This window comes from Pseudomonas putida (assembly GCF_001976065.1).
Classification (GTDB): Bacteria; Pseudomonadota; Gammaproteobacteria; order Pseudomonadales; family Pseudomonadaceae; genus Aquipseudomonas; species Aquipseudomonas serbica.
This window is the reverse complement of the sequence record NZ_MNAH01000004.1, coordinates 2501-59032: the sequence shown is the minus strand read 5'-3', so window position 1 is coordinate 59032 and position 56532 is coordinate 2501. Positions and strand designations below refer to the sequence as shown.

At 59.8% G+C, this 56532-nt stretch carries 51 protein-coding genes (1 of these 51 running past the window's edge); 24 read left to right on the top strand and 27 right to left on the bottom strand.

The genetic code is table 11. The features are described from left to right. From BKX96_RS15485 to rpsU, 4 genes are all read right to left on the bottom strand, one after another. A protein-coding gene (locus BKX96_RS15485) for a bifunctional diguanylate cyclase/phosphodiesterase (protein WP_046818198.1) crosses the window boundary here: on the bottom strand, nucleotides 1-1140 show its start. Its footprint begins 2607 nt before the window's first position; 1140 of the gene's 3747 nt are visible here — the first part of the coding sequence; it begins with the start codon at nucleotides 1138-1140; the stop codon falls past the left edge of the window. A 123-nt stretch (nucleotides 1141-1263) separates the two neighbouring features. Then, a complete protein-coding gene (gene rpoD / locus BKX96_RS15480) occupies nucleotides 1264-3111 on the bottom strand; it encodes an RNA polymerase sigma factor RpoD (protein ID WP_046818197.1) in 1848 nt (615 codons plus the stop codon). Nucleotides 3112-3178: 67 nt separating this feature from the next. Continuing rightward, the gene (dnaG, locus tag BKX96_RS15475; protein WP_046818196.1) at nucleotides 3179-5158 is read right to left on the bottom strand and encodes a DNA primase; all 1980 of its coding nucleotides are present in this window, start codon (nucleotides 5156-5158) and stop codon (nucleotides 3179-3181) included. Nucleotides 5159-5639: 481 nt separating this feature from the next. Beyond that, the gene (gene rpsU, locus BKX96_RS15470) at nucleotides 5640-5855 is read right to left on the bottom strand and encodes a 30S ribosomal protein S21 (protein WP_002551877.1); all 216 of its coding nucleotides are present in this window, start codon (nucleotides 5853-5855) and stop codon (nucleotides 5640-5642) included. Nucleotides 5856-6054: 199 nt separating this feature from the next. Between rpsU and tsaD the strand changes: the two genes are divergently transcribed. Then, entirely contained in the window at nucleotides 6055-7080 is a 1026-nt protein-coding gene (gene tsaD / locus BKX96_RS15465; protein ID WP_046818194.1) for a tRNA (adenosine(37)-N6)-threonylcarbamoyltransferase complex transferase subunit TsaD, read from the top strand. Nucleotides 7081-7103: 23 nt separating this feature from the next. Here tsaD and plsY read toward each other — a convergent pair whose 3' ends face one another. After that, nucleotides 7104-7673, bottom strand: coding sequence for a glycerol-3-phosphate 1-O-acyltransferase PlsY (plsY, locus tag BKX96_RS15460; protein ID WP_046818193.1), 570 nt, complete (start codon nucleotides 7671-7673; stop codon nucleotides 7104-7106). A gap of 74 nt (nucleotides 7674-7747) precedes the next feature. Between plsY and folB the strand changes: the two genes are divergently transcribed. Continuing rightward, a complete protein-coding gene (folB, locus tag BKX96_RS15455; protein ID WP_008051601.1) occupies nucleotides 7748-8104 on the top strand; it encodes a dihydroneopterin aldolase in 357 nt (118 codons plus the stop codon). Then, nucleotides 8095-8613, top strand: a complete 519-nt coding sequence (folK, locus tag BKX96_RS15450; protein WP_077184569.1) for a 2-amino-4-hydroxy-6-hydroxymethyldihydropteridine diphosphokinase — start codon at nucleotides 8095-8097, stop codon at nucleotides 8611-8613. The genes folB and folK overlap by 10 nt, the downstream gene beginning before the upstream one ends. A 90-nt stretch (nucleotides 8614-8703) precedes the next feature. Here the strand turns inward: folK and BKX96_RS15445 are convergent, their stop codons facing one another. The 11 genes from BKX96_RS15445 to BKX96_RS15395 all read right to left on the bottom strand — a co-directional run bounded on the left by BKX96_RS15445 (nucleotide 8704) and on the right by BKX96_RS15395 (nucleotide 22827). Further along, on the bottom strand, nucleotides 8704-9927 hold the full coding sequence (locus BKX96_RS15445; protein ID WP_077184566.1) for a multifunctional CCA addition/repair protein: 1224 nt from the start codon (nucleotides 9925-9927) through the stop codon (nucleotides 8704-8706). A gap of 63 nt (nucleotides 9928-9990) precedes the next feature. Further along, nucleotides 9991-11553, bottom strand: a complete 1563-nt coding sequence (locus BKX96_RS15440; RefSeq protein WP_046818190.1) for a SpoVR family protein — start codon at nucleotides 11551-11553, stop codon at nucleotides 9991-9993. Continuing rightward, a complete protein-coding gene (locus BKX96_RS15435; protein WP_008061553.1) occupies nucleotides 11550-12821 on the bottom strand; it encodes a YeaH/YhbH family protein in 1272 nt (423 codons plus the stop codon). The genes BKX96_RS15440 and BKX96_RS15435 overlap by 4 nt, the downstream gene beginning before the upstream one ends. Nucleotides 12822-12962: 141 nt before the next feature. After that, nucleotides 12963-14885: a PrkA family serine protein kinase gene (locus BKX96_RS15430; RefSeq protein ID WP_008061555.1), complete on the bottom strand. Its 1923-nt coding sequence runs from the start codon at nucleotides 14883-14885 to the stop codon at nucleotides 12963-12965. Between the two features lie 296 nt (nucleotides 14886-15181). Further along, nucleotides 15182-15511, bottom strand: coding sequence for a thiosulfate sulfurtransferase GlpE (glpE, locus tag BKX96_RS15425; protein ID WP_046818189.1), 330 nt, complete (start codon nucleotides 15509-15511; stop codon nucleotides 15182-15184). A gap of 33 nt (nucleotides 15512-15544) precedes the next feature. Beyond that, nucleotides 15545-16429 (bottom strand): symmetrical bis(5'-nucleosyl)-tetraphosphatase, encoded by an 885-nt coding sequence (locus tag BKX96_RS15420; RefSeq protein WP_046818188.1) that lies wholly within the window; start codon nucleotides 16427-16429, stop codon nucleotides 15545-15547. Beyond that, complete coding sequence (gene apaG, locus BKX96_RS15415; protein ID WP_046818187.1) at nucleotides 16429-16809, bottom strand: Co2+/Mg2+ efflux facilitator ApaG/CorD; 381 nt, start codon at nucleotides 16807-16809, stop codon at nucleotides 16429-16431. The genes BKX96_RS15420 and apaG overlap by 1 nt, the downstream gene beginning before the upstream one ends. 121 nt (nucleotides 16810-16930) lie before the next feature. Continuing rightward, complete coding sequence (gene rsmA / locus BKX96_RS15410; RefSeq protein ID WP_046818186.1) at nucleotides 16931-17749, bottom strand: 16S rRNA (adenine(1518)-N(6)/adenine(1519)-N(6))-dimethyltransferase RsmA; 819 nt, start codon at nucleotides 17747-17749, stop codon at nucleotides 16931-16933. Further along, nucleotides 17746-18735: a 4-hydroxythreonine-4-phosphate dehydrogenase PdxA gene (gene pdxA / locus BKX96_RS15405; RefSeq protein ID WP_077184564.1), complete on the bottom strand. Its 990-nt coding sequence runs from the start codon at nucleotides 18733-18735 to the stop codon at nucleotides 17746-17748. Before pdxA ends, rsmA begins: the two co-directional genes overlap by 4 nt. Then, on the bottom strand, nucleotides 18732-20054 hold the full coding sequence (surA, locus tag BKX96_RS15400; protein ID WP_179092154.1) for a peptidylprolyl isomerase SurA: 1323 nt from the start codon (nucleotides 20052-20054) through the stop codon (nucleotides 18732-18734). The genes pdxA and surA overlap by 4 nt, the downstream gene beginning before the upstream one ends. After that, on the bottom strand, nucleotides 20029-22827 hold the full coding sequence (locus BKX96_RS15395) for an LPS-assembly protein LptD (protein WP_077184560.1): 2799 nt from the start codon (nucleotides 22825-22827) through the stop codon (nucleotides 20029-20031). Before BKX96_RS15395 ends, surA begins: the two co-directional genes overlap by 26 nt. A gap of 130 nt (nucleotides 22828-22957) precedes the next feature. Here BKX96_RS15395 and BKX96_RS15390 point away from each other — a divergent pair, with 130 nt between their 5' ends. Genes BKX96_RS15390 through BKX96_RS15380 form a run of 3 tightly spaced genes read left to right on the top strand, consistent with a single transcriptional unit; the run spans nucleotide 22958 to nucleotide 25414 of the window. Continuing rightward, a complete protein-coding gene (locus BKX96_RS15390) occupies nucleotides 22958-23977 on the top strand; it encodes an aminoglycoside phosphotransferase family protein (RefSeq protein ID WP_077184558.1) in 1020 nt (339 codons plus the stop codon). Further along, nucleotides 23974-24645, top strand: coding sequence for an N-acetylmuramate alpha-1-phosphate uridylyltransferase MurU (murU, locus tag BKX96_RS15385; RefSeq protein WP_046818181.1), 672 nt, complete (start codon nucleotides 23974-23976; stop codon nucleotides 24643-24645). Before BKX96_RS15390 ends, murU begins: the two co-directional genes overlap by 4 nt. Nucleotide 24646: 1 nt before the next feature. Further along, the gene (locus BKX96_RS15380) at nucleotides 24647-25414 is read left to right on the top strand and encodes a DnaJ domain-containing protein (protein WP_077184556.1); all 768 of its coding nucleotides are present in this window, start codon (nucleotides 24647-24649) and stop codon (nucleotides 25412-25414) included. Nucleotides 25415-25444: 30 nt separating this feature from the next. Here the strand turns inward: BKX96_RS15380 and BKX96_RS15375 are convergent, their stop codons facing one another. Continuing rightward, nucleotides 25445-26440: an alpha/beta hydrolase family protein gene (locus tag BKX96_RS15375; RefSeq protein WP_077184554.1), complete on the bottom strand. Its 996-nt coding sequence runs from the start codon at nucleotides 26438-26440 to the stop codon at nucleotides 25445-25447. A gap of 73 nt (nucleotides 26441-26513) precedes the next feature. Here BKX96_RS15375 and BKX96_RS15370 point away from each other — a divergent pair, with 73 nt between their 5' ends. The 10 genes from BKX96_RS15370 (at nucleotide 26514) to trpE (ending at nucleotide 38847) form a co-directional block, all read left to right on the top strand. Continuing rightward, entirely contained in the window at nucleotides 26514-28913 is a 2400-nt protein-coding gene (locus tag BKX96_RS15370; protein WP_046818178.1) for a PAS domain-containing sensor histidine kinase, read from the top strand. After that, nucleotides 28914-29543 carry a response regulator gene (locus BKX96_RS15365; protein WP_020798801.1) on the top strand — a complete coding sequence of 210 codons (630 nt, stop codon included), beginning with the start codon at nucleotides 28914-28916 and terminating at the stop codon, nucleotides 29541-29543. It begins immediately after the preceding gene. 331 nt (nucleotides 29544-29874) lie between these two features. Then, nucleotides 29875-30999 carry an ABC transporter ATP-binding protein gene (locus BKX96_RS15360; RefSeq protein ID WP_046818177.1) on the top strand — a complete coding sequence of 375 codons (1125 nt, stop codon included), beginning with the start codon at nucleotides 29875-29877 and terminating at the stop codon, nucleotides 30997-30999. A 48-nt stretch (nucleotides 31000-31047) separates the two neighbouring features. After that, complete coding sequence (locus BKX96_RS15355) at nucleotides 31048-32091, top strand: polyamine ABC transporter substrate-binding protein (protein ID WP_077184552.1); 1044 nt, start codon at nucleotides 31048-31050, stop codon at nucleotides 32089-32091. Between the two features lie 187 nt (nucleotides 32092-32278). After that, nucleotides 32279-33526, top strand: coding sequence for an ABC transporter permease (locus BKX96_RS15350; RefSeq protein ID WP_046818175.1), 1248 nt, complete (start codon nucleotides 32279-32281; stop codon nucleotides 33524-33526). Nucleotides 33527-33538: 12 nt separating this feature from the next. Next, nucleotides 33539-34363, top strand: coding sequence for an ABC transporter permease (locus BKX96_RS15345; RefSeq protein ID WP_008061581.1), 825 nt, complete (start codon nucleotides 33539-33541; stop codon nucleotides 34361-34363). A gap of 213 nt (nucleotides 34364-34576) precedes the next feature. Beyond that, nucleotides 34577-35725 carry an iron-containing alcohol dehydrogenase gene (locus tag BKX96_RS15340; protein ID WP_077184550.1) on the top strand — a complete coding sequence of 383 codons (1149 nt, stop codon included), beginning with the start codon at nucleotides 34577-34579 and terminating at the stop codon, nucleotides 35723-35725. 80 nt (nucleotides 35726-35805) lie between these two features. Further along, nucleotides 35806-36480 (top strand): ribulose-phosphate 3-epimerase, encoded by a 675-nt coding sequence (rpe, locus tag BKX96_RS15335; RefSeq protein ID WP_046818173.1) that lies wholly within the window; start codon nucleotides 35806-35808, stop codon nucleotides 36478-36480. Then, nucleotides 36477-37295 (top strand): phosphoglycolate phosphatase, encoded by an 819-nt coding sequence (locus BKX96_RS15330; protein ID WP_046818172.1) that lies wholly within the window; start codon nucleotides 36477-36479, stop codon nucleotides 37293-37295. The genes rpe and BKX96_RS15330 overlap by 4 nt, the downstream gene beginning before the upstream one ends. Before the next feature lie 70 nt (nucleotides 37296-37365). Continuing rightward, nucleotides 37366-38847, top strand: a complete 1482-nt coding sequence (gene trpE / locus BKX96_RS15325) for an anthranilate synthase component I (protein ID WP_046818171.1) — start codon at nucleotides 37366-37368, stop codon at nucleotides 38845-38847. Between the two features lie 178 nt (nucleotides 38848-39025). Here the strand turns inward: trpE and estP are convergent, their stop codons facing one another. After that, on the bottom strand, nucleotides 39026-40933 hold the full coding sequence (estP, locus tag BKX96_RS15320; RefSeq protein WP_046818170.1) for an esterase EstP: 1908 nt from the start codon (nucleotides 40931-40933) through the stop codon (nucleotides 39026-39028). A 404-nt stretch (nucleotides 40934-41337) separates the two neighbouring features. Between estP and BKX96_RS15315 the strand changes: the two genes are divergently transcribed. The 4 genes from BKX96_RS15315 to BKX96_RS15300 all read left to right on the top strand — a co-directional run bounded on the left by BKX96_RS15315 (nucleotide 41338) and on the right by BKX96_RS15300 (nucleotide 44649). Continuing rightward, nucleotides 41338-41931: an aminodeoxychorismate/anthranilate synthase component II gene (locus BKX96_RS15315; protein ID WP_046818169.1), complete on the top strand. Its 594-nt coding sequence runs from the start codon at nucleotides 41338-41340 to the stop codon at nucleotides 41929-41931. A 9-nt stretch (nucleotides 41932-41940) separates the two neighbouring features. Further along, a complete protein-coding gene (gene trpD, locus BKX96_RS15310; protein ID WP_046818168.1) occupies nucleotides 41941-42990 on the top strand; it encodes an anthranilate phosphoribosyltransferase in 1050 nt (349 codons plus the stop codon). Then, the gene (gene trpC, locus BKX96_RS15305) at nucleotides 42987-43823 is read left to right on the top strand and encodes an indole-3-glycerol phosphate synthase TrpC (RefSeq protein WP_046818167.1); all 837 of its coding nucleotides are present in this window, start codon (nucleotides 42987-42989) and stop codon (nucleotides 43821-43823) included. The genes trpD and trpC overlap by 4 nt, the downstream gene beginning before the upstream one ends. A gap of 124 nt (nucleotides 43824-43947) precedes the next feature. Next, the gene (locus tag BKX96_RS15300; protein ID WP_077184549.1) at nucleotides 43948-44649 is read left to right on the top strand and encodes a lipoate--protein ligase family protein; all 702 of its coding nucleotides are present in this window, start codon (nucleotides 43948-43950) and stop codon (nucleotides 44647-44649) included. Between the two features lie 10 nt (nucleotides 44650-44659). Here the strand turns inward: BKX96_RS15300 and crp are convergent, their stop codons facing one another. Then, nucleotides 44660-45304, bottom strand: a complete 645-nt coding sequence (gene crp, locus BKX96_RS15295; protein WP_046818165.1) for a cAMP-activated global transcriptional regulator CRP — start codon at nucleotides 45302-45304, stop codon at nucleotides 44660-44662. A 231-nt stretch (nucleotides 45305-45535) separates the two neighbouring features. Here crp and BKX96_RS15290 point away from each other — a divergent pair, with 231 nt between their 5' ends. Next, nucleotides 45536-45958, top strand: a complete 423-nt coding sequence (locus BKX96_RS15290; RefSeq protein ID WP_008061600.1) for an OsmC family protein — start codon at nucleotides 45536-45538, stop codon at nucleotides 45956-45958. 63 nt (nucleotides 45959-46021) lie between these two features. On the opposite strand, the gene coq7 is transcribed toward BKX96_RS15290, so the two are convergent. The 6 genes from coq7 to hemJ form a co-directional block, all read right to left on the bottom strand. Further along, the gene (gene coq7 / locus BKX96_RS15285; RefSeq protein WP_046818716.1) at nucleotides 46022-46669 is read right to left on the bottom strand and encodes a 2-polyprenyl-3-methyl-6-methoxy-1,4-benzoquinone monooxygenase; all 648 of its coding nucleotides are present in this window, start codon (nucleotides 46667-46669) and stop codon (nucleotides 46022-46024) included. A 167-nt stretch (nucleotides 46670-46836) separates the two neighbouring features. Then, entirely contained in the window at nucleotides 46837-47175 is a 339-nt protein-coding gene (locus tag BKX96_RS15280) for a histidine triad nucleotide-binding protein (RefSeq protein ID WP_017341091.1), read from the bottom strand. 79 nt (nucleotides 47176-47254) lie between these two features. Next, the gene (locus tag BKX96_RS15275; protein WP_077184547.1) at nucleotides 47255-48043 is read right to left on the bottom strand and encodes an SDR family NAD(P)-dependent oxidoreductase; all 789 of its coding nucleotides are present in this window, start codon (nucleotides 48041-48043) and stop codon (nucleotides 47255-47257) included. Between the two features lie 61 nt (nucleotides 48044-48104). Further along, nucleotides 48105-49052 carry a DUF805 domain-containing protein gene (locus tag BKX96_RS15270; RefSeq protein ID WP_077184545.1) on the bottom strand — a complete coding sequence of 316 codons (948 nt, stop codon included), beginning with the start codon at nucleotides 49050-49052 and terminating at the stop codon, nucleotides 48105-48107. Between the two features lie 62 nt (nucleotides 49053-49114). Next, nucleotides 49115-50083 carry an NAD(P)H-dependent flavin oxidoreductase gene (locus tag BKX96_RS15265; protein ID WP_077184543.1) on the bottom strand — a complete coding sequence of 323 codons (969 nt, stop codon included), beginning with the start codon at nucleotides 50081-50083 and terminating at the stop codon, nucleotides 49115-49117. Nucleotides 50084-50114: 31 nt separating this feature from the next. Then, nucleotides 50115-50543, bottom strand: a complete 429-nt coding sequence (gene hemJ / locus BKX96_RS15260) for a protoporphyrinogen oxidase HemJ (protein WP_033038776.1) — start codon at nucleotides 50541-50543, stop codon at nucleotides 50115-50117. A gap of 135 nt (nucleotides 50544-50678) precedes the next feature. On the opposite strand from hemJ, the gene argC reads away from it, so the two are divergent. Together argC and erpA are read left to right on the top strand one after the other, a co-directional pair. Next, nucleotides 50679-51713, top strand: coding sequence for an N-acetyl-gamma-glutamyl-phosphate reductase (gene argC, locus BKX96_RS15255; protein ID WP_020798783.1), 1035 nt, complete (start codon nucleotides 50679-50681; stop codon nucleotides 51711-51713). 166 nt (nucleotides 51714-51879) lie between these two features. Beyond that, nucleotides 51880-52230 (top strand): iron-sulfur cluster insertion protein ErpA, encoded by a 351-nt coding sequence (gene erpA, locus BKX96_RS15250; protein ID WP_007906865.1) that lies wholly within the window; start codon nucleotides 51880-51882, stop codon nucleotides 52228-52230. Nucleotides 52231-52297: 67 nt separating this feature from the next. Here the strand turns inward: erpA and BKX96_RS15245 are convergent, their stop codons facing one another. Together BKX96_RS15245 and BKX96_RS15240 are read right to left on the bottom strand one after the other, a co-directional pair. Next, nucleotides 52298-53389 (bottom strand): anhydro-N-acetylmuramic acid kinase, encoded by a 1092-nt coding sequence (locus BKX96_RS15245; protein WP_077184541.1) that lies wholly within the window; start codon nucleotides 53387-53389, stop codon nucleotides 52298-52300. A gap of 3 nt (nucleotides 53390-53392) precedes the next feature. After that, complete coding sequence (locus tag BKX96_RS15240; RefSeq protein WP_046818160.1) at nucleotides 53393-54835, bottom strand: peptidoglycan DD-metalloendopeptidase family protein; 1443 nt, start codon at nucleotides 54833-54835, stop codon at nucleotides 53393-53395. A gap of 213 nt (nucleotides 54836-55048) precedes the next feature. Here BKX96_RS15240 and tyrS point away from each other — a divergent pair, with 213 nt between their 5' ends. Then, nucleotides 55049-56248, top strand: coding sequence for a tyrosine--tRNA ligase (gene tyrS, locus BKX96_RS15235; RefSeq protein WP_077184539.1), 1200 nt, complete (start codon nucleotides 55049-55051; stop codon nucleotides 56246-56248). The last annotated feature ends 284 nt before the right edge of the window (nucleotides 56249-56532 follow it).

Sequence of the window (56532 nt, the reverse complement as noted above, 5' to 3'; positions counted from 1 at the left end):
CAGCACCTCGTGATCGCAGAAGCTCTGCGCGCGGGTGAGGTCGGCGGGGTGGATGATGTTGCGCCAGAAGCCCGGAATCAACCAGTGGGACAGGGGGTAGCCGAGCAGGTCTTCGGCGTGGGGCGACACATAGCTGTAGGTGAAGTCGCTCATCCGCGCTTCCCAGGCGATGGCCGACAGGCTCTCCACCAGCCCGCGATAATGGTATTCGCTGCTGCGCAGTTCCTGCTCCAGATCGACCCTGCGGGCGATTTCCGAACTCAAGCGGCGGTTGACCCGGATCACGGCGGCCAGCACGAGAATCAGCAGCAATAGCCCAGGCAGGCCGTAGACCAGCAGATCGGACCAGAACGTTCGATGATCGAGGACGTTGCCAACCCAATGCTCCTGGATCGAACTGATTTCAGCCGGTGACATGTCGGCCAGGACTTTATCCAGGATGCCGACCAGCATCTTGTTATCCCGTGGTACCCCCATGGCCAACTGATAGCGGTAAGGGGTTTCGCCGCTGACATACAGCCCGTCGAGCTTGAGCTGACGCAAACTCCAGACGCTGGAGGCGAGATCGCTTACCACGGCGTCCACTTCATCGGTGGCCAGTGCCTGCAAGGCAGAGCTGACGTTGGGCATCGCCACCAGATTCAGATCGGGATTGTGGGTACGCAACAGTTCGTGGGGCGCGTAGTTTTCCACCACGGCGATCTTCAGCCCGTACAGGTCTTTGAGTTTGCGCGGTTGGGCGCCCCCGACATGCGCCAGGATAACGATCGGGAAATCCAGGTAGGGGCGGGTGAATGACAGGTAGGCCTGGCGTTCCGGGGTCGACATGATGCCCGGCAAAAGGTCCAGCTTGCCTTGTTTGGCCTGGTCCAGCACGACCGTCCAGCTCACGGGTTCGATGGGTGTGAGCTTGATGGCCAGTCGCTGGCGAATCAGGTCGATATAGTCTGCCGCAAGGCCCTGGTAGCGCCCCTTGTCGTCGCGAAACTCAAAGGGGGGCCAGGACGCATCGACACCCAGGCGCAGGTCCGGGTGGGCCGCAAGCCAGCTACGTTCTTCGTCGGTTAGAGTCAGCGCGCCAGCCGTTGCGGTCCAGGTAATCAGCGACAGCAAAAACAACACGGTCGGCAGTCTGGGCATAACGGTCTCGTTATGGCTCGGGGAATGTTTCGAGTGTAGACGGGCAAATCGGCGGGTGGGGGTGGAGCGGGGGATTTAATCTGCACAAAACAAAACCCCCGGCCTGGGCCGGGGGTTCTGGTGTCACTCGTCGAGGAAGGAGCGCAGGTGCTCGCTTCTCGTCGGGTGGCGCAGCTTGCGCAACGCCTTGGCTTCGATTTGACGAATCCGTTCACGGGTCACGTCGAACTGCTTACCAACCTCCTCGAGGGTGTGGTCGGTATTCATGTCGATACCGAAGCGCATGCGCAGTACCTTGGCTTCACGGGCAGTGAGGCCGGACAGCACTTCGCGAGTCGCTTCCTTGAGGCTCTCAACGGTGGCGACATCGATTGGCGACTGCATGGTCGAGTCTTCGATGAAGTCGCCCAGATGGGAGTCTTCGTCATCACCGATCGGGGTTTCCATGGAGATCGGCTCTTTAGCGATCTTCAATACCTTGCGGATCTTGTCCTCAGGCATTTCCATGCGTTCGCCCAGCTCTTCCGGGGTCGGTTCGCGACCCATTTCCTGCAGCATCTGGCGGGAAATACGGTTGAGCTTGTTGATCGTCTCGATCATGTGCACCGGAATACGGATGGTGCGGGCCTGGTCGGCGATCGAGCGAGTGATCGCCTGACGGATCCACCAGGTGGCATAAGTCGAGAATTTGTAGCCGCGACGGTATTCGAACTTGTCTACCGCTTTCATCAAGCCGATGTTGCCTTCCTGGATCAGGTCGAGGAATTGCAAGCCACGGTTGGTGTACTTCTTGGCGATGGAGATCACCAGACGCAAGTTCGCTTCGACCATCTCTTTCTTCGCGCGGCGGGCCTTGGCCTCACCGATCGACATGCGACGGTTGATGTCCTTGATCTCGGCGATCGTCAAACCGGTTTCGGTTTCCAGCGCGGTCAGCTTCTGCTGGCAACGAATGATGTCCGGCTGCAGGCGACCAATGGCTTCAGCGTATTTGCTTTTGCCTTTGGCCAGTGCATCACTCCAGCTTTCGTCTACTTCGTTGCCCGGGAACTGGCGCAGGAAGTCAGCACGCGGCATGCGTGCATCACGAACGCAGAGCTGCATGATTGCACGCTCTTGCTGACGCAGACGATCCAGGGCGCTGCGCACACGCTCGACCAGGCCTTCGAATTGCTTCGGAACCAGTTTGATCGGCATGAACAGGTCGGCCAGGGCCAACAGCTCGGCAATTGCCAGCTTGTTGTGGCGACCGTGCTTTTTCAGCGCCTTGCGGGTGATTTCCATCTGATCGGCGACAGCGCCAAAACGCTGGGCGGCGATGATCGGATCCGGACCGCTTTCGGCTTCTTCTTCGTCATCGGAAGCTTCGGCGTCATCGTCGTCGGAATCGTCATCCGCTTTCGCGGCCTTGGCGTCGATCGGCGGCGGCACTTCCGCTGCAGGCGGCGCAATGCCGTCGTCCGGGTCGATATAACCGCTCAGGACGTCGGACAGGCGGCCACCTTCGGTGGTGACGCGAGTGTATTCGGAGAGAATATGATCAACCGTGCCAGGGAAGTGCGCGATTGCGCTCATCACTTCACGGATGCCCTCTTCAATACGTTTGGCGATTTCGATTTCGCCTTCACGCGTGAGGAGCTCGACCGTACCCATTTCGCGCATGTACATGCGCACCGGGTCGGTTGTGCGACCAATGTCGGTCTCGACCGCTGCCAACGCAGCAGCTGCCTCTTCGGCCGCGGCTTCGTCGGTATCGGCGTCGGCCAGCATAAGGGAATCCTTATCTGGCGCAACCTCGAATACGTTGATCCCCATGTCGTTAATCATGCGGATGATGTCTTCCACCTGTTCCGGATCTGAAATATCCTCCGGCAGGTGGTCGTTGACCTCCGCGTAAGTCAGGTAGCCCTGCTCACGACCAAGGGTGATCAACTCTTTGATACGAGACTGCTGTTGCGCTTTTCCGGACATAACACCCTATCCACTGAAGGTCTTGGCGGGCAAAAAACAAGCCGAGGATTATACCTGAGCTATGACCTCACGCGCCAGTTGAGGTCGGGTTTGATGCGGAAACATTGCCTTTAAATAGGTCGCGCATCTGATTTGCTATCTGCATTTTCTGTTCCGCGGTCAGTCCTGGGTCGTTGGCTTTTTTGATGAGCTCGTCCAGGGTATGTGTGTGCTGGGCTGCGGATAACCTATTAATGGTGTCTAAAAACTGTTGTTCAAGGTTGTCCCCTCGAATTAACCATTCCTTTTCCGCAAGCGCCTTGAGCAGGCGCCCCTGATCGGTTCCATGCCAGCGAGCCATCAGTTGGATTGAGTTTAGCCCAGGATTTTTCTGAACTGCCTCGACCAGCGCGACCAGGAGCTGCGCATAGGTATTTGTCTCATTTGCAAAATGATTGGCACTCTCCACTTTTCCCGCCATGTTCGGGTGGTGGATAAGGGTACGGATTGCAATGAGCGTTGGTGCCTCGACAGCTATAGGCGTTCTGGGTGGGCTTTGCTGATCGCGATAACCGCCACGCTTGCCATTCTTGTCCCAGGGTTTCTTGTCCCATTTCTTGCCGCCGGCACCGGTTTTTTTCGGTGTCCACTCTTGCTGTGGTGCATACATCTCCGGTGCCTGCGGCTGATGGTAGTCGCTGTAATCCGGCATTGCGTCGTAATCGAAGCCCGGATCGTAGGCGGGCGGTGCTTCCTGGGGGGCGGTTTGGGCAAGCTGACTAACGGCCTCCCCGCTGAGGCCGGTGATTTCGCTCAGGCGCTGTCGCATCAGGATGCGCAGGTTGGCCCCCGGGACTTTATCGATCAGCGGTGCCGCCAGGGTGGCCATGTGGGCCTTGCCTTCGAGTGAGCGCGGGTCGGCTTCTTCCGTCAGTTGCTGGAAAAAATAATCGGCCAATGGCTGCGCGTGCTGGTTGATGCGTGCGCGGAAGGCATCGGTGCCTTCGGAGCGGACCAGGGTGTCTGGATCTTCGCCTTCGGGCAGGAACAGGAATCGGGCGCGACGGCCATCCTGCAGGCTCGACAGCGTGGCTTCGAGGGCTCGCCAGGCGGCGTTGCGGCCGGCCTGGTCGCCGTCGAAGCAGAACAGCACGCTGGGCACGACGCGAAACAGGCGCTTCATGTGCTCTTCGCTGGTGGCGGTGCCCAAGGTCGCGACGGCATTGCGCAAGCCTTGCTGGGCGAGGGCGATGACGTCCATGTAGCCCTCGACAACGATGATTTCGTCGAGGTTGCGGTTGTTCTTGCGCGCTTCGTACAGGCCGTAGAGTTCCTGGCCTTTATGGAAGACCGGGGTTTCCGGCGAGTTGAGGTACTTGGGCTTGTCGTCGCCCAGTACCCGGCCACCGAACGCGATGATGCGCCCGCGACTATCGCGAATCGGGAACATCACGCGATCACGAAAGCGGTCGTAGCGTTTGCCGGTTTCGGCGTTCTCGATCAACAGGCCGGCATCGATCATGGCTTTTTGTTGCAGGGTGTCGCTGCTCAAGTGCTTGAACAGGTTGTCCCAGCCCGGTGGCGCAAAGCCAAGGCCGAAGTCCCGGGCGATTTCACCGGTCAGTCCTCGACCTTTCAGGTAGTCCACGGCAGCTTTACGCGCCGGATGGCTCTTCAGGGCCTGGCGATAGAAATCGGCGGCGGCGGTAAGCAGCGGGTACAGCGGCGAATCGGTTGGCTGGCGCGGCTTGTGCGGTCGCCCGCTTTCCTCGCGGGGGATTTCCATCCCGGCGGCCTTGGCCAGTTCTTCGACAGCCTGGGGGAAATCCAGGTTGTCGTGGTCCATGATGAAGCCCAGGGCGTTGCCACCCGCGCCGCAGCCAAAGCAGTAATAGAACTGCTTGTCGGGACTTACGCTGAAAGAGGGTGTTTTCTCTTTGTGGAACGGGCAGCAGGCAGTGTGGTTCTTGCCGGCCTTTTTCAGTTGCAGGCGCGAGCTGACCACGTCGACGATGTCGGTGCGGTTCAGAAGGTCGTCAATGAAGCTCTGGGGAATTAGCCCGGCCATGGCGTTCTCGTCATCTGCGCTGAAAGGGGACCGAAGCGAAGGGTGGCTGAACGCGGATCATTGCTTGAGGCACGCACAATGTGCGGCTCGACCGGTATCGCCTGCATAATCGCTATCGGGAAGTGTATCTGCCGAAAATCCACTGACGTTACTGCCTGTCAGTATTCGACTGTTTGAAAGTGTTGCGCTGAATCCGGCTGCGACCCGTCAAGGGTCTCGGATAGCTCTTTTTCGGCACGCATACAGGTGCCTTGGGCTGATCGTCGTGAGAGGAATCAGTGGGTGTGCTCGTCAGTAGCCTTGAAAGGCTCGTCAGAAAAGACGTGCACCGCTGGCAAAAAAGCCAGGTCTGACGCAGTGAAGCAGATTTGTCTCGGTCGCGTCTGCGGCTTCGACGGTGAAGCATCAAGCGTTTTACGCAAATGCCATAAGCCCGGCTCAGAGCCGGGCTTGGCAGAAGCTTGCTACGATCGTCTGTGTATTAGTACAGACGAACGGCGCGGCGCTGTTCGCGCTGAACTTTCTTGGCGTGACGCTTAACAGCGGCTGCTGCCTTGCGCTTACGCTCAGAAGTTGGCTTCTCGTAAAATTCGCGGCTACGAACTTCAGCCAGTACACCGGCTTTTTCGCAGGAGCGCTTGAAACGACGCAGAGCTACGTCGAAGGGTTCGTTCTCTTTTACTTTGACGGCTGGCATCCAGAGCTACCTTCATTCATTACCGGGGTCAACATCCTCGCGGCAAAAGAGCACTTGAAGACGTCGGTTTTTAAGGGTTGCGGATGTTAACCCCTCATCGCACGGAATGCAAAGCCTCTGATCGAAAACCGCTGGTCGGGGCATCACGCGGCGACTATTATGCGCGCCTTCGAATTCAGCCTAAACAAGGCGCAAACCCATGCTAGTACTGGGATTAGAAACCTCTTGCGACGAAACCGGTGTCGCGCTTTACGACAGTGAGCGCGGCCTGCTGGCCGATGCGCTGTTCAGCCAGATCGACCTGCACCGCGCCTATGGTGGCGTAGTGCCGGAGCTGGCCTCGCGTGACCACGTCAAGCGCATGCTGCCCTTGATTCGTCAGGTGTTGGCCGAAGCCGGCTGCGTGCCGACCGAGATCGACGCCATCGCGTATACCGCGGGCCCCGGCCTGGTCGGCGCGCTGCTGGTCGGTGCTTCCTGTGCCCAGGCGCTGGCCTTTGCCTGGGGTATTCCAGCGCTGGGCGTGCACCACATGGAAGGACACCTGCTGGCGCCGATGCTGGAGTCTCAGCCGCCCGAATTTCCGTTCGTCGCTTTGTTGGTGTCGGGCGGCCATACGCAGTTGGTTCAGGTCGACGGAATCGGTCAATACACACTGCTTGGCGAAACGCTGGACGATGCCGCGGGCGAAGCCTTCGACAAGACCGCGAAGATGATGGGGCTCAATTATCCGGGTGGCCCGGAAATCGCTCGCCTGGCAGAGCAGGGCGTTGCAGGACGTTTCGTCTTCCCGCGTCCGATGTGCGACCGCCCAGGCCTGGACTTCAGCTTCAGCGGCTTGAAAACTTTCGCCCTGAACACCTGGCAGCAGTGCGTGAGCGCTGCAGACGACGGTGAGCAAGCCCGTTGCGACATCTCGCTGGCGTTCCAGCAGGCCGTGGTAGAGACTTTGACCATCAAGTGCAAGCGCGCCCTGAAAGCGGCTGGCATGAAGCGCCTGGTGATCGCTGGCGGCGTCAGTGCCAACAAGGCGTTGCGCGTTTCCCTGGAAAAAATGCTCGGTGACATGAAGGGCGATGTTTTTTACGCCCGTCCGCAGTTCTGTACCGATAATGGCGCCATGATTGCGTTTGCTGGCTGTCAGCGCCTGAAGGCGGGTCAGCAGGAAAGCCTGGCGATCAGCGTGCAGGCGCGGTGGCCGATGGAGCAGTTGTCGCCTTTGTGATGAGGGCGGCGCCTGGCTGGCGGCTAAAAATGCCGTTCGCGCCCGGCAAACAGGTCGCGTAGATTGCCCCGGTGGCGCCAGACGATCATTGCGGTCAGGGCGCACATCGGCAGCAGAGCAGCCGGCTCTTGCCAGGCCAGCAGTGGCAGGGTCAAGGGCGTGGCGATCAAGGCGGCCAGCGAGCTGGTACGGGTCAGGTAGAACGTCAGCAGCCAGGCGCATACGGCCATCAGGGCCGCGGGCGGGTATAGCCCCAGCAGCATGCCGGCAGCGGTGGCGACACCCTTGCCACCGCGAAAGTGGAAGTACAGTGGGAACAGGTGGCCGATGACGGCGCAGACGCCGATCCAGGCCTGATCCTGTAGTGACAAGCCTGCGAGGCCGGCGATCAGTACGGGCAGCAGGCCTTTGCAGAGGTCGCCGAGCAGCGTCAGGATGGCGAGTTTCTTGCCCGCCAGGCGCAGCATGTTGGTGGCGCCAGCATTGCCCGAGCCACTCATTCGCGGATCGGGGTTACCGGTCAAGCGGCTGAGCAAGATGGCGAAGGACAGAGAGCCGAGCAGGTAGGCGAGGATCGCCAGTAACCAAAACATGCTAACTATTCCGGGCGAGGACGCCCTGATTCTAACGGCGCATTGCGCCCTTGTCGTGCAGCGGAGAAAAGTGCTTGGACAGAGTGTTTATCGAGGGCCTGGAAGTCGACACCGTGATCGGTGCCTATGACTGGGAGCGAGGCATCCGACAGTGCTTGCGGCTTGACCTGAGTTTCGCCTGGGACAATCGCCCGGCCGCCGCTGGCGATGACCTGACCCTGGCGCTTGATTACGCGAGCGTTTCATCGCGCATCCAGGCCTTTGCCGAGCAGGCACAGTTCCAGTTGGTCGAGACTTTCGCCGAGCGCCTGGTGGAAGTGCTGATGAGCGAATTCAAGATCACCTGGATGCGCCTCAAGTTGACCAAGCCAGGCGCAGTTCCTGCCGCTACCGGTGGCGTGGGTGTGGAGATCGAGCGCGGATGTCGCTGACTCAGGTGTATCTCGGGCTCGGCAGCAACATCGAGCGCGAAACCCATTTGCAAGCCGGCCTGGAGGCCCTGGCGGGTTTTCTGGTGGATATTCGTTGCTCCGCGGTTTTCGAAAGCCAGCCGGTGGGGATCAAGAGCGGGCCGTTCTTCAATTTCGTGGTGTCGGCCTACACCGACTTGCCGCTAATGGAGCTGGATCGCCGGTTGAAGTTTATCGAGGCCGATAACGGTCGTTATGCACCGGATCGCCGAGGTTTGCCTCTGGATATCGACGTGTTGCTGTACGGCGACCTTGTGGGAAACTTCGATGGCCTGGTGTTGCCGAGGGCGGAAATTCTTAAGAATGCCTTTGTGTTGTGGCCGTTGTCGCTGATTGCTCCAGATCGCGTGCACCCGGGCGTAGGTAAAAATTTCGCCGCGTTGTGGGCCGAATCGCAGATTGATCAGGTGCTGGCGCCGGTGGCGTTTGAGTGGCGTGGGCAGCCATTGACCCCGTCCAGCTTGCTGTAAAGCAATGATCGCAGCCAGCCTGCGGCAGCTCCTCCAGGGAAACGCATATTTCCCCTATAGGAGCTGCCGCAGGCTGCGAACTTTTGATGCTTAAGCTTGTTCCTTGTAGGCCTTCAAAGCCTTGAGCCGTTCGCGCTTGATCGCCTCACCCAACTGCGGCCCCTTGAATCCCTGCTCCAGCAGCGGCTGAACCGCCACGCTACGCGCTGCTGTCGCCGCCCCGCGCAGATAATCCGCCTGTGGATAACTTCTCTGCTCCAGCCCTTTACGGCCACGTGCATCCATCTCGCACGCTGCGATGAATTCCTCGAACCGTTGCGGTCGACGGTAAACGTCGAAGCTCTGCAGTAGCTCGAGCAAGGTCGATGGCTTCAGCTCGAGTGCGCGATGACCGTGGGTGTGATATTCGCCCACCAGCAACGCCAGCTCCTGGCAATCCTTCGGCGCCTTGAAGCGTTCGTTGACCGCCTTGATCAGTTTCAGTCCCTTGGACTCGTGAGCAATGTGCCGCGGCCATTGATCCTCCGGCGTCAGCCCTTTCCCCAGATCATGTAGCAGGCACGCCCAGCGCACGGTCAGCGGCTGTTCATGTTCTGCCGCTTGCTGCAGCACGCTCAGGGTGTGGGCGCCAGTGTCGATTTCCGGGTGGTGGCTCTCGGGCTGCGGGACGCCAAACAGTGCGTCAACTTCCGGCATCAGCTCTTTAAGGGCACCGCATGCGCGCAACACTTCGATAAACACCTGTGGCTGGTTTTCCATCAGGGCGCGGGAGATTTCTTTCCAGCTGCGCTCCGCCGTAAGCGCTTGCAGTTCGCCTGATTCGCTGAGCTGGCGCATCAGTTCAAGGGTTTCGGGGGCGACGGTGAAGCCGAGTTCGGCATAGCGTGCCGCGAAGCGGGCAACGCGCAAAACCCGGAGGGGATCCTCGGCAAACGCTGGGGAAACGTGCCGAAGAACACGGGCCTCAAGATCGCGCTGGCCGTTGTAGGGGTCGGTCAGTTTCTGCTGATCGTCTTCGGCCATCGCGTTGATCGTCAGGTCGCGGCGAATCAGGTCTTCTTCGAGGGTCACATCGGGACTGGCGTGGAACGTGAACCCACCGTAACCGCGTCCGCTTTTGCGTTCGGTCCGGGCGAGGGCATATTCCTCGCCGGTTTTCGGATGAAGAAACACCGGAAAGTCGGCCCCCACCGGCCGATAACCCTGGGCGAGCATCTCCTCGGTCGTCGCTCCGACCACGACTCGGTCGATGTCAGTGACAGGTATGCCGAGCAGGCGATCGCGTACCGCACCGCCAACTTTATAAATCTGCATGAAAAACCTCCGTTAGCTCGACAGGATAACCCTTACGTCGAGCGTTCGGAGGCACAACCGGAATCACAAATGGATGACGGCCAGGTCCAGTCGGCCGTAATCGCCTTCGCTGTGTTCACTGCGTGGCGGCACATGGTGGGTTTTCATGATCTGGTCACCCTGCAAGGTTTCCAGGTGAATATCGAAGCCCCAGAGGCGATGCAGATGCTTGAGCACTTCCTCGGTGGACTCTCCCAGCGGTTTTCGGTCATGTTGTTGGTGACGCAGGGTCAGGGAGCGGTCGCCGCGTCTGTCGATACTGTAGATCTGAACGTTCGGTTCGCGATTGCCCAGGTTGTACTGTGCCGCCAGGGTTTCACGGATGATGCGATAGCCGCCTTCGTCGTGAATGGCTGGCACCAGTAGATCGTCTTTCTGATCATCATCGAGAATACTGAACAGTTTCAGGTCACGGATCACTTTGGGTGAAAGGTACTGCAGGATGAAACTCTCATCCTTGAAACTGCTCATGGCGAACTTGATGGCTGCCAGCCAGTCGGTGCCGGCAATGTCCGGGAACCAGCGGTAATCCTCTTCAGTGGGCTCTTCGCACATGCGACGGATGTCGCGATACATGGCAAAGCCCAAGGCGTAGGGGTTGATGCCGCTGTAATAGGGACTGTCGAAGCCAGGCTGGAAGACAACGCTGGTGTGGGACGTCAGGAACTCCATCATGAAGCCATCGGTCACCAGGCCTTCGTCGTATAGATCGTTCATCAGGGTGTAGTGCCAGAATGTGGCCCACCCTTCGTTCATGACCTGGGTCTGGCGCTGTGGATAGAAATACTGGGCGATCTTGCGTACGATCCGCACGATTTCCCGCTGCCAGGGCTCCAGCAACGGCGCATGTTTTTCGATGAAGTACAGGATGTTTTCCTGCGGTTCGGCGGGGAAGCGCGCGTTGTCCTTGTCGCTGTACTTGTCCGCGCCTTTGGGAATGGTGCGCCACAGGTCATTGATCTGCTTCTGCAGATGTTCTTCCCGGTCTTTTTGGCGGCGCCGTTCTTCCTCGGCGGAAATAGGGTAAGGGCGTTTGTAGCGGTCGACCCCGTAATTCATCAAGGCGTGGCAGGAGTCGAGCAAGTCCTCGACCGCATCGATGCCATGGCGCTCCTCGCATTGCATGATGTACTGCTTGGCGAACACCAGGTAGTCGATGATCGAGCTGGCATCGGTCCATGTGCGGAACAGGTAATTGCCCTTGAAGAAGCTGTTGTGCCCGTAGCACGCATGCGCCACCACCAGCGCCTGCATGCAGATGGTGTTTTCCTCCATGAGGTAGGCGATGCACGGATCGGAGTTGATCACGATTTCATAGGCCAACCCCATCTGGCCACGCGTGTAGGACTTTTCGGTGCTGAGGAAGTGTTTGCCGTAGGACCAGTGGTGATAGCCCAGAGGCATGCCCACAGAGGCGTAGGCGTCCATCATCTGCTCAGCGGTGATCACTTCAATCTGGTTAGGGTACGTATCGAGCGCGTAGCGAGCCGCAATACGACTGATTTCACGGTCGTAGGCCTGGATCAGCTCGAACGTCCATTCCGATCCGGTGGATATGGGTTGGCGCTTCTGCTCTTTGGCGGTCATGTCACTAACCTGCGCTGGAAGAGTTCACGGAAGACCGGATAGATATCCCCGGCCGATACCAGTTGTTGCTGGGCAAAAGTGTCGGAAAAGGCTTCGGCGATGCGCTCGTATTCGAACCACAGGGCCTGATGTTCCCGTGGGGTAATCTCGACATAAGTGTAGTACTGCACGAAAGGCATGATCTGGTTGATCAGGATGTCGCGGCAAATCGGCGAGTCGTCGTTCCAGTTGTCGCCGTCGGAGGCCTGGGCGGCATAGATGTTCCACTCGTTTGCCGGATAGCGCTCGGCCATGATCTCTTGCATCAACTTCAAGGCACTGGACACGATGGTCCCGCCGGTTTCGCGGGAGTAGAAGAACTCTTCCTCGTCCACTTCACGGGCGCTGGTGTGGTGGCGGATGAACACCACGTCAATCTTGTCGTAGTTACGCTTGAGAAACAGGTACAGCAGGATGAAGAAGCGCTTGGCGATGTCCTTGGTCGCCTGGGTCATCGAGCCGGAAACGTCCATGAGGCAGAACATCACCGCCTTCGAGCTGGGGTTGGGTTGCTTGATCAGCAGGTTGTACTTGAGGTCGAAGGTGTCGAGAAAAGGGACGCGATGAATGCGTGCGCTGAGTTTTTCGATTTCTGCCTCAAGTTCCTGGATATCGCCGAAGTTGTCCGGTTCTTCCTGCTTGAGTCGCAGGAGTTCTTCCTTGGCTTCGCGCAGTTTCGCCCGGCTGCTGCCAGAGAGGGCGATTCGCCGAGCATGGGCTGAGCGCAGTGTGCGGATGATGTTGATCCGCGACGGATTGCCCTCGTTGCTGATCCCTGCGCGAACGGTCTTGAAGGTGTCGGTGCCGGTCAGGTTGCGCTTGACCAGGTTAGGCAGCTCAAGGTCTTCGAACATGAATTCGAGGAATTCTTCCTGGGTGATCTGGAAGACGAACTCGTCCATTCCTTCGCCCGAGTTGCCGGCCTTGCCAGGCCCTCTGCCGCCACCACCCCCAGGTGGGCGCGCAATGTGTTCGCCGCTGGTGAATTCCTTGTTGCCGGGGTGCACGACGGTCTGTTTGCCGCCACGCCCGTGGTGAAGCACCGGTTCGTCGATGTCACGCCCCGGGATGCTGATTTGCTCGCCGTGTTCCATATCGGTAATGGAACGCCGACTGACCGCCTCTTCGACAGCCTTTTTGATGTGGTCACGGTACCGCCGCAGAAACCGCTGGCGGTTCACCGTGCTCTTGTTCTTGCCATTGAGACGTCGGTCGATCACATAGCTCATAGGCCCTCCGGGGAGCTTCGAGTCATAAGCTTCAAGCTGCAAGACAGAAGCTTCAGAAACAAGCGGCGCGCGACATATGGCCACAATTACGCCAACAACGCGTTTTCGGTGGTGCGGTGTCGCTTGCCGCCTGCAGCTCCCTTACTGGGATTTTCTGACCCTCAGGTACCACTCGGACAGCAGCCGTACCTGTTTGTCGGTGTAACCGCGTTCGACCATTCGTGTGACGAAGTCGTTGTGTTTCTGCTGGTCCTCTTTGCTGGCCTTGGCGTTGAAGCTGATAACGGGCAGGAGGTCCTCGGTGTTGGAGAACATTTTCTTCTCGATGACCACCCGCAGTTTTTCGTAGCTGAGCCAGGTCGGGTTCTTGCCGTTGTTGTTGGCCCGGGCGCGCAGTACGAAGTTGACGATTTCGTTGCGGAAATCCTTCGGATTGCTGATGCCCGCCGGTTTTTCGATTTTCTCCAGTTCTTCGTTCAGTGCGACGCGGTTGAGAATCTCGCCGGTTTCCGGATCGCGATACTCCTGGTCCTGAATCCAGAAGTCCGCGTACAGCACATAACGATCGAAGATGTTCTGGCCGTACTCGCTGTAGGACTCGAGGTAGGCGGTCTGGATCTCCTTGCCGATGAATTCGATGTATCGCGGTGCCAGATACTCCTTGAGGAAGCGCAGGTAGCGCTCGCGGGTTTCGGCCTGGAACTGCTCCTGCTCGATCTGTTGCTCCAGCACATAGAGCAGGTGAACCGGGTTGGCGGCGATTTCATGGGGATCGAAGTTGAAGACCTTGGACAGGATCTTGAACGCGAAGCGGGTCGACAGGCCGTTCATGCCTTCATCGACGCCGGCGTTGTCGCGATACTCCTGGATCGACTTGGCCTTCGGATCGGTGTCCTTGAGGTTTTCACCGTCATACACCCGCATCTTGGAGTAGATGTTCGAGTTTTCTGGCTCCTTCAGGCGTGAAAGTACGGTGAACTGTGCAAGCATCTTCAAGGTGTCTGGCGCGCAATGGGCTTTGGCCAGCGAGCTGTTGAACAGCAGCTTGTCGTAGATCTTCACTTCGTCACTGACACGCAGGCAGTACGGCACCTTGACGATGTAGATCCGGTCGATGAACGCTTCGTTGTTCTTGTTGTTGCGGAAGGTGTGCCACTCCGATTCGTTGGAGTGGGCCAGCAGGATCCCGGTGAACGGAATTGCCCCAAGCCCTTCGGTACTGTTGTAGTTGCCTTCCTGGGTGGCGGTCAGCAGTGGGTGCAGCACCTTGATCGGCGCCTTGAACATTTCGACGAATTCCATCAGGCCCTGGTTGGCCCGGCACAGTGCGCCCGAATAGCTGTAGGCATCGGCATCGTTCTGTGGGAATTCTTCCAGTTTGCGGATATCGACCTTACCCACCAGTGCCGAAATGTCCTGGTTGTTTTCATCGCCTGGTTCGGTTTTGGCCACGGCGATCTGGTTGAGGATCGACGGATAGAGCTTGACCACGCGGAACTGGCTGATGTCACCGCCGAATTCGGCCAGGCGCTTGGTGGCCCATGGCGACATGATGGTGTTGAGGTAGCGCCGCGGGATGCCGAAGTCTTCCTCGAGGATCGCGCCATCTTCAGTGGCGTTGAACAGACCCAGTGGCGATTCGAATACCGGCGAGCCCTTGATCGCGTAGAAGGGCACTCTTTCCATCAGTTGCTTGAGTTTTTCGGCCAGGGACGATTTACCACCGCCGACGGGGCCGAGCAGATAAAGGATCTGTTTCTTCTCTTCCAGGCCTTGGGCGGCATGGCGGAAATACGACACGATCTGGTCGATGCATTCTTCCATCCCGTGGAAGTCTTCAAAGGCCGGATAGCGGCGGATCACCTTGTTGGAGAAGATTCGCGACAGCCTCGAGTTGGTCGAGGTGTCGAGGAGTTCCGGCTCACCGATGGCCAGCAACAGACGCTCGGCGGCGGAAACGTAGGCGCTACGGTCCTTTTTGCACAACTCCAGATACTCTTGCAGCGAGAGTTCTTCCTGGCGTGTGGACTCGAAACGTTGTTGGAAGTGGCTAAAGATACTCATGACGTCACCTCGCTCGATACGTGGAGCCGACGCCGGATCACTCAGTCGATGCTGGCAGCAACCGAACAGGCAGTCGCTGTTTACCCCCCAGAACTCTTTCGAAGCTGACGACCCCGAAAGCTACTCCCGATGACCCGTGCGCCGGTGTACCGGCTCTCCCCTGTTTTGGATGGCCTGCGCTTAAGGATAGTTGGGAATTCGGGAGGTAAAGGCGAGATACGTAATTAGTTGTGGCTGACCGTTCGTCTGCCACCGCGCGAGCCCGCGGCAGCCGGGGCTTGCGCATGACAAAAAAATTATTCGGAGGTGCCTTGCGCCGTTTCCGCAGGATAAGTCGTACGCCACAGCTCAAAACCGCCATCCATGCTGTAGACGTCGGAGAAACCCTGGCTGATCAGGTAGGCAGCGGCACCCTGGCTGGAGTTGCCGTGATAGCAGACCACCACGGTTGGCGCGTCCAGGTCGGCACTCTGGATGAAGGCGTGCAGGGAGTGGTTGTCCAGGTGCTTCGAGCCGCTGATGTGCAGGGCGGCAAAGGTCGCAGGATCGCGGACGTCGACCACCACTGCGCCTTGTTCGCGCAGGGCCTGGGCCTGTTCCGGGGGGATACGTTTGAATTCGCTCATGGCGGGCTCCTGTGGCTCGGCTGAAAGCGCAGTCTAGCGCGGGGCGCTGGCTGACGATGGTTCGGAAATCTGTGGGACGACTGGCGGCATCGCGGCATGGCCACGTTCGTCGCATTTGCAGGACAGGCGTTCGCCCGTGTCTACGTTCATCAGGGTCAAGGCACCGCCCCAGACGCAGCCGGTATCGAGGGCTGAGACGTTCGGCTCCTGGACCTTGCCTTCCAGCGCTGCCCAGTGGCCGAAGATGATCTTCAGGTCGCGGGTCTTGCGTTCCTTGTGCTGGAACCAGGGCTTGTAGCCTGCAGGGGCGGTGTCGAGGCCTTCCTTGCTCTTGAGGTCAAGCTTGCCCTCGGCCGTACAGAAGCGCATGCGCGTGAAATAGTTGGTGATCACCCGTAGGCGTGTCACACCCTTGAGGTCGCTGTCCCATTTCGCTGGATCGTTACCGTACATGCCATCGAGGTAGGGTGGCAGCAGGTTGTCGTCGCGCAGGGCGGTCTCGACTTCGGCGGCGTATTTCAGCGCTTTGCGCAGCGACCACTGCGGTGGAATGCCGGCATGCACCATCGCAATGTTGCGCTGTTCGTCGTAGTGCATGAGTTTTTGCTGACGCAGCCATTCCAGCAATTCGACGCTATCGGGGGCTTCTATGATCTCGCACAGGGTGTCGGTTTTCTTCAGGCGTTCGATATTCTTCCCGGCCGCCAGCAAGTGCAGGTCGTGGTTGCCGAGCACGCACACCAGCGACTGGCGAATGCTATAGAGGAAGCGCAGGGTTTCCAGCGACTGCGGGCCACGGTTGACCAGGTCGCCCACCAGCCACAGACAATCTTTTGCCGGATCGAAGGCGACCTTCTTGAGCAGGCACTGCAATGCGTCGAGGCAGCCTTGCAGGTCGCCAACGGCAAAGGTCGCCATCAGTGCAAGGCTCCGGGCACCGCCAGGCGGAACGGGGCGATGGTGGCATCGAAATGTTTGCCATCGCCAGCGAGCATCTCGTAAGTACCCTGCATGGTGCCGACTTTGGAGGTCATTACGGTCCCGCTGCTGTAGGTATGGCTTTTACCCGGCTCGATCAGCGGTTGCTGGCCAACCACGCCCGCACCACGAACCTCCTCGACATGTCCATCGCCATCGGTGATGACCCAGTGCCGTGACAACAGTTTGGCCGGTAACAGGCCGTTATTTTGCACAGTGATGGTGTACGCGAAGGCAAAACGCTCTTGCTCGGGTTGCGACTGTTCTGCCAGATAGCGGGTGACGACGCTGACGTCGACCTGATAACGAGGATCGGACATGCAAAGGGCCTTAAAAACGAAGCGGAACGCGGGGCGTAACTGATGAGTCAGTCTAGGCCAGGTATCGGATAGTAAACCAGACATGGGCGCTGGTGTCCTACCCGATAACGCTTCAGTTCTGTCAGGCGTCCGCGGGTTTTTGTAGGACTTGTTCGCTGAGCTTGTCGGCAAGGCGCACGAAGGCTGCCAGGTCGAGCTGCTCGGGACGCAAGCTGCCATCGACCCCAGCGGCTTCGATTTCGGCATTGCTCAGCAACAGCTTAAGTGTGTTACGCAGGGTTTTGCGGCGCTGGTTGAAGGCCTCACGCACGACGCGCTCCAGCAAACGGTGGTCCTTTGCCGGGTGCGGCAATACTGCGTGGGGGACCAGGCGCACGATGGCCGAGTCGACTTTCGGCGGCGGATTGAATGCGCCAGGACCTACGTTGAACAGGTGTTCGACTCGGCAGTGGTACTGAACCATGATCGACAGCCGGCCCCAGTCACCGCCGCCAGGTCCTGCCGCCAGGCGCTCGACCACTTCCTTTTGTAGCATGAAGTGCATGTCGCGAATCAGGTGGGCGTTGTGCAGCAGGTGGAAAATCAGCGGGGTAGAGATGTTGTAGGGCAGGTTGCCGACCACACGCAGGCTGCCTGGAGCAGCGTTCAGGCTGGTGAAGTCGAACTTCAGTGCGTCACCCTGGTGCAGGTTGAAGTTGCTCTTGCCGGCGAACTGCTGGTTGAGGATAGGGATCAGGTCCTTGTCCAGTTCCACCACATCGAGCTGGGCGCCGCTGCTGAGCAGGCCTTGGGTCAATGCGCCCTGGCCAGGGCCGATTTCCAGAAGACGGTCTTCGGCCTTGGCATGGATGGAACGCAGGATGCGGTCGATAACGCCAGCATCGTGCAGGAAGTTCTGGCCAAAGCGCTTGCGCGCCTTGTGTTGGTATTGCTCGGTCATAAACGGGTCTCGGCCATCTGGTAGGCGGTTTCCAGGGCGACTTGCAGGCTGCCGGTGTCGATTTTGCCGCTGCCGGCCAAATCCAGGGCGGTGCCGTGGTCGACCGATGTGCGGATGATCGGCAAGCCGAGGGTCACATTGACTGCTGCGCCGAAGCCTTTGTATTTCAGCACAGGCAGGCCCTGGTCGTGGTACATCGCCAGCACTGCGTCGCAATGCTCCAGATATTTGGGGGTAAACAGAGTGTCGGCGGGCAAGGGGCCGCGTAGGTCCATGCCTTCGCCGCGCAGGCGCTCTAATGTGGGTTCGATGATATCGATTTCTTCATGGCCCAGGTGTCCGCCTTCTCCGGCATGGGGGTTGAGCCCGCACACCAGGATGCGTGGCTTGGCGATACCGAATTTTTCCTGCAGATCGGCGTGCAGGATGCGCGTCACCCGCTCCAGGCGTTGCGGCGTGATTGCATCGGCAATCTCGCGCAGGGGCAGGTGAGTGGTAACCAGCGCTACCCGTAGGCCGCGGGTAGCGAGCATCATGACCACTTGCGCGGTATGGGTCAGGTCAGCGAGGAACTCCGTGTGCCCGGAAAACGCTATACCGGATTCATTGATCACGCCTTTGTGTACCGGCGCGGTGATCATGCCGGCAAAATGCCCGTCCAGGCAGCCTTGGCCGGCGCGTGTCAGGGTTTCCAGGACGAAAGCGGCGTTGGCCTTGTCCAGTTTCCCGGCGACGACCTTGGCTTTGAGCGGTGTATCCCAGACATACAGGCTGTTGGCGGGAGCGGGAACATCCGGCCAGTTGTCTGGCGTGACGGGCAGCACATCGACAACCACACCCAACTGCGCGGCCCGCTCAAGGAGCAGGTCGCGGCTGGTAATGGCAATCAGGGGGTGCGGCTGGGCTTGCGCGGCGAGCAGCAGGCACAGGTCGGGACCTATGCCGGCCGGTTCGCCGGGTGTCAGCGCGAAACGCTTGGGTTTCACTGTGCTGCCTGGTCGGCGCCAGGGAGTTTGATTTCCACGTACGCTTCGTCACGGATCTGACGCAGCCAGGTTTGCAACTCTTCGTCGTATTTGCGGTTACGCAGTACGGTCATCGCTTGTTGCTCGCGAGCCTGGTTGGTGCTGTCGGTGGCGCGACGGCCAAGGACTTCCAGGACGTGCCAGCCGTATTGAGTCTGGAACGGCTTGGACAGCTGACCTTGTGGGGTCTTGGCCATCACTTCGCGGAACTCCGGAACCAATACACTCGGGTCGATCCAGTTCAGATCGCCGCCGTTGAGCGCGGACCCCGGATCTTCCGAGTAGCTTTTTGCCAGTTCGCCGAAGTCTTCACCCGATTCGATGCGGCTGTAGAGCGACTCGGCCAGGGCCTTGGTTTTTGCTTCGTCACGGATCGGACTTGGTTTGACCAGGATGTGACGAACGTGCACTTCATCACGCACCTGCGCTTCACCGCCACGCTTGTCGGTGATCTTCAGGATGATGAAGCCACCTGGCGTACGCATTGGCTGGGTGATATCGCCAACAGCCATGGTGCTCAACAGGCGATCGAAGGGTGGTGGCAGTTGAGCGGCTTTACGCCAGCCCATGTCGCCGCCTTCCAGTGCGGTTTCGCTGGCGGATTTGGCCAGGGCCAACTGAGCGAAGTCAGCGCCTTGCTTGAGTTGCTGGTAAACCGCGTCAGCCTGTTTGGCCGCATTCTGAATGGCGTCGGAATTGGCGCTTTCCGGCGTGGCAATCATGATGTTGGACAGGCGGAACTCTTGGGACAGCTGCATTTTGCCAAGGTCTGAAGCGAGGAAGTTTTTGACTTCCTGCTCGGACACCTGGATACGCTCGGCCACACGGCGTTGGCGCACGCGGCTGATGACCATCTCACGACGGATCTGGTCACGAGCATCGTCGTAGGACAGGCCATCGTGAGTCAGTGCCGCGCGAAATTGCTCAACCGACATGTTATTGCGCTGGGCGATGGTGCCGACAGCCTGGTTCAGTTCTTCATCGGTGATACGGATGCCGGAACGTTCGCCGATCTGCAGTTGCAGGTTCTCGACGATCAGGCGCTCGAGCACCTGTTGCTCCAGTACGCTGGCCGGAGGCACGGCGGAGCCGCGCTTGGCGATGGTTTGCTGGACTTCATGGACCCGTTGGTCCAGTTGGCTTTGCATGACCACGTCGTTGTCGACAATGGCCACCACTTTATCGATGGACTGTACCGCGGCGTTGGCCGCGGTACCCAGGAACAGCGCGCCCAGCAGCAGCGGGCGCAGACAATCAGAAAGCTTGGTCTTCACGTTCACGATAACCTTGGATGCCTTTGTCGAGGAAACTCTCTACTTTGGCGCCGGTGAGGCCGCCGAGTCCCTTCAGAACAATTTGGAGGAAGACGCCATGGTCGCCTTTTTCGTTTTCCGGAGCGTCTTGACTGGTTTCGTCATAATCGACCCAGTAACGGTTGATCAGGCGCAGTTTCCAGCAGCAGTTGTCGTACTCGAAGCCACCGAAGGCTTCCAGGGTACGGTTGCGGTTGTAGTCGTACTGCCAGCGGCTGATGACGTTCCATTGCGGCACGACTGGCCAGATCACCGAGAAGTCGTGCTGTTCGATCTTGTAGTAGTCCTTCACGTAGCCAGGCTGGCCCGGGGTGCCGTAATCGCCACCGCCCACCGACCATGTACCGCTGTTCTGGTCGTAACGAACTTGGTCGTTGCGATAGCGATAGCCGGCGTTGATGACCTTGTTCGGGTTGTCTTCAGGCTGGTAATGGAACATCGCGCTGCCCGAACGAGGACTGCGGCTGTCCGGATCCCAGTTGTAATCGGCAGTAGTGCGCCAGTCGCGGTTCCAGCGATATTCATATTCCAGCGCATAAGGCGAAACACTCGATTGCGAGTCTTCACGGGTTCTGGCATCGATACCTGGCAACTGGACTTTGCGGTCCTTGAAATAAAAGGCCTGGCCGACGGCAATGCGTTGGCGCTCGAAACCGTTTTCTTCGATCCAGCGGCTGGTCACGCCCAAGGACAGTTTGTTCTCGTCGCCGACACGGTCGGAGCCCGAGAAGCGATTGTCGCGGAACAGCGATGCATAGTTGAACGTGTACTCGCTGGTGTCGAATACCGGAATGTCTTCCTGGTCCTTCTCGGGTACGTAGAGGTAGAACAGGCGTGGCTCAAGGGTCTGGTTATAGTTTTTGCCAAACCAGTTGGTCTTGCGATCGAAATACAGGCCGCTGTCGATACTTGCGATCGGCACGCCGCGGTTCTGGTTGCTGTCGAACGTGCCGTTGAGCCGGTCCTGTTCTGCATTCTGCGCGGCAACCTGGCTTTTCCCGATGCTATCCAGGTCCAGTTGATACTGCGTGTACTGGTACTTGAGTTTTGGCGTCAGGAAGCCATAGCCCGCTTCCATTGGAAAGCTGACGGCTGGCGCAAGGTTGAGTCGATCGCCATTGGCGCGAGCCAGGCCTTGAACGTTGGTGTCGAGACGCGGCTCAACATTGCCGTCTTCATCAGTGTAGTCGCCGTTCTTCAAGTCCCGGTCGAACCGCACGAGCTCGGTGTCATAGGTGAAGTTCAGACCGCCTGGACGATCCGGCAGCGCACCATTGAAGGTGATTTGCGGCAAACGGTCGTACGGCGTGATGTTCGACACAGTCGCCAGCTGATAAGCCTGGGCATTCACGCGAGCGGTGTAGCTGTCGCCACGGTAGCTGACGGCACCTTGCTGGTTGACGTAGTCGGCACTCTTCACGCCAATTTGATCGGTCTGCAGGTCCTGGAAGTAATAAGGGTCGCTGATCTTGGTGTAATCGACTTCCGAGAATACACGCGAATCAAGACCACCCTTGTGCTGCCAGTTGTACATGTAGCGGGTTTTATCGTAATCGGTCTGCAGCTTGCGATCGTCGTTCTCGTCATTGAGGTACGCGGCGCCGAACTGGCCTTCGCTGGACTTGGTGAGGTAGCGGAATTCGCCTTCCATCAACAGGCCGCGATCGCTCATGTAGCGCGGGTACAACGTGGCATCGTAGTTCGGTGCCAGGTTGAAGTAGTACGGCGTGACCAGCAGGAAGCCGGTATCGCTGCCGGTGCCGATGGTCGGCGGCAGGAAGCCGGATTGACGACGGTCGTCGATCGGGAAGTAGATATACGGCGTGTACAGGACCGGAATGTCCTTGACCCGCAGCGTCACGTTGGTCGCGGTACCGAAGCCGGTTGCCGGGTTCAGGGTGATGTTGTTGCCCTTGAGCTGCCAGGCGTTGCTGTTCGGTTCGCACGTGGTGTACGTACCATCCTTGAGACGGATGATCGCGTTCTCGGCACGCTTGGCGTACAGCGCGTTACCGCGGATGCGCGATTTGTGCATCACGTATTCGGCGTTGTCGACCTTGGCTTCACCGGTATCGAGCTGCACATCGGCGTGGTCACCCACGATCAGTGCACCGTTGTCGCGAATGCGCACGTTGCCGCTCAGCTCACCCCGGCTCTCGGCCTGGTAGAGGTTGGCTTCGTCCGCTTCGACCTGCATGCTGCCCTGGCGCATGACCACGTCACCGGCCAGGGTGGCGACTTGCTCATCCTGCTTGTAGCGGGAAGCTTTGGCGCCGATAAAGGTTGGGGCGTCACTTTTATTCGTCTTGTCATTCATGCCAGGACGAATCGGTTCGATATAGGAACCAGAACAATAAGGACCGGTTTCGGCCAATTGTGCTGCAGTGAGTTGCTCGCGTGGAACCCAGTCGAGGTGGCTATAGTCTGCGCTACGCGACTTCAGGCCGCGGCCTTTGGATTCGGTGACCAGTGCAGGTTTGGCGCCTGTCTCTTCGCTGGCGCCCGTTTCGGCGGGTGTCTCGCCGGTGGCGCTGACGGCGCTGCCTTCATGGACAGGACGCGGAGGCAATGCCGCCGCCGGCGATTTTGGCGCACAATTCCAGGCACCCGAAGCGGAGACCGAGCAGTCATACTGTTCCGCGGCGACCACGAAAGGGCTGGCCAAGGGTTGCAGAGCCAGCAAACTGCCGGTCATCAACAACGGAAATTTTTTACGAAACGCGGGGGATTTCAATGCCATCTTAATAGTCCGGGCTTCCTGCGTGCCATCTGCCCGCGGTGTGGGCCGCACGCCTCTCGATGGTCTGAAAAAGATGCTGGATAATAAAGCATGACCCGCTTGACGGCTAGCGCCGTCGGAGACCCTTGCAATGCCTGACCAAGATCTACGTTTGCAACACCTTAAAGTTTGGCTCGATGAGCAATTGGCAATCCTTTTTGCGCAACAGGGATGGGGTGCCGTCCCCCCGGCCACGTTGACTGCGGCCAGCAGCGATGCGAGTTTTCGGCGCTATTTCCGTTGGGAAGGTGCCGGTAGAAGCTTGATCGTGATGGACGCGCCACCGCCCCAGGAAAACTGCAAGCCGTTCGTGGATATCGCTTTTCTGCTGGCGAAATCCGGAATAAATGTGCCGAAAATCTACGCCGAGGACCTTGATCGCGGATTTCTTTTGCTCAATGACCTGGGCAACAAGACGTACCTGGACGTGATCGACAGCGCGAACGCCGACGATCTGTTCAAGGATGCCCTGCAAGCGCTACTGGCGTTCCAGCAATTGCCGATGGTTGCACCACTGCCGAGTTACGACGTGGCGTTGTTGCGTCGCGAGCTGCAATTGTTCCCGGAGTGGTACGTCAAGCATGAGTTGGGCATCGAGTTCGATGCGGCGCAGCAAGTACTCTGGCAGCAGGTCAGCGATCTGTTGATCGACAGTGCCCTGGCCCAGCCGAAAGTCCTGGTGCACCGCGACTACATGCCGCGCAACCTGATGCTCAGTGAGCCCAATCCCGGCGTGCTGGATTTTCAGGACGCTGTCTATGGTCCTGTCACCTACGATGTGACCTGCCTGTTCAAGGATGCCTTCCTCAGCTGGCCTGAAGAGCGCGTGCGCGGCTGGCTGGAAAGTTACTGGGAGCAGGCAGCGGCGCTGGATATCCCGGTGCAGCCCGACTTCGAAGACTTCCTGCGCGCCAGCGACCTGATGGGTGTGCAGCGTCACCTGAAAGTGATCGGTATCTTCGCGCGCATTTGCCACCGTGACGGCAAGCCGCGCTACCTGGCTGATGTGCCACGCTTCTTTGCGTATATAGATGCAGTGATTGCGCGTCGTCCTGAACTGGCTGAGCTGGATGTATTGCTGGCCAGCCTGCGTGCTGGAGTGACGGCATGAAGGCGATGATTCTGGCGGCAGGCAAGGGTGAGCGCATGCGTCCCTTGACCTTGACCACGCCCAAGCCGCTGGTTCGTGCCGGTGGCGTGCCGCTGATCGAGTATCACCTGCGAGCGCTGGCCGCTGCCGGGTTTACCGAGATCGTGATCAATCACGCCTGGCTCGGTCAGCAGATCGAAGACTACTTGGGCGATGGTTCGCGCTACGGTGTCAGCATTCGCTACTCGGCCGAAGGCGAACCCTTGGAAACCGGGGGCGGAATCTTCCGCGCGTTGCCGTTGTTGGGTGACGAGGCTTTCCTGGTCGTCAATGGGGATATCTGGACCGACTACGATTTCAGCGTGTTGCATCAACCTATCGCCGGGCTGGCACACCTGGTGCTGGCCGACAACCCACCCCACCACCTTGCCGGTGATTTCAACCTGACCGGCGACCAGGTCCGGGACGGTCAGCCGGACACCGCCACCTTGACCTACAGCGGTATCGCCGTGTTACATCCTCAGTTGTTCGATGGCTGCTCGGCAGGGGCCTTCAAGCTTGCGCCGCTGCTGCGCAAGGCCATGGCTGACGGGCAAGTAACTGGCGAGCGCCTGAAGGGGCTTTGGGTCGATGTCGGTACCCACGAGCGTCTTGCCGAAGCTGAAACACTGATCGAAGCGAGCCGCTGAGATGCTGTGGCCAGCGACGCTGATCGGAGCCGGAGCAGGCTTTGCCATCGCCAGCATTCCGGGGGCCATGCTCGGGGCCTTGCTGGGGCAGGTGCTGGACAGGCACCTGCACCTGCAGAGTTGGGCGCATCTGCGTGAAAAACTCGGGGGGCGACCGGTCCTGCGCAACGACGAGTTGTTGTTTGTGTTGTTGGGGCGCCTGGCCAAGTGTGACGGAAGGGTCGTGGAGGGGCATATCCAGCAGGCCCGCGCGGAGATGTGTTCCCTGGAAATGTCCGAATCGGCACAGCGCCGGGCTATTGCCGCGTTCAATCGGGGCAAGGCGGGCAATGACCGGTTACGTGGCCATTTGCGCCGGCTGAGGTCTCAACCCTTTGCCGCAGAAGGGGTCTTGCGCGCTTGCTGGAGGATGGTTTGGGCCGATGGTCATGCGGGCAGCCGTGAGCGTGAACTGGTCCTCCAGTGGGGCAGCTGGCTGGGGTGGAGCGCGCCACAGGTCAAGGGGTTGGCGGCCGAATATGAGCCGCAGCATCGACCGTTGGTCAGCAGTGTTACAACCTATCAGGACGCCTTGCGGCTGTTGGGGGTGTCTGCCACCAGCGAGCCCGCCCAGATCAAGCGTGCCTATCGACGCCTGCTCAGTCGCCATCACCCGGACAAGATTGCCGGCAGTGGTGCGACGGCGTCACAGGTTCGCGAGGCCACCGACAAGACGCGCGAGCTGCACAACGCCTATACATTGATTCGTCAACGGCGGGATTTTCGCTAGCCGCAGCGAGTTTTGTCGACGGCGACCCGGTCAATCAGCCGCCGCGTTTTGTGGATTCAACCAGCCGCGGACCCGGCGCACCAGTTGTTCCTGTTGCGCCTTGTTGTTGCCGGGCAAAGCCTTGAGCGAGACCTGGCTGAAGGCCGAGGTCTTCAAGCGTTTGCTGGCTTGCAAGCGGGCCAGCGCCGCGTTGCGATCCAGCGGTTTGTCCATATAGAAAAGGTCGGCGGTAGGCAGTTTGAGGGTTGGCGTGAGTTCGTCCAGTTCCGGTGTCACGTTGCTCGGCGTCTGCGCGGCGACCATGACGAAGCGCTCGACTTGCGCTGTCTGCTTCTCGCTCAGATAACGCGCGGCCCAATAAGCACCCGTGCCATGCCCCAGCACGACGATACTGCGGGCGCTTTGCTGTTCGGCAAAAGCGATGGCCGCGTCGATTCGGGCGAAGATTCGCTCGGCATCAGCCTTGGCCTGCTCGTCGGCGGAGTCGATGACGGCTTTGTCTGCCACCTCGGCTTCGCCGCCCGCCGCCTGTTCGATGGGGGGCGCGGTGGTCGAGTCTTTGCTGCCGACATCCGGCGCCTTGGGGGTTGGAGCGGGTTCAACCACGCGTGGCGCAATGGCATCGCTTTGCAAATCAGGCAAGGTGATACTCAGGCTGCTCCATTGGGCATCCGGCAATTGACGGCGCAGCGGACCGATTGCTTGCGGCCAGTCAACAGTTTCACCGGCGCCCGGGATGATAATCACAGCGCCTTTGGGATCAGCGGAGTTGGCCGGCTTCCAAAGGGCCAGGAACGTAGCGCTGCCCGCTTGCAGTTGCTGCTGTTCCTGAAGCGGAATTTTTCGCTCGAGTGCAGTAGCGTCTTCCTGACTACGCTCAGGCAACGGCTGACGTTCGAGCGGTTTTTCTTCGGCGGGTTTTACCGCCGCGGCAGCTGCCGGGTCGGCGGCCTCAACGGAAAATGCACATGGCAGGATCAGCGACAGGCACAATGCTGGCAGTGCCAGGCGGTAGACAGGGAGCATCGGATATTCCAGGCCAGAAGTTATTCCGGCAGCCTAATGGGTTGGTCAGGGTTTGTCAGTGTGTGAGAGTTCGATGATGCTTTTACGCTGCCTGTGGGTTATCGGCTGTTTGTGGCTGCCCTTGACGGGCTGGGCGACGGTCGCGCCACCGGCGCATGTCGCGCCATTGTCGGCAGGCCAGCAACAATGGCTGGCGCAGCAGGGCGATTTGCGGGTGGGACTGGTGTTGCAAGCGCCCTACGCCCAGTACGACCGCCGCTTGCAGCGCCTGTCCGGGGTCAATGTCGAGCTGATGAAGTGGCTGGCCAAGTCGCTCAAGGTCGAACTGAGCTGGCGCAACTTTCCCGACCTGGAGCAACTGGAAGCGGCCGCTCGCGCAGGCGAAATCGACATCGCCCCGGGGCTGACGCAGACCCCTGGCGGTCTGCGTCTCTGGCAGTTTTCAGATCCGTACATGCGGGTGCCGCAGCTGGTGGTCAGCGACCAGAAAAGCACCGGTGCAGTGGAACTGGAAAAGCTCGACAGCCAGACCCGCGTCGCCGTACGCATGCCCAGTACCACCGCCGACTACCTGCGCGCCAACTATCCGCATTTGAACCTGCAGGGTGTACCGGTCGAACGCCAGGCATTGCAGCTGCTGCTGAGTCAACAAGCCGCCTACGCGGTGGTCGACGAGGCGCAATTGGGGCGGTTGTCCGTCGAACCGGAGTTCGCCGGGTTGGTGGTGGTCGGTGATATCGGCTTGCCCCAGCTGCTGCGGGTGGCGACGCGGCGCGACCTGCCGGAGTTGGCCGGTATCGTCGAAAGCGCGCTGCGGGCGATCCCGGCCAAGGACCTGGAGGCGCTGCACAACCAGTGGCTGCAACCCAAGTATCCACGGCTCACCGAATCCCGGGGGTTCTGGCAAAACCTCTGCCTGCTGTTGTTGGTGGTGGCGCTCAGCGCAATGGCCATCGTGTTCTGGCAACGGCGCCAGCAGCATAGCCTGGAGCAGCGCCTGGTAGCGGCGCAGGCAGACATTGCCTTGCGCGCCGCCAGCGAAGAGGCTCTGCGGCTCACGCAGTTTTCCATCGACCAGAGCACCGTTGGCATCCTGTGGGTGAACTGGGACAGTCATGTTCGTTATGCCAACCGTGCGGCCGAAACCATGCTGGGCTATCCGCCGGGTGGGATCATCGACCGGCCATTGATCGAGTTCGAGCCAGGCTTGCACATGGATCGCTGGTTGAACCTGTGGAAGCGCGCCAGGGCCAGCGACGATGCGCCACAAAGTTTCGAAACCAATTGCCTGCGGGCCGATGGCAGCGTGCTACCGACCGATGTCTCCTTGAGCTTTCTGCGCTTTCGCGATGGCGAGTACCTGGTGGTCTATCTCACCGATGTCACCGAACGTCGCCGCGCCCTGGCGGCGTTGCAGGAAAGTGAAGCGCGCTTGCAAGGGATCGCGGCGAATGTGCCTGGCCTGGTCTTTCGCCTGGAACGGGCGCCGGTGACAGGTCAGATCGACTTTGCCTACATCAGTGAAGGCAGCGAGAGCCTGGTGGGCTACTCGCCGGCGACCCTGGCCCATCGTGACAAAGGCCTGCGCAGTCTGGTGCATCCGGACGACAAGGCGAGCTATCACCAGACCCAGGACCATGCATTGGACACCGACAGCGACTGGTCCTGGCAGGGACGAATCCTGACACGCCAGGGCGAGCAGCGCTGGGCTGAGATCAAGGCGATCACCCGGCAACTCGAGGACGGTGCCTACGTCTGGGATGGCATTGTCTGGGACATCAGCGAAAGCAAGCGCATCGAACTGGAACTGGCCAGTTCGCGAGAGCATTTGCGCGAATTGTCTGCGCACCTGGAGAGCGTTCGGGAAGAGGAGAAGGCCCGCATTGCCCGGGAAGTACACGATGAACTGGGGCAGATGTTGACCGTGCTCAAGCTGGAAACCTCCATGTGCGAGCTGGCTTATGCGCAACTCGACCCAGGGCTGAACGAACGCTTGAACAGCATGAAGCGTTTGATCGCCCAACTGTTCCAGCTGGTACGCGATGTGGCGACGGCTTTGCGGCCACCGATCCTCGATGCCGGGATTGCCTCGGCCATCGAATGGCAAGCGCGCCGCTTCGAGGCGCGCACGCAGATTCCGTGTCTGGTTCAGGTGCCGGAAAATTTGCCGGTGCTCAGTGATGCCAAGGCCATCGGCTTGTTTCGCATCCTGCAGGAAGCGCTGACCAATGTCATGCGTCACGCCCAGGCGCATACTGTCGAACTGACGCTGGCTCTTGAGGGCGACGATCTGTGTCTGACCGTCAGCGATGATGGCGTAGGATTTGTCGCCTCGAGCGGCAGGCCAACATCCTTTGGGGTGGTCGGCATGCGCGAGCGGGTGTTGATCATGGGCGGGCAACTGTCCCTTGAGAGTGAGCCGGGTGAGGGCACGACCCTGACCGTGCGAGTACCCTTGGATGAGGAGACGTAAGTGATCCGTGTACTGGTAGCCGAAGACCACACCATCGTTCGCGAAGGCATCAAGCAATTGATTGGCCTGGCCAAGGACTTGCTGGTGGTGGGGGAGGCGAGCAATGGCGAACAGTTGCTGGAGACTCTGCGGCATGTGCCCTGCGAAGTGGTATTGCTGGATATCTCCATGCCGGGTGTCAACGGCCTCGAGGCGATTCCGCGGATTCGTGCATTGAACAATCCGCCAGTGATCCTGGTGTTGTCGATGCACGACGAGGCGCAGATGGCTGCGCGGGCCTTGAAGGTCGGTGCGGCGGGCTATGCCACCAAGGACAGTGATCCAGCCCTGTTGCTCACAGCTATCCGCCGGGTTGCAGCGGGAGGCCGCTACATCGACCCCGACCTGGCCGACCGGATGGTCTTCGAAGTCGGCCTGACCGATTCGCGGCCGTTGCACTCATTGCTCTCGGAACGTGAGTTCTCCGTGTTCGAACGCCTGGCCCAGGGCGCCAACGTCAACGACATTGCCCAGCAACTGGCGCTGAGCAGCAAAACCATCAGCACCCACAAGGCGCGGTTGATGCAGAAACTCAACATCACCTCGCTGGCGGAGCTGGTGAAATACGCAATGGAACACAAACTCCTCTAAGACGCCGATCCCTTCGTAGGAGCCGGCTTGCCGGCGAAGGCGTCCTCGAAATCGCCTTCGTCGGAGCGCCGCCCGCAGCAAGCTGGCTCTTTCGTTCGATTCCATGCCCGTATCCATTTACGACATCTCGCCCACGCGCTTTTGACGATTCCTGCGGCTTGCAGCTGACAACTTGCCGCTGCGTTTGCCAAAACGCGCCATCCTTGTAGGGCAATCCCTACCCCCAGTCTTCCAGAAGGCTGAGGCGATTCTCTCTTGCCCCCCGATTTGCGCGGTCCCCAGCGTCCACTAGGCTTAGTCCACAGCAGTCATCAATAACAAAGGTGTGGGTATGAGCCAGGTCGATTCAAGTGCAGGGGCCAATGATGTTCTGGTCAGCTTTCGTGGAGTGCAGAAGAGCTACGACGGCGAGAACCTGATCGTCAAAGACCTCAACCTGGACATTCGCAAAGGCGAATTCCTCACCTTGCTCGGGCCGTCCGGCTCCGGCAAGACCACCAGCCTGATGATGCTCGCCGGTTTCGAAACACCGACTGCGGGGGAAATCCTGCTAGCGGGGCGTGCCATCAATAACGTGCCGCCGCACAAGCGCGACATCGGCATGGTGTTCCAGAACTACGCGTTGTTCCCGCACATGACGGTGGCCGAGAACCTGGCGTTCCCGCTGACCGTGCGCGGCTTGAACAAGAGCGACGTCAGCGAAAAAGTCAAAAAAGTCCTGAGCATGGTGCAGCTCGATACCTTCGCCCAGCGTTACCCGGCGCAACTGTCCGGTGGCCAGCAGCAGCGCGTGGCACTGGCCCGCGCACTGGTATTCGAACCCCAGCTGGTGCTGATGGACGAACCCCTCGGCGCACTCGATAAGCAACTGCGCGAACACATGCAGATGGAAATCAAGCACCTGCACCAGCGCCTGGGCGTGACCGTGGTCTACGTGACCCACGACCAGGGCGAAGCCCTGACCATGTCCGACCGTGTGGCAGTGTTCCATCAAGGCGAAATCCAGCAGATCGCACCGCCGCGCACTCTTTATGAAGAACCGAAAAACACCTTCGTTGCCAACTTCATCGGCGAAAACAACCGCCTCAATGGCCGCCTGCACAGCCAGACCGGCGATCGTTGCATCGTCGAGCTGGGTCGCGGTGAAAAAGTGGAAGCCCTGGCCGTCAATGTCGGCCGGACCGGTGAACCCGTCACCTTGTCCATTCGCCCGGAACGCGTGAGCCTCAACGGCTCCAGTGAGTCCTGCGTCAACCGCTTCTCGGGAAGGGTGGCGGAATTCATCTATCTGGGCGACCACGTCCGGGTTCGCCTGGAAGTCTGTGGCAAGACCGACTTCTTCGTGAAACAACCGATTGCCGAGCTGGATCCTGCGCTCGCGGTCGGCGACGTGGTACCGCTTGGCTGGCAGGTCGAACACGTTCGTGCGCTCGACCCACTTCTAGAGGCGCATTAATCGCCCCGGCAATACCAACACCAACCCTGCACGTGGAGAGAACAATAAATGTTGAGATCCCTGAAATTCACCGCTTTGGCACTGGGCATGATGGGGGCAGCCAGCGCAATGGCGGCTGGCCCGGACCTGACCGTGGTGTCCTTTGGCGGGGCGAACAAGGCTGCGCAGGTCAAAGCCTTCTACGCACCGTGGGAAGCGGCAGGCAACGGCAAGATCGTGGCGGGCGAGTACAACGGTGAAATGGCCAAGGTCAAGGCCATGGTCGACACCAAGAGCGTCTCCTGGGACCTGGTGGAAGTCGAGTCGCCGGAACTGTCCCGCGGTTGCGACGAAGACATGTTCGAACAGCTCGACCCGGCCCTGTTCGGCAAGAACGAAGACTACGTCAAAGGCGCTATCCAGCCATGTGGCGTAGGTTTCTTCGTGTGGTCGACTGTATTGGCCTACAACGCCGACAAGCTGAAAACTGCACCGACCAGTTGGGTGGATTTCTGGGACACCAAGCAGTTTCCGGGCAAGCGCGGCCTGCGTAAAGGCGCGAAGTACACCTTGGAATTCGCTCTGATGGCCGACGGCGTAGCGCCGAAAGACGTCTACAAGGTATTGGCCAGCAAGGATGGTCAGGACCGCGCGTTCAAGAAACTCGATGAACTCAAGCCAAGCATCCAGTGGTGGGAAGCCGGCGCACAACCGCCGCAGTACCTCGCTTCCGGTGACGTGGTCATGAGCTCGGCCTACAACGGTCGCATCGCTGCCGTGCAAAAAGAAAGCAACCTGAAAGTGGTGTGGAACGGCGGCATCTACGACTTCGACGCATGGGCCATTCCAAAAGGCCTGGATGCCAAGCGTGCGGAAGCGGCGAAGAAATTCATCGCCTTCTCGGTGCAGCCACAGCAGCAGAAGACCTACTCGGAAAACATCGCCTACGGCCCGGCCAACACCCAGGCTGTACCGTTGCTGGCCAAGGATGTCTTGAAAGACATGCCGACCACCCCGGAAAACATCGCCAACCAGGTGCAGATCGACGTCAGCTTCTGGGCTGACAACGGCGAGCAGCTGGAACAGCGCTTCAATTCCTGGGCTGCAAAATAAGACCACTGCGTGGGCTTATCGATCGTTCCCACGCTTAGCGTGGGAATGCCGCCCAGGACGCTCCGCGTCCCTGTGACGCAGAGCGTCACTGGGTGCGTTACCACGCAGAGCGTGGGAACGATTAGGACCAAATGTTCGAGGGGGCGCATGCCACCTCAGTAACGATCAAAGATTTCCGGAGTACGCCATGGCTATCGCCGTTCCCGTGAACGCGGGCACTGACCCCACCTTGAAGCAGCGGCTCAAGCATGCCGAGCGGGTCAACCGCTGGAAGGCCCAGGCGTTGATCGCGCCGCTGGTGCTATTCCTGTTGCTGGTGTTCCTGGTGCCAATCGTGGCGCTGCTCTACAAAAGCGTGGGCAACCCGGAAGTGGTCGGCGGCATGCCGCGCACCGTGGCAGCCATTGCCAGCTGGGACGGCCGAGGCCTGCCTGCCGAACCGGTGTACAAGGCGGCCAGCGAAGACCTCGCCGAAGCGCGCAAGAATCAGACCCTGGGCGACTTGTCCAAACGCTTGAACATGGAACTGGCCGGCTATCGCAGCCTGCTGACCAAAACCGCTCGCGCCTTGCCGTTCGCCACTGAGCCGGCCTCTTATAAAGAAGCGCTGGAGGGTCTCGACGAGCGCTGGGGCGATCCGGCCTACTGGCAAGCCGTGCGTCGCAACACCAGCAACATTACCCCGTACTATTTGCTGGCGGCCGTCGATCACCGCATCGACGACCTCGGCGAAATCGCCCCGGCCACCCCGGACCAGGCGATCTACCTCGACATCTTCGCCCGCACCTTCTGGATGGGCCTGATCATCACCGTGATCTGCCTGGCGCTGGCGTATCCCCTGGCTTACCTGCTGGCGAACCTGCCGTCGCGCCAGAGCAACCTGTTGATGATCCTGGTGTTACTGCCGTTCTGGACGTCAATCCTGGTGCGCGTCGCGGCGTGGATCGTGTTGCTGCAATCGGGTGGCCTGATCAACAGCGGCCTGATGGCCATGGGTATCATCGATAAGCCGCTCGAGCTGGTATTCAACCGGGTCGGTGTCTACATCTCCATGGTGCACATCCTGCTGCCGTTCATGATCCTGCCGATCTACAGCGTAATGAAAGGCATCTCGCCGACCTATATGCGCGCCGCCATATCCCTCGGCTGCCACCCGTTCGCCAGTTTTTGGCGGGTGTATTTCCCGCAGACCTATGCCGGTGTCGGCGCTGGCTGCCTGTTGGTGTTCATCCTGGCCATCGGCTACTACATCACGCCGGCGTTGCTGGGCAGCCCGAACGATCAGATGGTCAGCTACTTCGTCGCCTTCTACACCAACACCAGCATCAACTGGGGCATGGCGACCGCGCTCGGCGGGCTGCTGCTCCTGGCGACCGTGGTGCTTTATCTGATTTACAGCTGGCTTGTGGGCGCCAGTCGCCTGCGCCTGAGCTAAGGGGAGAATGAAATGCTGAGTCCTTATATGTCACCCATCGAGCGGGTGTGGTTCTACAGCTTGCGGATTCTCTGCGGCTTGATCCTGTTGTTCCTGATCCTGCCGGTGCTGGTGATCATCCCGCTGTCGTTCAACTCCGGCAGTTTCCTGGTGTACCCGCTGCAAGGCTTCTCGCTGCAGTGGTACCACGACTTTTTCGCCTCGGCGGAATGGATGCGCGCCCTGAAGAACAGCATTATCGTCGCCCCGGCGGCAACCGTGCTGGCCATGGTGTTCGGCACGCTGGCGGCCATCGGCCTGACCCGGGGCGACTTTCCCGGCAAACCGCTGGTGATGGCCCTGGTCATTTCGCCGATGGTGGTGCCGGTGGTGATCATCGGTGTGGCCAGCTATCTGTTCTTTGCGCCCTTGGGCCTGGGCAACAGCTTCTTCTCGCTGATCGTGGTGCATGCGGTGCTGGGCGTGCCATTCGTGATCATTACCGTGTCGGCGACGCTGCAAGGGTTTAACCAGAACCTGGTGCGTGCCGCTGCCAGCCTCGGTGCTTCGCCACTGACGGCGTTCCGCCGGGTGACCTTGCCGTTGATCGCGCCCGGGGTGATTTCCGGTGCGTTGTTCGCCTTCGCCACTTCGTTCGATGAGGTGGTGGTGACGCTGTTCCTCGCCGGTCCTGAGCAAGCGACCTTGCCGCGGCAGATGTTCAGTGGCATCCGCGAAAACCTCAGCCCGACCATCGCCGCTGCCGCGACGTTGCTGATTGCCTTCTCGGTGATCCTGCTGCTGACCCTGGAATGGCTGCGTGGCCGCAGCGAGAAACTGCGTACCGCACAGGTTTGAAGTCAAACCGGTAACAATGTGGGAGCGGGCTTGCTCGCGAAAGCGCAGTGTCAGTTGACGTATAAGTCGAATGACGCACCGCCTTCGCGAGCAAGCCCGCTCCCACATTGGATTTCCCTCGGACGTTCGGTCATTCACCGCCTGAATACCAGACCACCCCCAATCCCCAGCTACTATTGTGCCCAGCTCCCCTACCTGTAAGAGGCTGCGCACATGGGTCTTTCCTCTTTCAAAATCGCTCACAAACTGATCACCGGCGCTGAGGCCATCGAGCAACTGTCCGCCGAACTGACGCGCCTGGATATCGACCACCCGCTGATCGTCACCGACGCTGCACTGGTCAAGTCCGGCACGGTAGAGCTGGCGCTGGCACAGTTGGGTGGGCGCAGCTACGAAATCTTCGACCGGGTGCTGCCGGACCCGGAAATCGCCATCGTTGAGGACTGCATGCGGGTTTACCGCGACGGTGGGCATGACGGTCTGATCGGCCTGGGTGGCGGGAGTGCCATCGACATCGCCAAAAGCGTGGCGGCCTATGCCGGTTACCACGGCGCGCTGGAAGATCTGTTCGGTATTGACCAGGTGCCGCGCAAAGGCCCGCCGTTGATTGCCATCCCGACCACGGCTGGCACCGGTTCCGAGGTCACCAACGTGGCGATCCTTTCCGACAAGGTCGCGCAGTTGAAGAAAGGCATCGTCAGCGATTACCTGTTGCCGGACGTGGCTCTGGTCAGCCCACAGATGACCCTGACCTGTCCGCGTGGTGTCACGGCGGCCAGTGGTGTCGATGCGCTGGTGCATGCCATCGAGTCCTACCTGTCGGTCAACGCCTCGTCGATTACCGACGCCCTGGCCATCGGCGCCATCAAGCTGATTGCCAAGGCGCTGCCCAAGGCGTACGCCAACCCGTCCAACCTGCAGGCCCGCGAGGACATGGCCACCGCCAGCCTGATGGCGGGCATGGCGTTCGGCAATGCCGGGGTGGGGGCGGTGCATGCGCTGGCGTATCCCCTGGGTGGGCGCTTCAACATTGCCCATGGCGTCAGCAATGCCTTGCTGCTGCCCCATGTCATGACCTGGAACAAGATGGCCTGCGTTGAACGCATGCAGGATATTGCCGACGCCATGGGCGTGAGAACTGCTCATATGAGCGTCAATGAAGCGGCCGACAAAGCCGTGGAGGCCATGGCCGAGCTGTGCGCGGCCGTGGAAATCCCCCAGGGGCTGCGCAGTTTCGGAGTTCCAGAGGAGGCCATTGCGGCGATGGCCGTGGAGGCGGCGGGGATCGAGCGCCTGATGCGCAACAATCCGCGCCGGTTGAGTGCTGTCGATATCGAGAAAATCTACCGGGCGGCCTACTGATCATCGCGCTTTCGGTGCGCGGGCCAAAGCATGAGGTATACAATGCGCGCCATCGTGATTCTGCTCAGAAAAGGTGCGTCATGCAGCCCTTCGTAATTGCTCCGTCGATTCTTTCCGCCGACTTTGCCCGCCTGGGTGAAGAAGTGGACAACGTCCTGGCCGCCGGTGCCGACTTCGTGCACTTCGATGTCATGGACAACCACTACGTGCCGAACCTGACCATCGGCCCGATGGTCTGCTCGGCGCTGCGCAAGTACGGCGTAACCGCGCCTATCGACGCGCACCTGATGGTCAGCCCGGTGGATCGCATCGTCGGTGACTTCATCGAAGCCGGTGCTACCTACATTACCTTCCACCCGGAAGCGACCCAGCACATCGACCGCTCCTTGCAACTGATCCGCGAAGGCGGCTGCAAGTCCGGCCTGGTGTTCAACCCGGCGACGCCGCTGGACGTGCTCAAGTACGTGATGGACAAGGTCGACATGATCCTGCTGATGAGCGTCAACCCGGGTTTCGGCGGGCAGAAGTTCATCCCGGGCACCCTCGACAAGCTGCGTGAGGCGCGCGCGCTGATCGACGCTTCGGGTCGTGACATTCGCCTGGAAATCGACGGCGGCGTCAACGTCAACAACATTCGTGAAATCGCTGCAGCGGGCGCCGACACCTTCGTGGCCGGTTCGGCGATCTTCAATGCGCCGAACTACCAGGAAGTGATTGAGAAAATGCGTGCCGAACTGGCGCTGGCTCGTCCATGAGTGGCTTTGAGCAGCTGTTCCCGGGATGCCTGCCAAGGCTGGTGATGTTCGACCTGGATGGCACCTTGGTTGACTCGGTCCCCGACCTGGCGGTGGCTGTGGACAAAATGCTGCTCAAGCTCGGTCGCGCACCGGCCGGTATCGACGCGGTGCGTGAATGGGTGGGCAATGGCGCGCCGGTGCTGGTGCGCCGTGCGCTGGCCGGCGGTATCGACCATTCGGCGGTCGATGACGCCGAGGCCGACAGTGCACTGGAAATTTTCATGCAGGCCTATGCCGATAGCCATGGCTTGACGGTGGTCTACCCCGGTGTGCGCGATACCCTCAAATGGCTGCAAAAGCAGGGCGTCGAGATGGCGCTGATCACCAACAAGCCGGAGCGCTTCGTCGCGCCGCTGCTGGATCAGATGAAAATCGGCCGCTATTTCAAGTGGATCATCGGCGGTGACACCCTGCCACAAAAAAAACCCGATCCGGCGGCGCTGTTTTTCGTGATGAAAATGGCCAACATCCCGGCCTCGCAATCCTTGTTCGTCGGCGATTCGCGCAGCGATGTGCTGGCGGCGAAAGCGGCGGGGGTCAAGTGCGTGGCCTTGAGCTACGGCTATAACCACGGGCGTCCGATCGCCGAAGAGTCACCTGCGCTGGTAATCGACGATCTGCGCAAGCTAATTCGCGGTTGCCTGGACCCGGCCGCTGAGATAACGTTGGCCGACGCTGTTCAACCCCCTTCTGGAAACGCCATCGTGGTGGTCACCCGCAAACTCTGGATGAAAGTCATCAAGGCCCTGGCCCGCTGGCGTTGGCGCGCCTGACTAGATCCTGGCCGGTCATCCGGCGCGTTTGCATACCTGACTGTTAGAACCTCAAGCCACGAGGCACCTCATGATCCGCGAAGAATTCCTGCGTTTGGCCGCTGCCGGCTACAACCGCATCCCGCTTGCCTGCGAAACCCTGGCCGACTTCGACACGCCGCTGTCGATCTACCTGAAACTGGCCGACGAGCCCAACTCGTACCTGCTGGAGTCCGTGCAGGGCGGCGAAAAGTGGGGCCGTTACTCGATCATCGGCCTGCCGTGTCGCACCGTGCTGCGGGTGCATGACCATCACGTCAGCGTGACCATCGACGGCGTCGAGACTGAAAGCCACGATGTGGAAGACCCACTGGCCTTCGTCGAAGCCTTCAAGGCTCGTTACAACGTGCCGACCATCGCAGGCCTGCCGCGCTTCAACGGCGGCCTGGTGGGCTATTTCGGTTATGACTGCGTACGTTATGTGGAAAAGCGTTTGGGCAAGTGCCCGAACCCGGATCCGCTGGGCGTACCGGACATCCTGCTGATGGTGTCCGACGCGGTGGTGGTGTTCGACAACCTCGCAGGCAAGATGCATGCAATTGTCCTGGCTGACCCGTCTCAGGAAGACGCCTTCGAGCAAGGTCGCGCGCGCCTGGAGGAATTGCTGGGAAAACTCCGTCAGCCTATCACCCCGCGCCGCGGCCTGGACTTCAGCAAGCAGCAGGCGGCTGATCCGGTATTCCGCTCCAGCTTCACCCAGGACGACTACGAAAAAGCCGTCGACACCATCAAGGAATACATCCTGGCCGGTGACTGCATGCAGGTCGTGCCGTCGCAGCGCATGTCGATCGACTTCAAGGCCGCGCCAATCGATCTGTATCGGGCATTGCGGTGCTTCAACCCGACGCCATATATGTACTTCTTCAACTTCGGCGACTTCCACGTCGTCGGCAGTTCGCCTGAAGTGCTGGTGCGGGTTGAAGACAATCTGATCACCGTGCGCCCGATCGCGGGCACCCGTCCACGGGGAGCGACCGAAGAGGCCGATCTGGCGCTGGAAAAAGACCTGCTGTCGGACGACAAGGAAATCGCCGAGCACCTGATGCTGATCGACCTAGGTCGAAACGACACCGGTCGAGTCTCGGAGATCGGCTCGGTGAAACTCACCGAGAAGATGGTGATCGAGCGTTATTCCAACGTGATGCACATCGTGTCCAACGTCACCGGCCAATTGAAGGCCGGCCTGACGGCGATGGATGCGCTGCGGGCGATCCTGCCGGCGGGCACCTTGTCCGGCGCACCGAAGATCCGCGCGATGGAAATCATCGACGAACTGGAGCCGGTCAAGCGCGGTGTCTACGGCGGTGCCGTGGGCTACTTTGCCTGGAACGGCAACATGGACACCGCCATTGCCATCCGTACGGCGGTGATCAAGAACGGCGAGCTGCACGTGCAGGCCGGTGGTGGCATCGTCGCCGACTCGGTGCCGGCACTGGAATGGGAAGAAACCCTGAACAAGCGCCGCGCGATGTTCCGTGCCGTGGCCCTGGCCGAACAAACCCCGGACGCCTGATTTCGCCACTAACCCTGTGGGAGCGAGCCTGCTCGCGATAGCGGTGGGTCTGACAACATCAATGTTGGCTGTGCTGGCCTCTTCGCGAGCAGGCTCGCTCCCACCAAAGACCTCACCACCATAAAAAAACGCGGCGCCTGTGAGGGCGCCGCGTTTTTTATGCCTGCTGTTCGCTGAATCAGAAATCCAGCGCAACCCCAACGGTAATCCCTTGCTGGGTAAAGTCATCATCCTTGCGCAACGTGTACCCGCCGCGCAGCGCCAGATCGGCCGTCAACTTGTGGCTGATGCCCAGGCTCAGGCGATTCAAATGGCTCTGCGGAGTATAGCCATCAAGCCTGAAGTCGAGGGAAGGCAGGCTGTTGAGGGCAATGTTCACCTTCTGCACGTCGTCGTCATACTCACGCTCGTAGGCATATTCGCCAAACACTTGGGTCTGCGGGGTGATCCGGTATTTACCCTGCAGTCCGGCGCCGAGTCGTTTTGAATCGCGTTTCTGGTCATCAAAAGTCAGCGCCGTGGAACGAATGGAGTTTTCCGAGTAACCGTCCACTTCCACTTTCGCATAGTCGGCGCTGATGAACGGCGACAAGTGCCATTCACTGCCCGGCTGTGCAATGTCATAGCCCAGGCGTGTGCTGAAGGCCCAGAGATAGCCGTCGGTGTCGCCTTTCTCCGCGCCTTCGCCCGCACCCAGATCGAATTTGCGCTTGAGATTATCGTAATCCAGCTTGCCGCCGGTCAACGCGGCATCCGCCCACCAACGGTTCTGCTGGAACTGGGCGAATGCCGTGGCCAGGTAGCTGTTGAGTTTGTAGTCCGAGTCGTTATCGCCAGCCTCCAGATCCTGACGATAGAAACCAGCCGCCACACCCACGCGCCAGGCTTCGTTGAGACGATAGCTGCCGCCGATGTTCAAGCTGTAGCCGTTGCCATCGGCGTCGGCGCCACTGCTTTGGTGATCGACATCGAGATGCTGGCCACCCCCGGCCACAATGGCGCGCCACTGACCGACCGCTTGCCAGTTTTCCCAGTCGGATTGCCACTGGCTGCGCAGTTCATCCTGATGCGCGCGTAGCGTGGCGTGGGCCATTTCTGGCAGCAGCGTCAGTTCCCAAGGTGCAGCGAGTAAGGAATAGGCGTAGTCCGACACCAACTTTTGCCCCGCCTCGGTCGGATGCACCCCGTCGTTGTAAATCAGCTGGCTGGGGTCCGGGTTGGCGCTGTTGATGCCAAAGGTAGCGTTTTCGGTGCAGCCGTCACCGCTGAAGCAGGTCGCCGTCAGGTTTTGCCCGGTAGCAAAACCGAACCGCGCAGGGTCGGCGAAGGTTTCCTGCAACAGCAGGGGAATGTTCAGGGGAATGATTTCGGCATCGATTCCCGCCAGTCGAGTGACCAGTTGCCGGTTGAAGGCCGCGCTCAGTTGCGAAGTGGGTCCCTGCAGAGGGCTGCCATTGATGGCAGGTGTCAGTCCCAGGTCGGGCAACAGCCAGACCATGATGTAGCGGGCACCGGCCGTTTGCAGAACCTGGACGCTGTTTGCCAGGCGGTCCGCCGCGGCATTCGCCTGGGCGCCACTTTGCACGCGCCCCTGAAGAAAGTCGTTGCCGCCGCCGGAGAGGTAATACAGTGCATTCGGGTCGGCGCGCAAATTATTGGCTGGCAAGTAACCCGCGCGCGCGCGTTCACCCGTGGCGGATACGGTGGTGATTGATTCGAGGATCTGATCGGTGCGGTAGCCGCCGACGGCCCAGTTATTGCCATCTGGCAGGCCTTGGGCGGCGCGGGCGGCTGAAGTCGAAGCGGCGGTCTGGTCCGCGGAGAACCCGAGCCTGCCCCCAAGCAGTTGAGTCGAGTTGGCGGAATAGGCTTCGCCGCTGCCGTCCTGATAAGTCGGCCCGGTTCGGTTGGTGAAGCGCAGGGTCGAACCGGGAGGGCCGCCCGTGTCGGTAAACTGCCCCGCATCATTGAGGCTGTCACCGAAGACAATGAAATTCGAATAAGGATTGGGCGCCGCGATCGCCTGGGCGCAGGCCATGGCGAGCAGGCAACCGGCAAGGGGTGCAAACAGCGTCTGTCTGATCATGAGCAAGTCCGTTTGGTTATTGTTTTAGTGGGTGAGACGACAGTGCCAAAAAACTATAGAAGCTGATGCCATTCGGCGCGAACCTGGCGAATGTTGCGCTCGCTTCGATCGCCCCATATTGCACGCTCTGCCCAGCTAAGTTACTGTGCCGAGACGTATAAATGAGACCTTCCCCGTGTTGATCGTCAGCAAACTCCTGGATCAAGTCATCAAGGCACACGCCCGCTGGCGTTGGCGCGCCTGAATCCTTCTGCCGGCCCGGCCGGATCTTTACCGCTTTGCCTTCTTTATTCGTGACAACGCGCTTTGCTTCGCGATTCCAGCGACCGCCAAAGTGCAGGACGCTGCGGGTAAATCATTCGAAGGCTGTATTAAGTCAGTGAATTTTAGAGGTTCTTAACGCCATGTTGCTGATGATCGATAACTACGACTCTTTTACCTACAACGTTGTGCAATACCTTGGTGAGCTGGGCTCCCAGGTCAAAGTCGTGCGCAACGATGAACTCACCGTTGCCGAAATCGAAGCGCTCAACCCTGAGCGCATCGTCGTCTCTCCCGGTCCTTGCACCCCGACCGAAGCTGGGGTCTCGATTGACGTGATCAAGCACTTTGCTGGCAAACTGCCGATTCTTGGTGTTTGCCTGGGGCATCAGTCCATCGGCCAGGCCTTTGGTGGTGATGTGGTTCGCGCGCGTCAGGTCATGCACGGCAAGACCAGCCCGGTGTTCCACGAAGACAAGGGTGTGTTCGCCGGCCTGAACATGCCGCTGACGGTCACCCGCTATCACTCATTGATCGTCAAGCGCGCAACCCTGCCTGACTGCCTCGAGCTGACCGCCTGGACCCAACTGGAGGACGGCTCGGTCGACGAGATCATGGGTCTGCGCCACAAGACCCTGAACATCGAAGGCGTGCAGTTCCACCCTGAGTCGATCCTCACCGAACAAGGTCACGAACTGTTTGCCAACTTCCTCAAACAAACCGGCGGCACGCGCTAAGGACTATTCATGAATATCAAGACAGCCTTGGGCCGTATCGTCGATCACCTCGACCTCAGCACCGAAGAGATGCGCGACGTGATGCGCGAAATCATGACCGGCCAATGCACGGATGCGCAGATCGGCGCGTTCATGATGGCCATGCGCATGAAAAGCGAAAGCATCGACGAAATCGTCGGTGCCGTGTCGGTCATGCGTGAGCTGGCGGACCAGGTCGAACTCAAGACACTCGACGGTGTAGTCGACGTAGTCGGTACTGGCGGTGACGGTGCCAACATCTTCAACGTGTCGACCGCTTCTTCCTTTGTGGTCGCGGCGGCCGGGTGCACGGTGGCCAAGCACGGCAACCGCGCGGTCTCGGGTAAAAGCGGCAGTGCCGACTTGCTGGAGGCGGCCGGTATCTACCTGAACCTGACCCCGATCCAGGTGGCGCGCTGCATCGATAACGTCGGCATCGGCTTCATGTTTGCCCAGACCCATCACAGCGCCATGAAACACGCCGCCGGCCCGCGCAAGGAACTCGGTTTGCGCACCTTGTTCAACATGCTCGGCCCGCTTACGAATCCGGCTGGCGTGAAACATCAGGTGGTGGGCGTATTCACTCAGGCGCTATGCCGGCCATTGGCCGAAGTCTTGCAGCGTCTGGGCAGCAAGCATGTGCTGGTGGTGCATTCGAAGGACGGCCTGGACGAATTCAGCCTGGCGGCACCGACCTTTGTCGCGGAACTGAAAAACGATCAGATCAGCGAATATTGGGTCGAACCGGAAGACCTGGGCATGAAAAGCCAGAGCCTGCATGGTCTGGCCGTGGAAAGCCCGGCTGCATCCCTGGAGCTGATCCGCGATGCCCTGGGCAAGCGCAAGACCGAAAACGGTCAGAAAGCTGCCGAGATGATCGTGCTCAATGCCGGTGCCGCGTTGTACGCCGCCGACCATGCGAGCAGTTTGAAAGAGGGTGTTGCCCTGGCGCACGATGCGCTGCACACCGGCCTTGCTCGGGAGAAACTCGAGGAGCTGGGTGCATTTACCGCGGTATTCAAAGTGGAGAATGAGGGATGAGTGTACCGACGGTTCTGGAAAACATTCTGGCGCGCAAGGTTGAAGAAGTTGCCGAGCGTAGTGCTCGCGTCAGCCTCGCCGAGCTGGAAAGTCTGGCCAAGGCGGCCGATGCACCCCGTGGTTTTGCCAAGGCTTTGCTGGATCAGGCCAAGCTGAAAGAGCCGGCAGTGATTGCTGAAATCAAGAAAGCTTCGCCGAGCAAGGGCGTTATCCGCGAGAATTTCGTTCCCGCCGATATTGCCAAGAGCTACGAGAAGGGCGGCGCGACCTGCCTGTCGGTACTCACCGATATCGATTATTTCCAAGGTGCCGATCTTTACCTGCAGCAGGCCCGCGCGGCGTGCAAACTGCCGGTGATCCGCAAGGATTTCATGATCGATCCGTACCAGATCGTCGAAGCCCGCGCCCTCGGCGCCGACTGCGTACTGTTGATCGTCTCCGCCCTGGACGACGTGAAAATGGCCGAACTGGCAGCCGTGGCCAAAGGCGTCGGCCTCGATGTGCTGGTTGAAGTCCACGATGGCGACGAGCTGGAGCGGGCCTTGAAAACCCTCGACACCCCGCTGGTCGGCGTCAACAATCGCAACCTGCACACCTTCGAGGTCAACCTGGAAACCACCCTCGACCTGTTGCCGCGTATCCCGCGCGATCGTCTGGTGGTCACCGAAAGCGGCATCCTCAATCGCGCCGATGTCGAGTTGATGGAAATCAGCGACGTCTACGCGTTCCTGGTTGGCGAGGCGTTCATGCGCGCCGAAAGCCCGGGTACCGAACTGCAACGCCTGTTCTTCCCGGAGCGCGGCATTCCTGTCAGCGGCTCGACCCTCGACTAAAAAAGCATCGCGAGCATGCTCGCTCCTACAGGGTTGGGGGTAACCACCATCAACTGTGGGAGCGAGCCTGCTCGCGATAGCGGCATAAGAAACACCACAGACTTTTTGTCTTACGGAGTACCTTGTGACCTCACCTGTTTCTCTGACCATCGAAGCCGGCCTGCAAGCCGAACAGGATCTGCTGGCCTCGATCTGTGCCGGCGACGCGGAATTTGGCCTGCTGTTCTGGCAGCCCAGCGACCGGGCATTAGTGATGCCGCGCCGCTTGAATCGCTTGCCAGGGTTCGAAGCAGCCTGTGAGGTGTCCGCGGCGGCGGGTTGGCCCGTATTGTTGCGCGACACCGGTGGCGAACCTGTTCCGCAATCGGCCACGACCATCAACATCGCCCTGGTCTACGCGCCGCCGCGCAGCGAAGGTGATCTGAACCGTATCGAGACGGGCTACCGGCGTCTGTGCGATCCGATCTGCCAGTTGCTGGACGAGTTGGGCGGCACGTCGTCGCTGGGCGAAATCGACGGCGCGTTCTGTGATGGCCGGTTCAACGTCAACCTGGATGGGCGCAAGATGGTCGGCACCGCCCAGCGCTGGCGCCAGAGTCAGGGAGGTCAACGCCCGGTAGGACTTGTACACGGTGCAATGCTGCTGGATAACGACCGCGTTTCGATGGTCGCGGCCGTCAATCGCTTCAGCGAGGCCTGCAGCCTGGAGCAACGGGTGCGCGCCGAAAGCCACATCGCCTTGCATGAGAAGTTCACCGCACCGGATGCGCTGGAACGTCTCGATGCGCTCTACCGACGAATGCTGGCGCAAATGTTCAGCGGCTGAGTCTTCGAACTTAGCGCGTACCGAAGACCACCATGGTTTTGCCTTTGACGTCCACCAGGTTGCGCTCTTCCAGATCCTTGAGCACGCGTCCGACCATCTCCCGGGAACAACCGACGATCCGTCCGATTTCCTGACGGGTCACCTTGATCTGCATGCCGTCGGGGTGGGTCATGGCGTCTGGCTGTTTGCACAGCTCAAGCAGACAGCGGGCGACACGACCGGTTACGTCGAAAAACGCCAGGTCACCGACCTTACGGGTGGTGTTACGCAGGCGTTGTGCGATTTGTCCGCTCAATACGTAAAGAATGTCCGGGTCCTGCTGCGACAATTCGCGGAATTTCGCGTAACTGATTTCCGCCACTTCGCATTCGACCTTGGCTCGCACCCAGGCGCTGCGTTCCTGTTCCAGGCCGGCCTGCTCGAACAGACCCAATTCACCGAAAAAATCCCCGGCGTTCAGGTAGGCGATGATCATTTCTCGACCGTCGTCGTCTTCGATCAGGATGGTGACCGAACCCTTGATGATGAAGAACAGCGTCTCCGAACGGTCGCCGGCGCAAATGATGTTGCTCTTGGCCTGATAGCGACGGCGCTGGCAATGCATCAGAAGCTTGTCGAGGTTTTTCATCTTGGGGGTGGGGGCAATAGCAACCATGGTTGTATCCCGAAAAGACTCACGGTGGTGTTGGATTTATTTATGAACTGCGGACATTGGGGCAAAGCTGGCCAGGCGCCAGCGAATTGGCGCCAGCTTACCAGACACTTCTTGCAATATTCGAGATTTTACCTACAGCGTCGCAGGTTATGTCCTAGGACGGCGATCACTGTCAATCCAGGGGCCTGTGCTAAGCTGGCGACCCTTTTTTTAGACAGTGGAGTCTTGGCGATGAAGGCACGCATCCAATGGGCTGGCGAAGCCATGTTCCTCGGCGAATCCGGCAGCGGTCATGTCGTGGTCATGGACGGTCCGCCCGATGCCGGCGGTCGTAACCTGGGTGTCCGGCCGATGGAAATGCTCCTGCTGGGTGTAGGCGGTTGCAGCAATTTCGACGTGGTCAGCATCCTCAAGAAGTCCCGTCAGGCGGTCGAGAGTTGTGAAGCCTTCCTTGAAGCCGAGCGTGCAACCGAAGATCCAAAGGTGTTCACCAAGATCCACATGCATTTTGTGGTCAAGGGCCGCGGCCTGAAGGAAGCGCAGGTCAAGCGCGCCATCGAACTGTCCGCCGAGAAGTATTGCTCGGCGTCGATCATGCTCGGGGCGGCCGGTGTCGAGATCACCCACGACTACGAAATCATCGAGCTGGGTTGAATCGAGATCAAAAAAAGGCGACTGCCTCACGGCAGTCGCCTTTTTTGTTGCTGGCGCAGCCGGTCAGATCCGATAAGTACTCTTGGTCATGACCTTGGCCAGCAAGCTCATACCGAACTTCACCGGCGCCGGAAAGCGGAAACCGCCAGCCTCCAGTGCGCTTTCGGCGTGCTGCTCTTCATCGATACGCATCTGCTCGAGGATCGCCCGAGACTTTTCATCCTCGGCCGGCAGTTGCTCCAGGTGTTCGTTCAAGTGCTTGCACACCTGATCTTCCGTTGCTGCGACAAAACCCAGGCTGACTTTGTCGCTGATCAGGCCTGCCACCGCACCAATTCCGAACGACATGCCATAGAACAGTGGATTGAGAATGCTGGTGTGGCTGCCCAACTGATGAATGCGTTGTTCGCACCATGCCAAATGGTCGACTTCTTCTTCAGCGGCGTGCTCCATGGCGACGCGCACTTGCGGCAGCCTGGCAGTCAGGGCCTGGCCTTGATACAGCGCCTGGGCGCAGACTTCTCCGGTGTGATTGATGCGCATCAGCCCGGCAACGTGGCGGGTGTCTTCGTCACTCATTTTCGCATCGGGTTGCACGATGGCCGGCGACGGACGGTAGGGCTGGCCGCTGAAGGGCAACAGGGTACGCATCGCAGCATCGGCTTGCAGCAGAAGGCGATCAATCGGCGAGTAGTGACGTTGGGTAGTCATGCTGACCTCCGGAGGAATCTCGGTGGCCAGTTTAACCCAATCGGCCGGGGAAGGTTTGCGCTGGGACATTGCGACGCAGGCAGTATCTACAGGAGCCCGGCTAGCTTCGGGCGCGTTCCGACGAAGGCGATCTCAATCGCGCCATCGTCGGCACGGGAAAATATGAATCAGCCCGGCGGCCAGTGCATCTGGCGCTGACCCAGCACATGCATATGAATGTGATAGACAGTCTGCCCGCCTTCTTCATTGCAGTTCATGACAACGCGAAAACCTTTTTCGCAACCCAGTTCCTTGGCCAGGCGCTGGGCGGTGAACAGGATGTGTCCAGCCAGCGCCTTGTCGTCCTCGGTCAGGTCGTTCAGGGTGCGTACCGGTTTTTTCGGAATCACCAGAAAGTGCACCGGTGCCTGTGGGGCGATGTCGTGGAAGGCCAGCACCTGGTCGTCCTCGTAAATGATTTTCGCCGGGATTTCCCGGTTGATGATCTTGGTGAACAGAGTATCCACAGCTGTTTCTCCGTTGTTTGGGCTGGCCTGAGTGTACCCATGGAGGCTGCACCAGCCCAGTGTTTTACCGCAGGGCGATTCAACGCGGGCAGTGGGCCTTGATGACCATGCCGGTGATTGTCCGGATCAGCCAGCGCGAGCCGAACCGGGGCAGGGTGGCGAACCAGCGATTGCGTCGCCCGGGAATAATGATTGCGCGATTCTTCTCCAGGGCGCGCACGGTATAGAGCGCGACTTCCTCCGGACTCATCAGCAGTTTACTGTTGGCAAGCTTGTCGTTGTTCAATTGCGCGGTGCGGAAAAACGCTGTGCGGGTCGGGCCGGGGCAGAGCACCGAGACCTTGACCGCGCACTTTTTCAGCTCGACGCGCAGGCCTTCGGAAAAGTGCAGCACATAGGCCTTGCTGGCATAGTAAGTGCTCATCCACGGACCGGGCTGGAACGCCGCGACCGAAGCGACGTTCAGGATCTGCCCGCCACCCTGCAACGCCATGCTGTTACCGATGGCGTGGCACAGGCGAGTGAGCGCCAGAATGTTCACTTCGATCAGGTCCTGCTCGGTCATCCAGTCCTGCGCCAGGAACGGGCCGCAAGTGCCGATCCCGGCACAGTTGACCAGCAGGTCTATCTGCCGGTCACCTTCCTCCAGCTCCAGAAGGAATCCTGAGAGGCGCAGCGGCTCGCCCAGATCGCAGGCACGGAACAATACTTCCACGCCAAAACGTTGGGTCAGTTCGATCGCAATGCTTTCCAGCTGATCACGCTGTCGGGCCACCAGAATCAGGCTGCGGCCGCGCCGGGCCAGCGCTTCGGCCATCGCCAGGCCGATGCCGCTGGAAGCGCCAGTGATCAGAGCGTAACGGGTCATGCCATTCTCCATCGCAACAGCTCCGCGCCGCGACGCAGGTGTCACGGGCGGGGAGCGCTGTTCATTCTTTCGCAGAGTCTACAGGGGGCGGGGCTTCTTCGGCTGCATCGGCCGGGGAATTTGCTTCAGGTTCGACATCGACATCGATTTCATCGGTGGTGACCGAGCCGCTTTGGTAGCTGCTCTCGAGGCTGTCTTCATATTCTTGCTGGATGGCCGAGATGCCACCCATCATCGCACCGACGCCAAACAGCCCGATAAACACAATCCACAATGCACACAAGACCTTGACCGCCGTGCTGTTGGGCGGGGGAGGCGGGCCATAGCGGTTGGCGCCGGTATTGCCTGGCACGAGCATGATCACCAGCGGGAAAAAACTGCCAATGAACGGAACCAGGTGCAGGAGCCAGAGCCAGCCCGACCAGCCGATATCATGCAAGCGCTGAACGCTGAACAGAACGCCGACAACCATGAACACCAGGAACAGCAAGAAGGCCAGGATGCCACCGAGGATCAGTCCGGTGGTGGAATTCCCGCTGACCAGGCCAAGGCCGATGAGCGCAACCACGCCGACAATGGGCAGGGTCACCAGGCTGAGCACCAAGGTCCACGCCAGAAAACGCAGGCGTCCGATTCGGCCTTCGACGCTGAAAGGCTTGAGCGCGGCGAATGCCGGCAGTTTTTCGCCAACGCGGGCCTGTGGCGGTGCATAAGGGGAGAGCGGCTCAGCTGCGGGGGATTGCTCATGAACGTCAGCCAGGTCCAGTTCGATCGAAGGCTCCACCTCGATCCGGGCATCGACGCCAGTGTTCTTCAGGGCTTGGAGATAGGTCTGCGCATCCGCCTGCGACAGGTCGCGCTTGAGTGTGACCGGTCGACCATTGAACAGGCGCTCGATGGCGTTGACGTCGCTCTTGAACAGTGCAGCGAGATTGAGTTTGGCGGTGTTGATATCAACACCCGGCAGCAGCGCGCCGTCGAACACGATCTTGTAACGGTTTCCGCTCATTACCGAGGCATCCTTGTCGCGATTCATTGCTACGAATGGCCAGCCGCGGCTGGCCCGGTTGTTCAGCGCGGCCAGCGTTGGCCCAGTTGCGCTGCTTGTTCCTGTGCCTTGCGGTATTCGGCGTCGAGGCGCGCTATCAACTGTTCGACACTCGGCAAGTCATCGATTTCGCCTACGCCCTGGCCCGCGGACCACACGGTTTTCCAGGCTTTGGCTTCGTCGCTGATGGGCTTGAGCTTGGAACCGAAATTGATCTCGCCCTTGTTTTGCAGCGCTGCCATGTCGAACCCTGCGGCCTCCAGGCTCTGGCGCATGAAACTCGCCGGTACACCAGACACCGCTGGAGTATGGATGATGTCTGCCGCTCTGGAGTTCAGCAGCATCTCTTTGTAGGCATCCGGTGCATGACTTTCGGTAGTACCGATAAAACGCGTGCCGAAGTAGGCCAGGTCGGCGCCGAGCAATTGCGCGGCGAGAATTTCGTGGCCGTGGTTCAGGCACCCAGCCAGCAGCAGTGTCTTGTCGAAGAACTGGCGGATCTCGGCGATCAACGAGAACGGGCTCCAGGTCCCGGCATGCCCACCGGCACCCGCAGCGACGGCGATCAGACCGTCTACACCGGCCTCGGCGGCTTTCTCCGCATGGCGGCGAGTCGTCACATCATGGAATACCAGGCCGCCGTAGCTGTGGACAGCATCGACCACTTCCTTCACGGCGCCGAGACTGGTGATCACGATCGGCACTTTGTGTTCGATACAGATGTCCAGATCCGCCTGCAATCGCGGATTACTGTGGTGCACAATCAGGTTCACCGCATAGGGCGCGGGATTTTCCAGTGCCGCCAGCCCGGCCTCGATTTCTTCCAGCCAGGCTTTGAAGCCGCTGCTCTCGCGCTGGTTCAGCGCCGGAAAGCTGCCGACCACGCCATTGCCGCAGCAGGCGAGCACCAGTTGCGGGTTGGAAATCAGGAACATCGGCGCCGCCACCACGGGCAGACGCAAGCGTTGTTCGAGCAGAGCGGGCAGCGACATTGGAATACCCCGGTGATTTGTGCCTGTTGATTTAAAACGGCCGGACGACGACCAGAATTACGATAGCCAGCAATATCAGGACCGGCACTTCATTGAACCAGCGATAAAAGACATGGCTGCGGGTGTTCTCGCCACGGGCAAAGCGCTTCACTTGCGCGCCGCACATGTGGTGGTAGCCGATCAGCAACACCACCAGGGTCAGTTTGGCGTGTATCCAGCCACCCTGGCTAAAGATGCCTGGGTTGAGGTAGATGAGCCAGCCACCGAAGATCAGTGTGGCGATCATCGCCGGCCCCATGATGCCCCGATACAGCTTGCGCTCCATGATGCTGAAGCGCTCCTTGCTGACAGTGTCTTCGCTTTGGGCGTGATAGACGAACAGCCGCGGCAGGTAGAACAGGCCGGCAAACCAGCAGACGACACTGATGATGTGGAAAGCTTTGAGCCACAGATAAAGCATTTTTAGTTATTCCCAGGTTCACGGTAGCCCGGATAGTAGTAGCTTGAGGCTCCGCACGTCACCTTGCCGGTTGTCGCAGGACGATACGGGCCCTATTATCGACGGCTTTCCAGTGGGTTCGTTGAGGGCAGGTTTATGGTCAAGGTCGGTATCGTCGGCGGCACGGGTTACACCGGTGTCGAACTGTTGCGTCTGTTGGCACAGCATCCGCAAGCTGAAGTGGTGGTGATCACTTCCCGATCCGAGGCTGGACTGGCCGTGGCCGACATGTACCCGAACCTGCGAGGCCACTACGACGGCCTGGCGTTCAGCGTTCCGGACATCAAGACCCTGGGCGCCTGTGACGTGGTGTTCTTTGCCACCCCTCACGGCGTTGCGCATGCCCTGGCGGGCGAACTGCTGGCAGCCGGCACCAAGGTCATCGACCTGTCCGCGGACTTCCGCCTGCAGGATGCTGATGAATGGGCCAAGTGGTACGGTCAGCCGCACGGTGCGCCAGAACTGCTGGATGAAGCGGTCTACGGTTTGCCGGAAGTCAATCGCGAACAGATCAAAAAAGCACGCCTGATTGCCGTGCCGGGCTGCTATCCAACCGCCACTCAATTGGGTTTCCTGCCGTTGCTCGAAGCAGGCCTGGCCGATGCTTCGCGCCTGATCGCCGACTGCAAGTCCGGCGTCAGCGGTGCCGGTCGTGGGGCTGCCGTCGGTTCGCTGTACTCCGAGACGTCGGAAAGCATGAAGGCTTACGCCGTCAAAGGGCATCGCCACCTGCCGGAAATTCGCCAGGGTCTGCGTCGTGCAGCGGGCAAGGACGTTGGCCTGACCTTCGTTCCGCACCTGACGCCGATGATCCGCGGCATTCACTCCACGCTTTACGCAACTGTCGTCGATCGCTCGGTAGACCTGCAGGCACTGTTTGAAAAACGTTATGCCAACGAACCGTTCGTCGACGTCATGCCTGCCGGCAGTCACCCGGAAACCCGCAGCGTGCGCGGCGCCAACGTGTGTCGGATTGCCGTGCACCGTCCACAGGATGGTGACCTGGTGGTGGTGTTGTCGGTGATCGACAACCTGGTCAAAGGCGCGTCGGGTCAGGCCGTGCAGAACATGAACATCCTGTTCGGCCTGGATGAGCGTCTGGGCCTGTCCCACGCCGGCATGCTGCCGTAAGCTTTATCGTGCACAGCAAAAGGCCCGTCTGACGGGCCTTTTTGCATTCCAGGCCGGCGCCTCGATTGGTTGATATACCATAACAATAGTTGACCGCTTTTCTAGGAGAAGCGGATAATGCGCGTCATCACGCAATATGACGGCGTAACGCCGGGAGATAGTCAGCATGAGCGTCGAATCCTTCACCCCCACGGCTTTGCAATTCACCCACGGTGCCGCGCACAAGGTGAAGAGCCTGGTCGATGAAGAGGGGAATGATCGCTTGAAGCTGCGCGTATTCGTTACGGGCGGCGGTTGTTCAGGTTTTCAGTACGGCTTCACTTTCGATGAAGAAGTGGCCGATGACGACACCATCGTTGAGCGCGAAGGTGTGAGTCTGGTCGTCGATCCGATGAGCTTCCAGTACCTGGCAGGAGCCGAGGTGGATTATCAGGAAGGTCTGGAAGGCTCGCGTTTCGTCATCAAGAACCCGAACGCTACCACCACCTGTGGCTGTGGCTCTTCGTTCTCGATCTGATCAGCGCGTCCGTATCATCAAAACGCCGCATGACCCTGAGGTCCTGCGGCGTTTTGCTGTCCGGCATTCAGGCCGGGTAGATGGCACCGAGTACGCGCAGCCCGCGGGCGCCGGTGACGCTCGGGCGATTGGCCGCAATACCTTCCAGGCAGCAGTGGGCCAGCCAGGCGAAGGCCATGGCTTCGACCCAGTCCGGGTCCACGCCGTGAGTGGCGGTGCTGCTGACGGTCGCATTCGGTAGCAGGCTGGCCAGGCGTTTCATCAGTGCGGTGTTGTGCGCGCCACCGCCGCAGACCAGCAGTTCCCGGGTATCAACCTGGGCAGTTTGCAGCGATTCGATGATGGTCAGCGCCGTCAGTTCCAGCAGTGTTGCCTGCACATCCTCGGCAGCGAAGGTCGGCAGCGCTGCCAGATGGCGGGTCAGCCAGGGCAGGTTGAAGACTTCCCGGCCGGTACTCTTTGGGCCCTTTGTCACGAAGAAAGGATCGCTGAGCAGCGCGTTCAACAGTAGCGGTTCGATCTTGCCGCTGGCAGCCCATTGGCCATCACGGTCAAAGTTGTCACCGCGTTGCTGGTGAATCCAGGCGTCCAGCAACACATTACCCGGCCCACAGTCGAACCCAGCGACAGGCTCGCCGGGTTCAATCAGGCTGAGGTTGCTGAATCCACCCACGTTGAGTACGGCGCGATTGCCGGCCCGTTCTTCAAAAAGCGCTTCGTGAAAGGCAGGAACCAGTGGCGCGCCTTGCCCGCCAGCGGCGACATCGCGGCTGCGGAAATCACTGACCACCGTGATACCGGTCAGCTCGGTCAGCAGGGCTGGATTGCCGATTTGCACCGTGAAGCCACGCGCTGGCTCATGGCGAATGGTCTGCCCGTGACTGCCAATCGCGCGAATGTCTTCAGGTTTGAGTTGCTGTTGTGCAAGGAGAGCGTTAATGCCCTGCGCCGCCAGCTTCACCCAGTTCTGTTGGGCGATGGCGGAGCGGGCAATCTCGTCCGGACCGCTGGCGCACAAGCCAAGCAGCTCGGCGCGCAGGGAGTCGGGCATCGGGATGTAGTGGCTGGCGATCAGCCTGATCGCCGGGCCTTGCTCGATCAGCGCTATGTCCAGGCCATCCAGGCTGGTTCCGGACATTACACCTATATAGAGCGCCATGGCTTAGCGCTTGGCCGAAGCCAGCTGGGTGGATTTTTCCTGGTCCATGCGCGCCATCAGCGGTTGGCTCTGCGCCAGGAAACGTGCGCGTTCGGCATTGGAAATCGGGTCGGCCATCGCTACTTTCTGGCCCAGTGGATCGACGTGGACGCCATTCACTTGGAATTCGTAGTGCAAATGCGGGCCGGTGGAGAGGCCGGTAGTGCCGATGTAGCCGATGACCTGGCCTTGCTTGACGGTGCCCCCAGTCTTGATGCCCTTGGCGAAGCCCTGCATGTGGCCGTAAAGCGTGCGGTAGGTATTGCCGTGTTGGAGGATTACGGTGTTGCCGTAACCACCGCGGCGACCTGCCAGCAGTACTTTGCCGTCACCGGCCGCCTTGATTGGCGTGCCGCGCGGCGCTGCGTAGTCGACGCCTTTGTGGGCGCGGATCTTGTTAAGGATCGGGTGCTTGCGGCCCATGGAAAATTTCGAGCTGATGCGGGCGAAGTCCACCGGGGTGCGGATGAAGGCCTTGCGCATGCTGTTGCCGTCAGCCGTGTAATAGCTGGTGTTGCCTTGCTTGTTGGTGTAGCGCACGGCGGTGTAGGTCTTACCGCGGTTGGTGAAGCGAGCGGACAGGATCGGGCCGTTACCGACCGCCTTTCCGTTGACCACTTTCTGTTCATAGATCACATCGAACTGGTCACCCTGGCGAATATCCTGGGCAAAGTCGACGTCGTAGCCGAATACGCTGGCCATGTCCATGGTCAGGCTATGCGACAGGCCAGCGCGGGCGGCGGACTGAGACAGCGAGCTGTTGATCACGCCGTGCACGTAGGCTGTGCGCACGGTGGGTTTGGCGGTCACGCGGTTGAAGCTGTAACCCTTGTCGTTCTTGGTCAGGGAGATGGTCTCCAGGTCACTGACCTTGCTGTGCAGGCTGGCCAGTTGGCCGTCAGGACCCAGTTCGAACTCGAGTTTCTGCCCATGCTTGAGCTGGCTGAATTGCTTGGCCTGTTTGCTGCTGGCCAGCAAGTCATGTACCGAAGGGGCGGGAAGGCCGACTTTCTCGAACAGAGTGGAGAGCGTGTCGCCTTTGCTGACGATCACTTCCCTGTGATTGGGCGCCTTCTTTTCTTCGGCAACCGGTGCGGGGGCTGCTACAGGCGCGGGTGCGGGTGCGGCTTGAGCTGTTTGCTGGGGCTCTTGCGCGCTGTCTTCGATCTGCGCAAAAGGAGACGCGACCGGATCATTTGTGGCCTGGACGGCTTCTGCAGCGTCTTGTTCTTGTGTCAGTTGTTCAGCAGGGCTTTCCAGTTCAAGGCTCAGGGTTGTCTTTTTAGCTTCGACATCACTGGAAGGAAATACCAGAAGCGCCAGGCTCAGAAGGGCAGCGATGCCACTCGCTGCGAGCAGGTGGGTCTTCGGGTAAAGCGGTGGCGCTTTAGACGATTCTTTGGTCATAAGTAGTGTTTTGACTTTGAAAAAGATGAATTGGAAAAGATGAATGACATGATGAAGATGAAATAACTGTATAAAATATAACCAAATCATCCCTGAAGCAAGTCCGCGCATGCTCTGCCAGCGGATTGGCGTCATTGCGCCGGCCAAACTTTGTATTTGCCGCGCGATCTTGTATGGTTGGTCCCCTTTGAATTCGAGCCTTGCGGGTCTGTTATGAAGTCGGTTGAAGAGCAGCTAGCGCTGATTAAACGTGGTGCGGAAGAACTGTTGGTCGAGTCCGAGCTGGTCGAAAAGCTCAAGCGTGGCCAGCCGCTGCGTATCAAGGCAGGCTTCGACCCGACTGCCCCTGATCTGCACCTGGGGCACACCGTGCTGATCAACAAGCTGCGCCAGTTCCAGGAGCTCGGTCACCAGGTGATCTTCCTGATTGGCGACTTCACCGGAATGATCGGCGATCCCAGCGGCAAGAGCGCAACGCGCCCTCCGCTGACCCGCGAGCAGGTTCTCGAGAATGCCGAGACCTACAAGACCCAGGTTTTCAAGATTCTCGATCCGGCCAAAACCGAGGTGGCATTCAACTCCACCTGGATGGATCAGATGGGGCCGGCTGATTTCATTCGCCTGACTTCGCAATACACCGTGGCGCGCATGCTTGAGCGCGATGACTTTGACAAGCGCTACACGACCAACCAGCCGATTGCCATTCACGAGTTCCTGTACCCATTGGTGCAAGGCTACGACTCGGTCGCCTTGCGCGCGGATGTCGAGCTCGGCGGTACCGACCAGAAGTTCAACCTGTTGATGGGGCGTGAGCTGCAGCGTGGTTACGGCCAGGAAGCCCAGTGCATTCTGACCATGCCATTGCTTGAGGGTCTGGATGGCGTGAAGAAGATGTCCAAGTCGCTGGGTAACTACGTTGGTATCCAGGAAGCGCCGGGCGTGATGTACAGCAAGCTGGTGTCCATTCCGGATGCGCTGATGTGGCGCTACTTCGAGCTGCTCAGCTTCCGTTCCATGGATGAGATTAATGCGTTCCGCGCCGATGTCGAGGCGGGTGCCAATCCCCGTGACATCAAGATCAAGCTGGCTGAAGAGATCGTTGCCCGTTTCCATGGTGAGGAGGCTGCGGCCAACGCTCATCGTGCGGCAGGCAATCGCATGAAGGACGGTGAGCTGCCGGACGATCTGCCCGAGATCGAATTGACGGCTACCGAAGATATGCCGATCGCTGCTGTCCTTAATAAGGCGGGGCTGGTGAAGAACTCGGCAGTGGCTCGCGATCTGCTCGGTTCCGGTGGTGTGCGTATCGATGGCGAGGTGGTCGATCGCTCCTTTATATATGCGCTCGGTGCAACCCACGTGTGCCAGGCGGGCAAGAAGGCATTTGCGCGTATTACGCTCAAACCTGAATAAACCTGAAACAAAAGGTTGACGGCGAATTACAGAAGCCTACAATTCGCCCCACTTCCGGCGCAGTCGAAACGGAAAACTCCCTGGTAAACAATGAGTTACGCAGTTTTCGACAGCAGCTTGCTTCAGTTCATCGAAGCCGGCAGGGAGTTGAAAAAGAGGTGTTGACAGCAGCGTGTAACGCTGTAGAATTCGCCTCCCGCTGATGAGAGATCTGAAGCGCAAGTGGTTGAAGTTGTTAAGGATTCCTTGAAAACTTCTGAAAAATAYCACTTGACAGCAAATGA

Excerpts from the sequence above, each read along its gene's own strand:
- rpoD (WP_046818197.1), bottom strand. The coding sequence starts at position 3,111 with ATGTCCGGAAAAGCGCAACAGCAGTCTCGTATCAAAGAGTTGATCACC.
- dnaG (WP_046818196.1), bottom strand. The coding sequence starts at position 5,158 with ATGGCCGGGCTAATTCCCCAGAGCTTCATTGACGACCTTCTGAACCGC.
- rpsU (WP_002551877.1), bottom strand. The coding sequence starts at position 5,855 with ATGCCAGCCGTCAAAGTAAAAGAGAACGAACCCTTCGACGTAGCTCTG.
- tsaD (WP_046818194.1), top strand. The coding sequence starts at position 6,055 with ATGCTAGTACTGGGATTAGAAACCTCTTGCGACGAAACCGGTGTCGCG.
- plsY (WP_046818193.1), bottom strand. The coding sequence starts at position 7,673 with ATGTTTTGGTTACTGGCGATCCTCGCCTACCTGCTCGGCTCTCTGTCC.
- folK (WP_077184569.1), top strand. The coding sequence starts at position 8,095 with ATGTCGCTGACTCAGGTGTATCTCGGGCTCGGCAGCAACATCGAGCGC.
- BKX96_RS15445 (WP_077184566.1), bottom strand. The coding sequence starts at position 9,927 with ATGCAGATTTATAAAGTTGGCGGTGCGGTACGCGATCGCCTGCTCGGC.
- BKX96_RS15440 (WP_046818190.1), bottom strand. The coding sequence starts at position 11,553 with ATGACCGCCAAAGAGCAGAAGCGCCAACCCATATCCACCGGATCGGAA.
- BKX96_RS15435 (WP_008061553.1), bottom strand. The coding sequence starts at position 12,821 with ATGAGCTATGTGATCGACCGACGTCTCAATGGCAAGAACAAGAGCACG.
- BKX96_RS15430 (WP_008061555.1), bottom strand. The coding sequence starts at position 14,885 with ATGAGTATCTTTAGCCACTTCCAACAACGTTTCGAGTCCACACGCCAG.
- glpE (WP_046818189.1), bottom strand. The coding sequence starts at position 15,511 with ATGAGCGAATTCAAACGTATCCCCCCGGAACAGGCCCAGGCCCTGCGC.
- BKX96_RS15420 (WP_046818188.1), bottom strand. The coding sequence starts at position 16,429 with ATGGCGACCTTTGCCGTTGGCGACCTGCAAGGCTGCCTCGACGCATTG.
- apaG (WP_046818187.1), bottom strand. The coding sequence starts at position 16,809 with ATGTCCGATCCTCGTTATCAGGTCGACGTCAGCGTCGTCACCCGCTAT.
- rsmA (WP_046818186.1), bottom strand. The coding sequence starts at position 17,749 with ATGACCGAGCAATACCAACACAAGGCGCGCAAGCGCTTTGGCCAGAAC.
- BKX96_RS15395 (WP_077184560.1), bottom strand. The coding sequence starts at position 22,827 with ATGGCATTGAAATCCCCCGCGTTTCGTAAAAAATTTCCGTTGTTGATG.
- BKX96_RS15390 (WP_077184558.1), top strand. The coding sequence starts at position 22,958 with ATGCCTGACCAAGATCTACGTTTGCAACACCTTAAAGTTTGGCTCGAT.
- murU (WP_046818181.1), top strand. The coding sequence starts at position 23,974 with ATGAAGGCGATGATTCTGGCGGCAGGCAAGGGTGAGCGCATGCGTCCC.
- BKX96_RS15380 (WP_077184556.1), top strand. The coding sequence starts at position 24,647 with ATGCTGTGGCCAGCGACGCTGATCGGAGCCGGAGCAGGCTTTGCCATC.
- BKX96_RS15375 (WP_077184554.1), bottom strand. The coding sequence starts at position 26,440 with ATGCTCCCTGTCTACCGCCTGGCACTGCCAGCATTGTGCCTGTCGCTG.
- BKX96_RS15370 (WP_046818178.1), top strand. The coding sequence starts at position 26,514 with ATGATGCTTTTACGCTGCCTGTGGGTTATCGGCTGTTTGTGGCTGCCC.
- BKX96_RS15360 (WP_046818177.1), top strand. The coding sequence starts at position 29,875 with ATGAGCCAGGTCGATTCAAGTGCAGGGGCCAATGATGTTCTGGTCAGC.
- BKX96_RS15355 (WP_077184552.1), top strand. The coding sequence starts at position 31,048 with ATGTTGAGATCCCTGAAATTCACCGCTTTGGCACTGGGCATGATGGGG.
- BKX96_RS15350 (WP_046818175.1), top strand. The coding sequence starts at position 32,279 with ATGGCTATCGCCGTTCCCGTGAACGCGGGCACTGACCCCACCTTGAAG.
- BKX96_RS15345 (WP_008061581.1), top strand. The coding sequence starts at position 33,539 with ATGCTGAGTCCTTATATGTCACCCATCGAGCGGGTGTGGTTCTACAGC.
- BKX96_RS15340 (WP_077184550.1), top strand. The coding sequence starts at position 34,577 with ATGGGTCTTTCCTCTTTCAAAATCGCTCACAAACTGATCACCGGCGCT.
- rpe (WP_046818173.1), top strand. The coding sequence starts at position 35,806 with ATGCAGCCCTTCGTAATTGCTCCGTCGATTCTTTCCGCCGACTTTGCC.
- BKX96_RS15330 (WP_046818172.1), top strand. The coding sequence starts at position 36,477 with ATGAGTGGCTTTGAGCAGCTGTTCCCGGGATGCCTGCCAAGGCTGGTG.
- trpE (WP_046818171.1), top strand. The coding sequence starts at position 37,366 with ATGATCCGCGAAGAATTCCTGCGTTTGGCCGCTGCCGGCTACAACCGC.
- estP (WP_046818170.1), bottom strand. The coding sequence starts at position 40,933 with ATGATCAGACAGACGCTGTTTGCACCCCTTGCCGGTTGCCTGCTCGCC.
- BKX96_RS15315 (WP_046818169.1), top strand. The coding sequence starts at position 41,338 with ATGTTGCTGATGATCGATAACTACGACTCTTTTACCTACAACGTTGTG.
- trpD (WP_046818168.1), top strand. The coding sequence starts at position 41,941 with ATGAATATCAAGACAGCCTTGGGCCGTATCGTCGATCACCTCGACCTC.
- trpC (WP_046818167.1), top strand. The coding sequence starts at position 42,987 with ATGAGTGTACCGACGGTTCTGGAAAACATTCTGGCGCGCAAGGTTGAA.
- crp (WP_046818165.1), bottom strand. The coding sequence starts at position 45,304 with ATGGTTGCTATTGCCCCCACCCCCAAGATGAAAAACCTCGACAAGCTT.
- BKX96_RS15290 (WP_008061600.1), top strand. The coding sequence starts at position 45,536 with ATGAAGGCACGCATCCAATGGGCTGGCGAAGCCATGTTCCTCGGCGAA.
- coq7 (WP_046818716.1), bottom strand. The coding sequence starts at position 46,669 with ATGACTACCCAACGTCACTACTCGCCGATTGATCGCCTTCTGCTGCAA.
- BKX96_RS15275 (WP_077184547.1), bottom strand. The coding sequence starts at position 48,043 with ATGACCCGTTACGCTCTGATCACTGGCGCTTCCAGCGGCATCGGCCTG.
- BKX96_RS15270 (WP_077184545.1), bottom strand. The coding sequence starts at position 49,052 with ATGAGCGGAAACCGTTACAAGATCGTGTTCGACGGCGCGCTGCTGCCG.
- BKX96_RS15265 (WP_077184543.1), bottom strand. The coding sequence starts at position 50,083 with ATGTCGCTGCCCGCTCTGCTCGAACAACGCTTGCGTCTGCCCGTGGTG.
- hemJ (WP_033038776.1), bottom strand. The coding sequence starts at position 50,543 with ATGCTTTATCTGTGGCTCAAAGCTTTCCACATCATCAGTGTCGTCTGC.
- argC (WP_020798783.1), top strand. The coding sequence starts at position 50,679 with ATGGTCAAGGTCGGTATCGTCGGCGGCACGGGTTACACCGGTGTCGAA.
- erpA (WP_007906865.1), top strand. The coding sequence starts at position 51,880 with ATGAGCGTCGAATCCTTCACCCCCACGGCTTTGCAATTCACCCACGGT.
- BKX96_RS15245 (WP_077184541.1), bottom strand. The coding sequence starts at position 53,389 with ATGGCGCTCTATATAGGTGTAATGTCCGGAACCAGCCTGGATGGCCTG.
- BKX96_RS15240 (WP_046818160.1), bottom strand. The coding sequence starts at position 54,835 with ATGACCAAAGAATCGTCTAAAGCGCCACCGCTTTACCCGAAGACCCAC.
- tyrS (WP_077184539.1), top strand. The coding sequence starts at position 55,049 with ATGAAGTCGGTTGAAGAGCAGCTAGCGCTGATTAAACGTGGTGCGGAA.